51 protein-coding genes and 1 pseudogene (2 of these 52 running past the window's edge) are annotated in these 56,284 nt (G+C 64.4%); 36 read left to right on the plus strand and 16 right to left on the minus strand.

All coding sequences use genetic code 11. From position 1 onward, the window contains the following. Together ACVWZ4_RS23965 and ACVWZ4_RS23970 are read left to right on the plus strand one after the other, a co-directional pair. On the plus strand, positions 1-1,144 hold the 3' portion of the coding sequence (locus ACVWZ4_RS23965) for an MFS transporter (RefSeq protein WP_456742260.1). The gene continues 248 nt to the left of window position 1, outside the view; only the last 1,144 of its 1,392 coding nucleotides appear in the window; its start codon lies off the left edge, out of view; the stop codon is at positions 1,142-1,144. Between the two features lie 105 nt (positions 1,145-1,249). Continuing rightward, positions 1,250-3,649 (plus strand): bifunctional diguanylate cyclase/phosphodiesterase, encoded by a 2,400-nt coding sequence (locus ACVWZ4_RS23970; RefSeq protein WP_456704551.1) that lies wholly within the window; start codon positions 1,250-1,252, stop codon positions 3,647-3,649. Positions 3,650-3,653: 4 nt separating this feature from the next. Here ACVWZ4_RS23970 and ACVWZ4_RS23975 read toward each other — a convergent pair whose 3' ends face one another. Next, positions 3,654-4,088, minus strand: a complete 435-nt coding sequence (locus tag ACVWZ4_RS23975) for a hypothetical protein (RefSeq protein ID WP_456704550.1) — start codon at positions 4,086-4,088, stop codon at positions 3,654-3,656. Between the two features lie 60 nt (positions 4,089-4,148). On the opposite strand from ACVWZ4_RS23975, the gene ACVWZ4_RS23980 reads away from it, so the two are divergent. Then, the gene (locus ACVWZ4_RS23980; protein WP_456741363.1) at positions 4,149-4,736 is read left to right on the plus strand and encodes a hypothetical protein; all 588 of its coding nucleotides are present in this window, start codon (positions 4,149-4,151) and stop codon (positions 4,734-4,736) included. Between the two features lie 86 nt (positions 4,737-4,822). Further along, positions 4,823-5,401 carry a YdcF family protein gene (locus ACVWZ4_RS23985; protein WP_456735684.1) on the plus strand — a complete coding sequence of 193 codons (579 nt, stop codon included), beginning with the start codon at positions 4,823-4,825 and terminating at the stop codon, positions 5,399-5,401. A 14-nt stretch (positions 5,402-5,415) separates the two neighbouring features. Here ACVWZ4_RS23985 and ACVWZ4_RS23990 read toward each other — a convergent pair whose 3' ends face one another. After that, positions 5,416-6,759: an aminotransferase-like domain-containing protein gene (locus ACVWZ4_RS23990; protein ID WP_456735683.1), complete on the minus strand. Its 1,344-nt coding sequence runs from the start codon at positions 6,757-6,759 to the stop codon at positions 5,416-5,418. 184 nt (positions 6,760-6,943) lie between these two features. Here ACVWZ4_RS23990 and ACVWZ4_RS23995 point away from each other — a divergent pair, with 184 nt between their 5' ends. Further along, complete coding sequence (locus ACVWZ4_RS23995) at positions 6,944-7,180, plus strand: DUF1127 domain-containing protein (RefSeq protein ID WP_456735682.1); 237 nt, start codon at positions 6,944-6,946, stop codon at positions 7,178-7,180. Between the two features lie 267 nt (positions 7,181-7,447). Here ACVWZ4_RS23995 and ACVWZ4_RS24000 read toward each other — a convergent pair whose 3' ends face one another. Together ACVWZ4_RS24000 and ACVWZ4_RS24005 are read right to left on the minus strand one after the other, a co-directional pair. Then, the gene (locus ACVWZ4_RS24000) at positions 7,448-7,873 is read right to left on the minus strand and encodes a universal stress protein (RefSeq protein WP_092228165.1); all 426 of its coding nucleotides are present in this window, start codon (positions 7,871-7,873) and stop codon (positions 7,448-7,450) included. 54 nt (positions 7,874-7,927) lie between these two features. Continuing rightward, on the minus strand, positions 7,928-8,464 hold the full coding sequence (locus tag ACVWZ4_RS24005) for a SixA phosphatase family protein (protein ID WP_456704545.1): 537 nt from the start codon (positions 8,462-8,464) through the stop codon (positions 7,928-7,930). A 92-nt stretch (positions 8,465-8,556) separates the two neighbouring features. Between ACVWZ4_RS24005 and ACVWZ4_RS24010 the strand changes: the two are divergent. The 9 genes and pseudogenes from ACVWZ4_RS24010 to ACVWZ4_RS24050 all read left to right on the plus strand — a co-directional run bounded on the left by ACVWZ4_RS24010 (position 8,557) and on the right by ACVWZ4_RS24050 (position 22,151). After that, positions 8,557-10,021: pseudogene (locus ACVWZ4_RS24010) on the plus strand (NAD(P)/FAD-dependent oxidoreductase). 87 nt (positions 10,022-10,108) lie between these two features. After that, on the plus strand, positions 10,109-10,621 hold the full coding sequence (gene msrB / locus ACVWZ4_RS24015) for a peptide-methionine (R)-S-oxide reductase MsrB (protein WP_456704543.1): 513 nt from the start codon (positions 10,109-10,111) through the stop codon (positions 10,619-10,621). Between the two features lie 179 nt (positions 10,622-10,800). After that, positions 10,801-13,074, plus strand: coding sequence for a flagellar hook-basal body complex protein (locus tag ACVWZ4_RS24020; RefSeq protein WP_456704542.1), 2,274 nt, complete (start codon positions 10,801-10,803; stop codon positions 13,072-13,074). A 34-nt stretch (positions 13,075-13,108) separates the two neighbouring features. Next, positions 13,109-14,989: a flagellar hook-associated protein FlgK gene (gene flgK / locus ACVWZ4_RS24025; RefSeq protein WP_456741364.1), complete on the plus strand. Its 1,881-nt coding sequence runs from the start codon at positions 13,109-13,111 to the stop codon at positions 14,987-14,989. Between the two features lie 18 nt (positions 14,990-15,007). Then, positions 15,008-16,921 (plus strand): flagellar protein, encoded by a 1,914-nt coding sequence (locus tag ACVWZ4_RS24030; RefSeq protein WP_456741365.1) that lies wholly within the window; start codon positions 15,008-15,010, stop codon positions 16,919-16,921. Positions 16,922-16,994: 73 nt separating this feature from the next. Continuing rightward, a complete protein-coding gene (locus ACVWZ4_RS24035) occupies positions 16,995-17,777 on the plus strand; it encodes a hypothetical protein (protein ID WP_456741366.1) in 783 nt (260 codons plus the stop codon). A gap of 10 nt (positions 17,778-17,787) precedes the next feature. After that, a complete protein-coding gene (locus ACVWZ4_RS24040) occupies positions 17,788-19,392 on the plus strand; it encodes a hypothetical protein (RefSeq protein ID WP_456741367.1) in 1,605 nt (534 codons plus the stop codon). A gap of 18 nt (positions 19,393-19,410) precedes the next feature. Next, positions 19,411-20,658, plus strand: coding sequence for a hypothetical protein (locus ACVWZ4_RS24045; protein ID WP_456735677.1), 1,248 nt, complete (start codon positions 19,411-19,413; stop codon positions 20,656-20,658). After that, positions 20,655-22,151, plus strand: a complete 1,497-nt coding sequence (locus tag ACVWZ4_RS24050) for a pyridoxal phosphate-dependent decarboxylase family protein (RefSeq protein WP_456735676.1) — start codon at positions 20,655-20,657, stop codon at positions 22,149-22,151. The genes ACVWZ4_RS24045 and ACVWZ4_RS24050 overlap by 4 nt, the downstream gene beginning before the upstream one ends. A gap of 69 nt (positions 22,152-22,220) precedes the next feature. On the opposite strand, the gene flbT is transcribed toward ACVWZ4_RS24050, so the two are convergent. Further along, positions 22,221-22,646: a flagellar biosynthesis repressor FlbT gene (flbT, locus tag ACVWZ4_RS24055; RefSeq protein ID WP_456704535.1), complete on the minus strand. Its 426-nt coding sequence runs from the start codon at positions 22,644-22,646 to the stop codon at positions 22,221-22,223. 322 nt (positions 22,647-22,968) lie between these two features. Here flbT and ACVWZ4_RS24060 point away from each other — a divergent pair, with 322 nt between their 5' ends. The 5 genes from ACVWZ4_RS24060 to ACVWZ4_RS24080 all read left to right on the plus strand — a co-directional run bounded on the left by ACVWZ4_RS24060 (position 22,969) and on the right by ACVWZ4_RS24080 (position 31,459). Continuing rightward, positions 22,969-25,281 (plus strand): DUF1522 domain-containing protein, encoded by a 2,313-nt coding sequence (locus ACVWZ4_RS24060; protein WP_456704534.1) that lies wholly within the window; start codon positions 22,969-22,971, stop codon positions 25,279-25,281. Positions 25,282-25,604: 323 nt separating this feature from the next. Then, a complete protein-coding gene (locus tag ACVWZ4_RS24065) occupies positions 25,605-27,917 on the plus strand; it encodes a DUF1522 domain-containing protein (protein WP_456704533.1) in 2,313 nt (770 codons plus the stop codon). 218 nt (positions 27,918-28,135) lie between these two features. Continuing rightward, on the plus strand, positions 28,136-30,427 hold the full coding sequence (locus ACVWZ4_RS24070) for a DUF1522 domain-containing protein (RefSeq protein WP_456741368.1): 2,292 nt from the start codon (positions 28,136-28,138) through the stop codon (positions 30,425-30,427). 284 nt (positions 30,428-30,711) lie between these two features. Then, entirely contained in the window at positions 30,712-31,080 is a 369-nt protein-coding gene (gene flaF / locus ACVWZ4_RS24075; RefSeq protein WP_092228151.1) for a flagellar biosynthesis regulator FlaF, read from the plus strand. 13 nt (positions 31,081-31,093) lie between these two features. Next, a complete protein-coding gene (locus ACVWZ4_RS24080) occupies positions 31,094-31,459 on the plus strand; it encodes a hypothetical protein (RefSeq protein ID WP_456704531.1) in 366 nt (121 codons plus the stop codon). Between the two features lie 3 nt (positions 31,460-31,462). On the opposite strand, the gene ACVWZ4_RS24085 is transcribed toward ACVWZ4_RS24080, so the two are convergent. The 4 genes from ACVWZ4_RS24085 to ACVWZ4_RS24100 all read right to left on the minus strand — a co-directional run bounded on the left by ACVWZ4_RS24085 (position 31,463) and on the right by ACVWZ4_RS24100 (position 34,002). Then, on the minus strand, positions 31,463-31,825 hold the full coding sequence (locus ACVWZ4_RS24085) for a hypothetical protein (protein WP_456704530.1): 363 nt from the start codon (positions 31,823-31,825) through the stop codon (positions 31,463-31,465). A gap of 160 nt (positions 31,826-31,985) precedes the next feature. After that, a complete protein-coding gene (locus ACVWZ4_RS24090) occupies positions 31,986-32,483 on the minus strand; it encodes a hypothetical protein (RefSeq protein WP_456741369.1) in 498 nt (165 codons plus the stop codon). A gap of 11 nt (positions 32,484-32,494) precedes the next feature. After that, positions 32,495-32,878 carry a flagellar assembly peptidoglycan hydrolase FlgJ gene (flgJ, locus tag ACVWZ4_RS24095; RefSeq protein WP_456735673.1) on the minus strand — a complete coding sequence of 128 codons (384 nt, stop codon included), beginning with the start codon at positions 32,876-32,878 and terminating at the stop codon, positions 32,495-32,497. Next, entirely contained in the window at positions 32,878-34,002 is a 1,125-nt protein-coding gene (locus tag ACVWZ4_RS24100) for a flagellar basal body P-ring protein FlgI (RefSeq protein WP_456704527.1), read from the minus strand. The genes flgJ and ACVWZ4_RS24100 overlap by 1 nt, the downstream gene beginning before the upstream one ends. Before the next feature lie 281 nt (positions 34,003-34,283). Between ACVWZ4_RS24100 and ACVWZ4_RS24105 the strand changes: the two genes are divergently transcribed. Further along, positions 34,284-34,697, plus strand: a complete 414-nt coding sequence (locus ACVWZ4_RS24105) for a flagellar assembly protein FliX (RefSeq protein WP_456704526.1) — start codon at positions 34,284-34,286, stop codon at positions 34,695-34,697. Between the two features lie 171 nt (positions 34,698-34,868). Here ACVWZ4_RS24105 and ACVWZ4_RS24110 read toward each other — a convergent pair whose 3' ends face one another. Next, positions 34,869-35,240 carry a winged helix-turn-helix transcriptional regulator gene (locus ACVWZ4_RS24110; RefSeq protein WP_456704525.1) on the minus strand — a complete coding sequence of 124 codons (372 nt, stop codon included), beginning with the start codon at positions 35,238-35,240 and terminating at the stop codon, positions 34,869-34,871. A 137-nt stretch (positions 35,241-35,377) separates the two neighbouring features. On the opposite strand from ACVWZ4_RS24110, the gene ACVWZ4_RS24115 reads away from it, so the two are divergent. The 3 genes from ACVWZ4_RS24115 (at position 35,378) to ACVWZ4_RS24125 (ending at position 37,832) form a co-directional block, all read left to right on the plus strand. Further along, complete coding sequence (locus tag ACVWZ4_RS24115; protein WP_456741370.1) at positions 35,378-35,989, plus strand: NAD(P)-dependent oxidoreductase; 612 nt, start codon at positions 35,378-35,380, stop codon at positions 35,987-35,989. A 214-nt stretch (positions 35,990-36,203) separates the two neighbouring features. Further along, entirely contained in the window at positions 36,204-36,569 is a 366-nt protein-coding gene (gene dksA / locus ACVWZ4_RS24120; protein WP_008554760.1) for an RNA polymerase-binding protein DksA, read from the plus strand. A gap of 483 nt (positions 36,570-37,052) precedes the next feature. Beyond that, on the plus strand, positions 37,053-37,832 hold the full coding sequence (locus tag ACVWZ4_RS24125) for a 2-keto-4-pentenoate hydratase (RefSeq protein ID WP_456704523.1): 780 nt from the start codon (positions 37,053-37,055) through the stop codon (positions 37,830-37,832). A gap of 227 nt (positions 37,833-38,059) precedes the next feature. Here the strand turns inward: ACVWZ4_RS24125 and flgH are convergent, their stop codons facing one another. From flgH to flgF, 4 genes are read right to left on the minus strand one after another with little or no spacing between them, the layout of a single operon-like run. Continuing rightward, the gene (gene flgH, locus ACVWZ4_RS24130; protein WP_456704522.1) at positions 38,060-38,824 is read right to left on the minus strand and encodes a flagellar basal body L-ring protein FlgH; all 765 of its coding nucleotides are present in this window, start codon (positions 38,822-38,824) and stop codon (positions 38,060-38,062) included. A gap of 9 nt (positions 38,825-38,833) precedes the next feature. Further along, positions 38,834-39,964 (minus strand): flagellar basal body P-ring formation chaperone FlgA, encoded by a 1,131-nt coding sequence (gene flgA, locus ACVWZ4_RS24135; RefSeq protein WP_456704521.1) that lies wholly within the window; start codon positions 39,962-39,964, stop codon positions 38,834-38,836. 10 nt (positions 39,965-39,974) lie between these two features. After that, complete coding sequence (gene flgG, locus ACVWZ4_RS24140) at positions 39,975-40,763, minus strand: flagellar basal-body rod protein FlgG (protein ID WP_092228140.1); 789 nt, start codon at positions 40,761-40,763, stop codon at positions 39,975-39,977. Positions 40,764-40,779: 16 nt separating this feature from the next. Beyond that, positions 40,780-41,541 carry a flagellar basal-body rod protein FlgF gene (flgF, locus tag ACVWZ4_RS24145; protein WP_092228139.1) on the minus strand — a complete coding sequence of 254 codons (762 nt, stop codon included), beginning with the start codon at positions 41,539-41,541 and terminating at the stop codon, positions 40,780-40,782. 386 nt (positions 41,542-41,927) lie between these two features. On the opposite strand from flgF, the gene fliL reads away from it, so the two are divergent. From fliL to ACVWZ4_RS24175, 6 genes are all read left to right on the plus strand, one after another. Then, positions 41,928-42,428: a flagellar basal body-associated protein FliL gene (gene fliL / locus ACVWZ4_RS24150; protein ID WP_456704520.1), complete on the plus strand. Its 501-nt coding sequence runs from the start codon at positions 41,928-41,930 to the stop codon at positions 42,426-42,428. A 30-nt stretch (positions 42,429-42,458) separates the two neighbouring features. After that, positions 42,459-43,661: a flagellar motor switch protein FliM gene (gene fliM / locus ACVWZ4_RS24155; RefSeq protein ID WP_456704519.1), complete on the plus strand. Its 1,203-nt coding sequence runs from the start codon at positions 42,459-42,461 to the stop codon at positions 43,659-43,661. After that, positions 43,658-44,104: a DUF6468 domain-containing protein gene (locus ACVWZ4_RS24160; RefSeq protein WP_456704518.1), complete on the plus strand. Its 447-nt coding sequence runs from the start codon at positions 43,658-43,660 to the stop codon at positions 44,102-44,104. Before fliM ends, ACVWZ4_RS24160 begins: the two co-directional genes overlap by 4 nt. Before the next feature lie 9 nt (positions 44,105-44,113). Further along, positions 44,114-44,875 (plus strand): MotE family protein, encoded by a 762-nt coding sequence (locus ACVWZ4_RS24165; protein WP_456704517.1) that lies wholly within the window; start codon positions 44,114-44,116, stop codon positions 44,873-44,875. Between the two features lie 102 nt (positions 44,876-44,977). Beyond that, positions 44,978-48,718, plus strand: coding sequence for a tetratricopeptide repeat protein (locus ACVWZ4_RS24170; RefSeq protein ID WP_456741371.1), 3,741 nt, complete (start codon positions 44,978-44,980; stop codon positions 48,716-48,718). Positions 48,719-48,876: 158 nt separating this feature from the next. Further along, positions 48,877-49,113 carry a hypothetical protein gene (locus ACVWZ4_RS24175; protein WP_456704515.1) on the plus strand — a complete coding sequence of 79 codons (237 nt, stop codon included), beginning with the start codon at positions 48,877-48,879 and terminating at the stop codon, positions 49,111-49,113. A gap of 13 nt (positions 49,114-49,126) precedes the next feature. On the opposite strand, the gene fliP is transcribed toward ACVWZ4_RS24175, so the two are convergent. Next, on the minus strand, positions 49,127-49,888 hold the full coding sequence (gene fliP, locus ACVWZ4_RS24180; RefSeq protein ID WP_456704514.1) for a flagellar type III secretion system pore protein FliP: 762 nt from the start codon (positions 49,886-49,888) through the stop codon (positions 49,127-49,129). Continuing rightward, positions 49,885-50,871, minus strand: coding sequence for a flagellar biosynthetic protein FliO (locus tag ACVWZ4_RS24185; RefSeq protein ID WP_456704513.1), 987 nt, complete (start codon positions 50,869-50,871; stop codon positions 49,885-49,887). The genes fliP and ACVWZ4_RS24185 overlap by 4 nt, the downstream gene beginning before the upstream one ends. Positions 50,872-51,227: 356 nt before the next feature. Between ACVWZ4_RS24185 and flgB the strand changes: the two genes are divergently transcribed. The 7 genes from flgB to cckA form a co-directional block, all read left to right on the plus strand. Next, positions 51,228-51,632 (plus strand): flagellar basal body rod protein FlgB, encoded by a 405-nt coding sequence (flgB, locus tag ACVWZ4_RS24190; protein ID WP_456704512.1) that lies wholly within the window; start codon positions 51,228-51,230, stop codon positions 51,630-51,632. 18 nt (positions 51,633-51,650) lie between these two features. Further along, on the plus strand, positions 51,651-52,076 hold the full coding sequence (gene flgC / locus ACVWZ4_RS24195) for a flagellar basal body rod protein FlgC (protein WP_456704511.1): 426 nt from the start codon (positions 51,651-51,653) through the stop codon (positions 52,074-52,076). A 16-nt stretch (positions 52,077-52,092) separates the two neighbouring features. Further along, positions 52,093-52,401 (plus strand): flagellar hook-basal body complex protein FliE, encoded by a 309-nt coding sequence (gene fliE / locus ACVWZ4_RS24200; RefSeq protein ID WP_456704510.1) that lies wholly within the window; start codon positions 52,093-52,095, stop codon positions 52,399-52,401. Between the two features lie 103 nt (positions 52,402-52,504). Next, complete coding sequence (fliQ, locus tag ACVWZ4_RS24205; protein WP_027534765.1) at positions 52,505-52,768, plus strand: flagellar biosynthesis protein FliQ; 264 nt, start codon at positions 52,505-52,507, stop codon at positions 52,766-52,768. Between the two features lie 17 nt (positions 52,769-52,785). After that, positions 52,786-53,556, plus strand: a complete 771-nt coding sequence (gene fliR / locus ACVWZ4_RS24210; RefSeq protein WP_456735667.1) for a flagellar biosynthetic protein FliR — start codon at positions 52,786-52,788, stop codon at positions 53,554-53,556. 9 nt (positions 53,557-53,565) lie between these two features. Continuing rightward, positions 53,566-54,645 carry a flagellar biosynthesis protein FlhB gene (gene flhB, locus ACVWZ4_RS24215; protein ID WP_456704508.1) on the plus strand — a complete coding sequence of 360 codons (1,080 nt, stop codon included), beginning with the start codon at positions 53,566-53,568 and terminating at the stop codon, positions 54,643-54,645. A gap of 154 nt (positions 54,646-54,799) precedes the next feature. Then, positions 54,800-56,284, plus strand: the 5' portion of a protein-coding gene (gene cckA, locus ACVWZ4_RS24220) for a cell cycle histidine kinase CckA (protein WP_456704507.1). It continues 1,098 nt past the right edge of the window; 1,485 of the gene's 2,583 nt are visible here — the first part of the coding sequence; its start codon is at positions 54,800-54,802; its stop codon lies beyond the right edge, outside the window.

Genomic DNA, 56,284 nt, shown 5'->3' on the forward strand with positions numbered 1-56,284 from the left:
CAAGCGCATCTTCATGGCCGGGTTTGCGATCTTCACCGCGGCCTCACTGGCTTGTGCGCTGTCTCCCAACGCCGTTGTGCTGATCTGTGCACGGCTGGTTCAGGGGTTGGCAGCGGCAATCCTGGTGCCGAATTCGCTGGCGCTGCTGAACCACGCCTATGCGGATGATCGTGCGCGCGGACGTGCGGTCGCGGTCTGGGCCGCCGGCGCAAGCCTGGCGCTGACTGCAGGTCCCTTCGTCGGCGGCGCGCTGATCACGCTGGTCGGCTGGCGCGCCATCTTCCTGGTCAATCTGCCGATTGGCCTCGCCGGCCTGTGGCTGAGCTGGCGATATGCGACCGACACGACGCGGGCGCGCTCGCGGGAGATCGATCTGCCTGGCCAACTCGCTGCGATCGGTGCGCTCGGGTCGTTGGCTGGTGCGATCATCGAAGCCGGTGCGCTTGGATGGGCACATCCCGCGGTGATCGCGGCATTCGTAGGCTCGGCCGTCCTCGCGGCGCTGTTCGTCTGGCGCGAGAGCCGCACGGCGCAGCCGATGCTGCCGCTGTCCTTGTTCGGTCACCGGCTGTTTGCCCTGACCACGGTCGTCGGTCTCCTCGTCAATATCGCGATCTACGGCCTGATCTTTGTGCTGAGCCTCTACTTCCAACGGATCAACGGCTTGTCGGCGTGGTGGACCGGACTTGCCTTCGTGCCGATGATGGGCGCGGTGCTGCCGGTCAATCTGCTGGCGCCGCGCATTGCCGAGCGCATCGGCCCGTGCCCGACCATCGTCGTCGGTGCCTCGATCTCCGCGCTCGGCTGCCTCGGCATGGTCTGGATCGAGGCCGGGACGAGCTATTGGGCGATCTTTGCCCAGATGATCGCGATCAGCGGCGGGCTTGGCCTTTTGGTGCCGCCGCTAACCTCGACCTTGCTCGGAAGTGTCGAGAAAGCGCGCTCCGGTATCGCGGCCGGTGTCCTCAACGCGACCCGGCAGACCGGCAGCGTGCTCGGGGTCGCGCTGTTCGGCTCGCTGCTCACCTCCGACGGCGCCTTCATGAGCGGCCTTCACCAATCGCTCATCATCTCGGCGGCGGTCCTTCTGATCGCGGCGGCCGTGATCGGCCTGGGCGCGAGGGTGCCTGCACGGCCAATGTGAGCGGTCAGACACACTCCCCGTTCACCATTCCGGTAACCGGCGCACGGCCGGTTACCGACTGTCCATTTCTGCTGGTTCTAGTGCCCGGCAGGATAGGGGCCGGCAATGTATCAAGTTCTGTTTTGTCTCACGGACCAGCATGATTGGCGTCTGGTCGCACTCGGCGGCGCGGTCTGCCTGCTCGCGAGCGCGGCGGCAATCAGCCTGTTTCACCGGGCGCGTGCGGCGAACGGCGGTGCTCGCCTCGTGTGGATCACCCTCGACGCCGTCGTCGCTGGCTGCGGCATCTGGGCAACCCATTTCATCGCGATGCAGGCCTATGGGCCGGGCGCCGGTGGTGCCTACAACATTCCCGTGACGATCCTCTCGCTTATCTTTGCGATCGCGGTCACCTTCATCGGTCTCAGCATTTCGGTTTCGACCAGGCGCGGAGCTTTGGTCGCGCTTGGCGGGGCTGTCGTTGGCGGCGGTGTCGCTGCCATGCATTACACCGGAATGATGGCGTTCGAGATTCCTGCCCATATCAGTTGGACTGCGGGAACCGTCGCGGTATCGATCCTGCTCGGCGTCGTCTTTGGATCGAGTGCCCTGTTCGTCGCGGGACGAGGCGATAATCTGTCCAACGCGCTTGCCGCCACGGTCCTGATGACGGTTGCCATCGTCTCGCACCATTTCACCGCGATGGGCGCCCTGCAGTTGACGCCCGATCCGACGCTTGCGATCAGCGGTCTTTCGATCCCGCCGGCCTCGTTGTCCATCCTGACCGCCAGCGCGGCCGTCGCCATTATCGTTATCGCGCTCGCGGCCGCCGTGCTCGACCGTCGCTCCAAGGGCGAGATCGGGCGCCAGCAGGTCGTGCTCGACACCGCGCTCGAGAACATGTCGCAGGGACTGTGCATGTTCGATGCGGAAGGCAAGATCATCCTGTTCAACGAACGCTATGCGGCGATGCTTGGCCGCTCCGACATGCAGCTCACCGGCCGTGTTCTGCGCGACATTCTCCGCGAGGAAGCGGCGAAAGGGCAGTGGAATGGCGATCCCGAGCAATTCTTCGCGCGCCTCGTCGCCGATGCCCGGCAGGGGCGCACGACGACGGACGTCGTTCGCCGGTTCGACCGCTCGATCCGTGTCGTCAACCAGCCGATGCAGGGTGGCGGCTGGGTCGCCACCTTCGAGGACATCACGGAATGGCTGGAGGCGCAGGCCAAGATCTCGCACATGGCGCGCCACGATGCGCTGACCAACCTGCCGAACCGCGTGCTGTTCCACGAGCAGCTCGAACAGGGCTTGCGCCGGGCGGGTTCGAACGACCAGCTCGCGGTGCTCTGCCTCGACCTCGATCATTTCAAGGACATCAACGACTCGCTTGGTCACCCGATCGGCGACGCGCTGCTGAAGGAGGTCGGCCGCAGGCTGAAGGCGACCGTCGGCGAGCACGACACCGTGGCCCGCCTCGGCGGCGATGAGTTCGCCGTGGTCCAGATCGGTCGCTCCGAAGAGGCTGCCGCGCGGGCGCTTGCCCGCCGCCTCGTCGAGGTGATCTCCGCGCCTTACGAGATCGACGACCATCAGATCGTGATCGGCGTCTCGATCGGCATTTCGCTGTCGCCGCAGGACGGCAGCAATCCTGATGAGCTCTTGAAGAACGCCGACCTGGCGCTGTACCGCGCCAAGGCCGACGGCCGCGGCACCTATCGTTTCTTCGAGACAGGCATGGATGCGCGCGCGCAGGCGCGGCGCCTGCTCGAAATGGATATGCGGGCTGCGCTCCAGCGCGACGAGTTCCAGCCCTATTACCAGCCGATCCGCGACGTCGCCAGCGATCGTGTCGTCTCGTTCGAGGCATTGCTGCGCTGGAACCATCCGCAGCGCGGCCTGATCTCGCCTGTCAGCTTCATTCCGCTTGCCGAGGAGACCGGCCTTATCGTCCAGCTGGGTGAACTCGTGTTGCACGGCGCCTGCGCCGATGCCGCGACCTGGCCTGACGACGTCGGCGTCGCGGTCAATCTGTCGCCTGTGCAGTTCCGGAACCCGAACCTGATTGCATCCGTGACGGAGGCGCTGGAGAAATCAGGGCTCGCGGCGAACAGGCTCGAGCTCGAGATCACCGAATCCGTGCTGCTGCAGAACAGCGAGGCGACGCTGACCACCTTGCACGACCTGCGCGCCATGGGCGTGCGGATCTCGCTCGACGATTTCGGCACCGGCTATTCCTCGCTGAGCTATCTGCGCAGCTTCCCCTTCGACAAGATCAAGATCGATCGTTCTTTCGTGTCCGAGCTCGCCACGCGCGAGGATTCGGTGGCGATCATCCGCGCCGTGACCGGCCTGGGCCGCAGCCTCGGCATCGTCACCACGGCGGAGGGTGTCGAGAATGACGCGCAGCTGGAGCTGCTTCGGCGGGAAGGCTGTACCCAGGCGCAGGGCTTCCTGTTCAGCAAGCCGCGGCCGGCCTCCGATATCGCGATGATGCTGAAACGGCCGCTGCTGCGCGCGTCGGCCTGAGGAGCTAGCCGCGGCGTAGCGCGAAATGCGCGCCACAGAACGCCATCACCGCGCCGAGACACAGCGCCGCGAGACCGGCAAGCACGCCCGAAATGGTCGGAAGCGGGCTCGGCGCCGCGGCGGCCTGTCCGGCGCCGGCAAGCAGGAGCACGCCGACCGCGATCAGGAATTGCCGCATCCTCTGCGGAATTTGGCCGGAGACGGCGCTTTGCATCAATGTCGCCGTGAAATAGCCGCCGGAGAATCCGACAGATGCGATCAGCCACCAGGCGATCGCAGCACCGGTCGGCATGAACTCATGCGTGTCGGCGCGCCAGAGCCCGCCGAGGTCGAGCCCGTAGCGAGCACCCAGCATGTGCACCGCGAGCGCGAGCAGCACGCCCGCGATGACGGCGGCTCCGAGAATCAGGCGGCGCGGAAAATAGATCGTCTCAGCCATGCCTCGCTTGTAGGATGGCGGAGGGCGATTGCGCAAGCGGATCGCGGACGGGATTGAGCGATGCAGGTGTCGGACGGGTATGGCGGGGCGGTCACGAGCTATGCCTACAAGGCGTCGCTGATCGGTTCGGCGCATCGCTTCGAGCTGACCGACGAGGGATTGTCGTGGCGCATCGCCGGGCGCTCCGGCCTCTGGCGCTATGACGAGATCAGTGCAATCAGGCTGTCGTTCCGCCCGGTCTCGATGCAGCAGCACCGCTTTCGCGCCGATATCAGCCGCGTCGGAGGCGGTCGCATTGCGATCCTGTCGACGAGCTGGCAGACCGCGGCGCTGATGGCGCCGCAGGACAGCGGGTTTCGCGATTTTCTCGTCGAGCTTCACGCGCAGTTGGCGAAGGCCGGCAGCCGCGCCGAGCTTACCGCCGGTCTCGGCGTCAAGACCTACGCGGCGGTGTTGGCATTCCTGGCGCTGCTGGCCGTGGCGATGACCGGACTGTTGATCCGCGCGCTCTTGATCGGCGAATTCGCCGGCGTGCTGTTCATCCTCGGCTTTGCCGCGCTGTTCGCCTGGCAGGTTGGGGGCTTCGTGCAACGCAACAGGCCGCGTGCCTACAACTTCGACCAACTGCCTCGCTCCCTGCTGCCTTAGGGCTTGCAATCCGCCGCAATGAAAATTGACTTCGCAGCCGCGCGCCGGTCCCGCATCGTGGTGCGATGACATCTGGGAATCGCAGCATGCGCCTGCCGACGGCGGACGAGATCGCCGGGATCAACCGCACCCATCTCGTCGATACGCCGCTTCGGCCGGCCGATTTGCTGTTCGTGTTCGGCACCCGCGAGGACGTCGCGCTTCGCGTCGAGACCGCCGCCCAACTGTGGCGTGACGGGTATTTCCGCTGGTCGATTGTCAGCGGCGGTGTCACCTCAGGCTCGGAGCAATCCGAGTGCACCATCATCAAGGCGGCGATGGTCGCTGCGGGCATTCCGGCGGACCGGACCCTCGAGGAGCATCGCGCCACGAACACCGGTGAGAACGTGATCTTCTCGCTGCCCATCATCGATGCGACGCTGGGACTGCGCAACATCCGCAGCGTGATCTGCCTCGGCAACACCTGGACGGCGCGGCGTTATCCGATGACGCTGCACCGGCACTGGCCGGAGGTGACGAAACTGCTGCTCACCGTCGATAGCTTTACGACACCGCGCGCGCTTTGGCACACCGACCCTGAGTTTCGCCGTCGTATCCTGCACGAATGGGACAAGATCGAGCCGTACAAGGCGAGGGGATTCATCGCGGAATGGCCGGAGCGCTGAGCGCTTCCCGCGCGTTATTCCGTCGAGTCGAAATCCTCCTCCTTGGTGCCGAGCAGCGACACGATCGTGCGCAGGCCGGAATCGAGCTGCTCGAAGGAGGGCGGGGCGAGCGCCAGGCGCACCGCGTTCGGGGCGTGGCCATGCGCGACCGCGAAGGTCGAGGATGGGGTCAGCGCGATGCCGCGCCGGGCTGCCGCGGCAACGAATGTCTGCGAACGCCAGTGCGGCGGCAGCGTCAGCCAGAGATGATAGGAGCGCGTGTCGGCGGCGACCTGGTAGCCGGCGAGCAGCCGTGCCGCGGTCTGCTGGCGCCGCGCGGCGTCGATGCGCTTCAGCCGCGTCAACTCGGCAACGGTGCCGTCGGCCATCAACCGCTGGCCGGATGCGAGCGCGTGGCCCGAGGCGATCCAGCCGCCCGTGCGCACCGCGCTCATCACGCTTTCGCGCAAATGAGGCGGCGCAACGAGGATACCGAGCGCAAGCCCCGGCGCCACTTTCTTGGAAAGGCTGTCGAGCACGATGCAGCGGTCCGGCCCGAGCGCTGCGAGCGGAGCGTCGTCTGCGAGGAAGCCGTAGACGGTGTCCTCGATGATGGTGAGATCGAGCTTTTCGGCGACCCGCATGATGTCGGCGCGCCGCGTCGCGTTCATGGTGACGCCGAGCGGATTCTGGATGATGGGCTGGAGATACAGCGCCGACAGATGCGCTTCGCGGTGCGCCTTCTGGATCGCGTCGGGCCGCGCGCCATGTTCGTCCATCGGGATCGGCACCAGCGTGATGCCGAGCCGAGCGGCTATGCTCTTGATGTAAGGGTAGGTGAGGGCTTCGACGCCGCAGCGGCCGCCGGTCGGAACCAGAGCTGCGAGCGCGGCCGCGAGCGATTGCTTGCCGTTGGCGGTGAACACGATCTGCTCGGCCTGCGGCGCAAAATCCTTGCGCGCGAGATAGGCCGCGGCGGCATTGCGGGCGCTCTTCGTGCCGGTGCTGGTCGAGGCGCGCAGCACGGATTCCAGGGCGTCGACGCGCTCCAGTCCGGCGAGGCTCTTGGCGATCATCGCCCATTGCTGCGGCAGCAGCGGATAATTGACCTCGAAATCGATGCGCGCATCGCGCGGCTCGGCGATGCTCTCGACTTCGCGCCTGATGTCGCCGGAGATGAAGGTGCCGCGTCCGACTTCGCCGACCACCAGGCCCCGGCGCAACAGCTCCGTATAGACCCGGCTCGCGGTCGAGACCGCGATGCCGCGATCATAGGCAAAATTGCGCTGCGGCGGCAGCCGGTCGCCGGCCCTTAACGTGCCGTTAGAGATATCTGCGGCAATGGCATCCGCAAGCTTCACGTACTCGAACTTGGACATTATTGCACCGAGAGCAATGTTTTTCTTGCTCCGAGTAATGTACTGGAGCATTTAAGTTCCATCAAGGTCCGCGATTAGCCGGGGAGAGCGAGAGCAATCCGACGGCAAATGAGGTGCAAGCGCTCAAGCGTTTGCGCCAACGGCATCTGCATCGCCGCGCGGGACTTCAGGCCGGAGAAGAAACATGACCATGATCTCGCAAACTGCCGGGCGGAGTTTACGCCCATCCTCGTCGAGCGGATTTTTTGCCAAGCTCGTCAACGCCGCCTACGCGCTGTTCGACAGCCTTGAGCGCCGCACCGCCATCAAGACGCTGAGCGAACTCGACGACCGCGCCTTGCGCGACATCGGGATCAACCGCAGCCAGATCGAAGACGCCGTCTACGGCCAGTTCAAAGCCGAACTGACGCGGTATCTGTGAGGCGCCTTGCCTGAGTCCCGGATGCGCTGCAGCGTTCTGACGCTGCTGCGCAGCCGTTACATCAAGCGCGCGTCGGCCTTCGGCCGGTGCTAAACTCGCAATGACGGGGTGGCGAGGTCTCGGACCAGCATTGTCAGCATCAGGCCAACGCGACCTGACCCCACAAACCTCCACACGCTCGATCGGTCTCGGACCGGTCGGGCTTGCGGCGAGCGGGACCCCGTAGGTCCATCTCCGCCACCACTGCTTCACGATATTGCTCCGAGGTTAATGGCGCACCACGAGCACCGAGCATTTCGCGTAACGCACCACGTGCCCGGCGTTCGATCCGAGGAAATAGGTGCGCATCGCAGGCCGGTGCGAGGTCATGACGATCAGATCGGCCTTCATCTGCGCGGCTTCCTCCAGGATCTCGTGATAGATGCCGCCCTGGCGAACGACGCTGGAGATATGGGAGGCGTCGATGCCGGATTCGCGCGCGACGATGGCGAGTGCCTCCTCCGAGGTCTGGCGCTGCTGCTCGTCGAAATCGGCCGGGACGTATTCCGCCAGCATCACGGGCGTCATGGGCAGCACGTTGAGCAGCCGGATCGATCCGTTCCAGTTCTGCGACAGCGTCGTCGCGGTCGCGATCGCAGGCTTTGCCAGATCGGTGTCGGCGAGGTCGATGGGTACGAGGATGGACTTGAACATCTGCGCCTCCCTAATGACCAAGCTGGATCAACATGGAGAAGGCGCCAGCGCGTCTCACCCCAGTCGAAGCAACTTGGGGCTGACGAACAGCACCAGTTTGCCGCGGCGGTAGGCCACGTCACTCCAATCCTTGACGGCAAAGTCCAGGATCGCAAGCCCCGCGGTGGGCAGATTGTCGGCGAGCGACTTGGCGGCTGCCGGATCGCCGCCGCCCATCAGCATCAGGGCAGCCTCGTGCATGCCTGGATTATGCCCGACCAGCAGCAATTGCCTTGGGTTGGCCGGGACGGTTGCGGTGCGAACGGTTTCGAGAATCCGCGCGGGGTCCGCGCCGTAGAGTTCCGGCATTATCTCGACCTCAGGCGCTGCGACGCGGTCCTTCATTGCCTCCCAGGCGATGTCCCAGGTTTGCCGGGCGCGGACCGCATGCGACACCAGCACCATCTCGGGGACTGGCTGATGGGCAGCGATCCAGTCGCCCATCTCGGCGGCATCCCGCTGGCCCCGATCGTCGAGCCGGCGGTCCTGGTCGCGGCCGCTCGGCGCGTCCGTCTCGGTCTTGGCGTGACGCAGCAGCATCAAACGGCGCATGGCATTCTCGAATCGTTCCACATCTTGAATAATGTACAGGCGCCCGTTGAGGACAAGGTGACAAGCGCCCGATTGGTATCTTAAGAAACGCTATGAGCGAGACTTTCACAAGCGTGTCCCAGGAAGAAGCCGGCTTTCGCGAGCGTGTCCGGCTGTCCTTCGATCTTGACGCCGATATCTGCATTATCGGGGCAGGGCTCGCGGGCCTTTCCATCGCGCTTGAGGCGGCCCGGCTCGGGGCTAGCGTCGCGGTGCTCGAAGGCCGCCATATCGGCTGGAACGCCTCCGGCAACCAGCTCGGCACGGTGATGCCCGGTTTTGCGCTGCCGCTCACCGAGCTGATCGAGCGCATCGGCTTCGAGGACGCCATCGAATTGTGGATGCTCTCCAAGCAGGGCGCCGAGTTCGTGCGCGCCAATGCCAGCGAAGAAAACATGCCTGATATCGGCCTCACCGACGGCGTGCTCGAGGTCTCCAACGTCGATGCCGGCGATCGGCTGATCAGCCGGCTGCAGATGCTGAATGAGGATTTCGACACCGAGGCCGAGGGCTGGCAGGTCGATCGCGTTCGCGCGGCGCTCAAGACCGATCGTTATTTCCACGGCGTCCACTACCCCAAAGCGTTCCAGGTCGACGGCCGCAGATATGTCCACGGCCTCGCCGCGCTGGCGCGGCGCGCGGTGTGCGCGCATCTTCGAGGATACGCCCGTCGTCAGCATCGATCATTCCGGTATCCGCAAGCGCATCGTGACGCCCTCGGCACGGCTGCGTGCCAGCCAGATCGTGCTCGCCGGCAACATTCATCTCGGCGCGCCGTTGCGGCGGCTGTCGGAGACGCTGCTGCCGGTCTGGCGCTATGCCGGCATCACCGCGCCGCTCGGCGATCGCGTGCACGAGATCATCGGCTTCAAGGGATCGGTGATGGATTCCGATGGCATCGATCATTTTCGCATCGTCGATGGTGACCGCCTGATGTGGGAGAGCCCGGAGACGACCTGGGCCGTGCGGCCGCAGCGCTTTGCGGGCAGCGTCAAGCGACGGATCCGGTCGATCTTCCCTGAGCTCGGCAACGTCGAGATATCAGAAACGTTCGGCGGCGCCACCGGGCAGACCGTGCACGGCATGCCGCAGATCGGAGAATTGCGCAAAGGTCTGTGGGTGGCGAGCGGGTTCGGCCGCCAGGGCATGAACATTTCAGCCATGTCCGGGCAGCTGATCGCGCGCGGCATCCTGTCGGGCGACGACCGATGGAAACTGTTTTCGCCATTCGAACTGGTCTGGGCCGGCGGCAGCGCCGGGCGGGTTGCCGGCCAATTGGTCGGCCTATGGGGCAGGGCGAGTTCCGCTGCCGCGGGGTCGCTTGCGCGCTATCGCGAGCGGGCACGGGTAAAGGACCGGAAACGCGAGGCCAGGCTCGCTGAGGCCAACCGGGCTGCTGGCATCGGTCCGCGCCGTCAACCCTCAGGGGTTCGGCCGCGTGTGGCCCCGCCGGCGCCGCAGCCGGCTGCGCGGGAGGTAGCGGAACCGGTTGCCCAGGAGCAGGGCGTCTCGCAATAAGGGCGCGAAAAATTCCGCCTGGACGTGTAACATCGGCCGTTAGGGCCCGTATCTCAGGGCATGGACTCCCTGCGCACGGAGAATGAGATGTTTGACCGCCGCATCCTGCTAACGACCGTCGCCGGCCTGTTTGGCCTTTCGGCCTTCCGCTGGCTGAGAGCAACGCCGGCGCAGGCTGGGGAGAAAGCCGCGCAAAAATTCGAGATCGAGAAGACCGACGCCGAGTGGCGTGCGCAATTGACGCCGCAGCAATATGAGATCCTTCGGAAGGAGGGCACCGAGCGGCCCGGCTCCAGCCCGCTGCTGAACGAGCATCGCAAGGGCATCTTCGCCTGCGCCGGCTGCGACCTGCCGCTGTTTGCGTCCGAGACCAAGTTCGAGAGCGGCACGGGCTGGCCGAGCTTCTACCAGCCGATCGAGGGCAATGTCGGCAAGACCGAGGACCGCACCTTCGGCATGGTGCGCACCGAGGTGCACTGCCGCCGCTGCGGCGGCCATCTCGGTCACGTCTTCGATGACGGTCCGAAGCCGACGGGATTGCGCTATTGCATCGACGGTTTCGGGCTGGTCTTCCACCCCGCGACGCCGTCGGCGACCTGAGGTTTGTTCCCGGCAATTGTTGCCGGTCCGGCAATTATGCCCCGGTCATCGGATCGGGGCATATCTATTTAAGTCGTTGATTTCATGAGAATACCCGCATTGGCATAGGCCTTGCGACGTCTCCTCCGACTGCGGCCATTGGTCTGCCGGCCGCCGAGATCGGATTTGGAGACAAAGTTATGGGTATCTTCGATGCAATGAACACCTCGGTGGGTGGCCTGCAGGCGCAGTCCTACGCGCTTCAGAACATCTCGGGCAACATCGCGAACTCGTCGACCACCGGTTACAAGGGCATCGGGACCAGCTTCGAGGATCTCATTCCCGACGCCTCCGTGCCGAGCAAGCAGGTTGCCGGCGGCGTCACCGCGCACGCGCAGGCGACCATCACCACCCAGGGCACGATCTCGTCCTCCTCCGTCGCCACCAACATGGCGATCACGGGCGACGGTTTCTTCTCGGTGCAGAAGGCCACCGGCGTCGTCGACAACGTGCCCGTGTTCGACGGCGTCAACTATTACACCCGTCGCGGCGACTTCCAGATCAATTCCAACGGCAACCTCGTCAACGGCGCCGGCTATTATCTGATGGGCGTCGCGGTTGACTCGAAGACAGGCAACCCGACCGGCAGCGTCCCGACGGTGCTGCAATTCCAGAACAACTTCGTTCCGGCGCAGGCGACGACCGCCATCCAATATGCGGCGAACCTGCCGTCCGTGCCTAACACGGTGGCGAGCCAGACGGCGGTGAGTGGGTCTCTGCTCGCAGCAGGCGGCCTCAACCCGTCCGATTTCGGAGCCAATCCGCTGATCTTCGGCACGCCGCAGCCGCCCTTTGTCAGCGTGGGAGTTCCGGGTTCGGCTGCCACCGGCAATCTCCGCTCAGCCTATACCGCAACCACTGCAACCGGCTCGGCGGCCCTGCTGGACAGCTCTTCAGCCGCGGCCACCAGCGCCACGTCGCTCGATTCGGCCACCACCCCGCATCTGAACACGACGCTCCTGAGCAGTCTGGCCGGCACGCAGATGATCGTCGGAAGCCAGACGATCAAGTTCGATAACACCGTTTCCGGCTCCTCGACCTTGGGCAACACGACGACGATCGGTCTGCTCTCGCCCACCGGCTCAAAGATGTCCGACATCCTGAACGCGATCGTGGCCGGCGCCGGCGGCGTGCCCGCCGCGGCGTCGATGACGTCGGCCGGTAACATCCAGATCACAACGAACACCACGCAAGATATTACGGTCACCGGCGCTGCGGCCGGTTTGCTCGGCATCAGCAGTGTGACTCGCGGCGGCAACGTGCTGTCCACGCCCGCGATCACCGGCGCAACCTTGTTGGGCGGCGCTGCGACGCCTGGAGGCTCGGAAGTCCTCTCAACCGGTTTTGTCGCCAACGATACCATCATGGTGGACAATCAGCCGCTGACTTTCGTCTCCACGGCCCCGCCCATCGCCAACCCGAACCAGATCAGCGTCAGCGATTCCGTCTCAACGCTGCTCAACAAGATTGACGCTCTGAGCGGCGCGGCAACCTCTACGAACTCCTCGATCTCTAACGGAGTGATCACGCTGCAAACCGGCATCACCAATCCCACCCTGACGGTGACCAGCAACAACACCGGCGCCTTCGCCGCGCTCGGCTTCTCCTCGACGGTCCAGAAGAACCGCGGCGGCGGCGGCACTACCGGTACGGGCGGCGTGCAGGGCAACGACATTGCGACCTTCACCAAGGAGTCGATCAGTGGCGGCGCGGTGACAGCCTACAACGCGGCCGGTACACCGGTGAATCTGCAATTGCGCTGGGCCAAGACCGACAGCGCCTCGCTGCCTGGCGGAGGGCATACCGACACCTGGAACTTGTTCTACCAGACCGACCCGAATGCTACGGGCTCGGCGGTCGGTTGGGTGAATGCGGGCCAGTCCTTCACCTTTGCCGCTGACGGCTCGCTCACCTCGCCAGCCGGTTCCGGCATCACGCTGAGCAACGTCACCGTCGGCGGACAATCGCTTGGCTCGGTTGCCCTCAACATCTCTTCGGGCGCACTGACGCAATATGCCAGCACCAGCGGCGCGGTGACGATCAACACGATCACGCAGAACGGCTACGCCGCCGGTCAGCTCCGTTCGGTCGCCGTCAGCAACAACGGTCTCGTGGTCGGTACCTTCTCCAACGGCCAGAACCTCGATCTCGCCCAGGTGACGCTGTCGCACTTCAACGGCACCAACTACCTCAAGGCGATGGACGGCGGTGCCTATGCCGTGACCGACCAGTCGGGACCGGCGATCGCCGGTGCTTCGGGCACCATCAGCGGTTCGTCGCTGGAAGGATCCAACACCGACATCGCCGACGAGTTCACCAAGCTGATCGTGACCCAGCAGGCCTATTCGGCCAACACCAAGGTGATCACGACGGCGAATTCGATGGTCCAGGATCTTCTGAACGTGTTGCGCTGATCGGCGCGCAACGTAACCGAAGGCGGCAAGTAAGATGGGTTTGAGTTCAGCCCTTGCCAGTGCGATGAGCGGTCTGCGCGCCAACCAGGCTGCGCTCTCGATCGTGTCGTCGAACGTCGCAAACTCGCAGACGCCGGGTTACGTCGCCCAGACGCCGAACCAGATCGAAGTCACCACCGGTGACTTCGGCTCGACGGCGAAGACGACGGGCGTCAGCCGCGACATCGACAGCTATGTGCAGAACCAGCTGCGCACCGAGACCGGCGGCAGCGGCTACGCCGATCAGATGGCCAACATTCTGAAGCAGCTTCAGAGTGTCTACGGCACGCCCGGCAACAGCGGCACGCTCGAAAACGCGCTGAACAACTTCACCTCTTCGCTGCAGGCGCTTTCTACCAATGCCGGCTCCTCGTCGGCGCAGACCGTCGCGCTCGGTGCGGCGCAGTCACTGGCAACGCAGCTCAACGTCACCACCAAGGGCATCCAGTCGCTGCGCTCGAACGTCGAGCAGGATCTCGGCACCTCGTCCCAAGCCGCCAATGCCGCGCTGAACCAGATCGCCGACATCAATACCAAGCTTCAGGGCCTCGCGCCGACCGACCCGTCCGCGGCGACGCTGATGGACCAGCGCGACCAGGCGATCAACTCGCTCTCGAAATATGTCGATGTCCGCGTCACCACCGACGGGTCGAACCAGGCCAACATCTACACCACCACAGGCATCCAGCTGGTCGGCGCGGGGCTCGCCTCGCAATTCTCGTTCGCATCCGTCGGCGCGCTGTCGGCGACGTCGCTCTACAACGTCGACCCGGCCAAGTCCGGGGTCGGCGCGCTCACCATCAAGCTGCCGAACGGCTCGTCCATCGACGTCGCCGGCAACAATGTCGTCTCCTCCGGCCAGATCGCGGCCGACCTGAAGCTGCGCGACCAGACGCTGGTGCAGGCGCAGAACCAGGTCGACCAGCTCGCCGCGACGATGTCGAGCGCGCTGTCGGACAAGACCACGGCGGGAACCACCGTCGCCGGACCGCCCGCCGGCTTCGATATCGATCTCGCCGGCGCGCAGCCCGGCAACACCGTCAACATCACCTATACCGACTCCACCAACACCCAGCGCCAGGTTACCCTGGTGAACGTGACCGATCCGACGGCGTTGCCGCTGCCGAACGGCACCAATGCCAATCCGGTGCAGATCGGCATCAATTTTTCAGGCGGCATGGGCGCCATAGCAGCGGCGCTCAACGGCGCGCTCCCGGGCTCGCATCTGTCGTTTTCCCCGGCGCCGTCGCCTGCGACTGCGACGACGCTGCGCGTCACCGATGACAATTCCGGCCTTGCCAAGGTCACAGCGGCGTCGAGCAGCAAGACGGTCTCGTCGCTGACCTCGGGCGGTCCGCAGCTGCCGCTGTTCACCGACGGCGGCCAGGCACTCTATACCGGGGCGATCACGGGATCCGGCTCGCAGATGACCGGCCTTGCCGGCCGGATCGCCGTGAACACGCAGCTCACCGCCGACCCCACCAGGCTGTCGATCTACAGCACCTCGCCGGTGACGCCCACGGGCGATACGACACGATCGGACTATCTCTACTCGCAGCTTACCACCACGACTTATTCCTATTCGCCGCAGACCGGTCTCGGCTCCGCGAGCCAGCCGTTCACCGGCAGCATCTCGAATTACCTGCAGCAGTTCCTGAGCGTCCAGGCCAACGCCTCGACCCAGGCGACCGCGCTCCAGCAGGGCCAGAGCGTCGTCGTATCGACGCTGCAGGCCAAGTTCAACTCGACCTCCAGCGTCAATCTGGACTCGGAGATGTCGAACCTGATCCAGCTTCAGAATGCCTATGCCGCCAACGCTCACGTGATGTCGGTGGTGCAGAGCATGATGAATACGTTGATCCAGGCTCAAGGATAGTCAGTAGGGCTCTGAAACATGTCGATCAGCAGCATCAATTACGGCTCGTCGGTCCTCGGCGCACAGATCCGCAACATCAACCAGCAGCTCACCGACCTGTCGACGCAGCTCTCGACCGGCAAGCTGTCGCAGAACTATTCCGGCATGGGCACCAACGAGGGCTTTGCGATCGCCTCGCGCGCGCAGCTTTCGAACATCGCCGCCTATACCGACACGATCACCAACGTCAACGTCAACATCAACCTCGCCAACACGGCGCTGCAGTCGCTGACGACGATCCGCAACACGGTGCAGACGGGCTCGGCCACCAGCTCGCAGGATCTCAACGTCAACGGCCAGACGGTGGCGCAGAACACCGCCGCCGCGCAGTTCGGCTCGATGGTCGGCGTGCTCAACACGCAGTCAGGCAACCGCTATCTGTTCTCCGGCACCGCCTACGATACCCAATCGGTCGCCAATGCCGGCGACATCATCAACGGCACCACGACGCAGGCGGGCCTGAAGACGGTGATGGCGGAACGCCAGGCCGCTGATCTCGGCGCCAACGGCATGGGGCGGCTGGTGCAGTCGCAACCGACCACCACCTCGGTGCAGGTGGCGGAGGACAGCCCGGCATCGCCGTTCGGGTTGAAGATCTCAGCGGTCTCCTCGAACCTGACGGGCGCAACGGTCACAGGTCCGAGCGGCTCGCCGGTGTCGTTCTCGGTCAATTTCGGCGCCACGCCTCCCAGCAACGGCGACAAGATCAGTGTGCAGTTCTCGCTGCCTGATGGTTCGACCGAGCAGGTCGACCTGACCGCGAGCACCGCAACGCCGGTGCCGGTCGGCAGCTTTGCGGTCGACACCGGTAATCTCTCGGCCGTTCCGCCGGTTGCGCCCAACCCGGTCACCACGGCGACCAACTTCAACACCGCGCTGAACACCGCCATCACGAAGCTCGCCAACACGTCGCTGGTGGCGGCATCGGCCGTGACCGCCGGCGACAATTTCTTCAACACCGACAGCTCGGCGATCGGCGCTGCCAAGAACAACCAGGCAAGCCCTGCGGCACCGATCAGCGGCACCACCGCGCTCTCGGGCACGGCGCCCTCCGACTCGATCTCGCCCGGCTTCTCGGCCGGCGACAGCATCACCATCAACGGCACCACGGTGAGCTTCGTTGCCTCAGGCGCGACCGGCAACCAGCTCAACGTCACCGACAGCATCCAGACCCTGATGAGCAAGATCGACCAGATCACGGGCACCTCGAAGCCATCGGCGATCCATGGCGGCTCGATCACCATCAACACCGACAATGCCGCGACCTTGAGCATCTCCGGGTCGACGGCGGGCGCGACCGCAGCGCTCGGCGCGCTGGGCTTCGCGTCGTCGCCGATCACCGCGACGCAACCGCCGTTGCGCGTCGGCTCATCGCCGGCGAGCTCGGCGACGACGCTGGTGAACGGCTCGGCCACAACCGTGAAATGGTACACCGGCAATGACGGGCCGGGCTCGGCGCGCTCGACCGCGGTGGCACGGGTCGACGATTCGGTCACGGTACAATATGGCGCGCAGGCCGACGAGGACGCGATCCGCAAGCAATTGCAGGCGATCGCCGTGTACGGCACGTTCTCGACCTCGCCGACCGGGCAATATTCGGGTGGGGCGGTCGCAGCCCTGAGCCTGCGCACCACGCAGGCGCTGACGCCGCAGCAGGGCCAGCAGAAGATCGAGGACATCCAGACCGACATCGCGATGGCCCAGAACACCATGAAGGACGCGACCACGCGCCAGACCCAGGCCAAAGCGCAGCTGCAGACCATCGTCGACCAGGCGGAGTCCGCATCGCCCGATCAGGTCGCGAGCGAAATCCTGTCGCTTCAGAACGCGCTGCAGGCGTCCTACCAAACTACCGCCAATCTCGCGCAGCTCTCGCTGGTCAAGTACCTGTAGCGGCGCATTAAGGCGCCATTAACCATGCCTGTTTACCTCTTGGAGAGGATTTAAGCAGGGCGCGGAGCCGTCAATGTCGGACAAGATGCAATTGGTGGTGGCGACGCCCTGCTTCGGCGGCCAGGTGTCGAGCATTTACGCGAGCTCCATCTTCGCGCTCCAGCGCGCCGTGCATGGCATGTCCAATCTCGGGCTCAAGGTGCTGCTGCGTGACGGCGATGCGCTGATCACGCGCGCACGGGCCAATCTGGTCGCGATGTTCCTGGACGACCCCGATGCGACGCATTTCCTGTTCATCGATGCCGACATCGGCTTCAGGCCCGAGCAGGTGTTCCGGCTGATCGAATCCGGCGCCGATGTCGTCGCCGGCTGCTATCCGATCAAGCGGGTCAATTGGGACAAGGCGAAGAGAGCGATCCAGGCCGGCCGCACCGACGTGACGGCGGCCTCGCTCGACTACGTGCTCGAGATCGAGGATCGTGATCGCATCGTCGTGGTCAACGGCTTTACCCGCGTGCGTTATGCCGGGACGGGTTTCCTGATGATCCGCCGCCAGGCGCTGGAGGTGATGTGCCGCCATCCCGATTACGCCAATCTGCAATTCTTCCGCGAGCATTCCCATGACTCGCTCGCCGCGAGCCAGAACCGGTTCGCGCTGTTCGAGTGCATGATCGATCCCGCGACCGGCACGTATCTCTCCGAGGACTTCGCGTTCTGCAAGCGCTGGACCGATATCGGCGGCGAGATCTGGGCCGATATCCAGAGCTCGCTCGATCATGTCGGACCGTCGGTATTCCAGGGCGATATCGCCTCGCAATTTGCGCCAGCCCCCGGGGCGGCGGCCGACGCGGCGTGAGTCAGTCGGGATGAGCATCGGCGCGTCCCGCCCCCCCGATATCGACCGCGCGTCCGAGCGCGGCTCGCGCTATCGCCTGCGCGACCTCTTCACTCCGCTGGATACCTTGCTCGTCTCCGGCGGAGATCGGCGACTGGCGCTCGACCCCCATGACCGCGTCAATGCCTATGGCTGCGCGGCGTCGCCGGAACCCGCGATCTGGCATTTCGCCTCGTCGACGGCATCGCCGATCTCGCAGGCGGCCTATGACCGCGCCGCGCTGGCACGCGAGGAGCTGGTGCACAAATCGTTGTTCGACGAAGTCGAGATCGCCTTCGATCGGCGCTGCGAGGATATGCGCGACGAGCTGCGCGGCCACTTTCAGCTGCCGTCGAGCGTTGACGTGGTGTTCTCGGCGTCGGGCACGGACTCTCAACTTCATGCCTTGTTCCTCGCGCGCGCGGTGCTCGGTGCGGCGCCGGTAACGATCGTGGTTGGCGCCGACCAGACCGGCACTGGCACCGTTCATAGCGCGCGCGGGCACCACTTCAGCACGATGACGGCGAGCGGCATCATCGTGCGCAAGGACGCCGCGATCGCGGGCCTCGCCGGCGACAGCATCGCGATCCCGCTGCTCGATGCAGCCTCCGGCCGTTCGATGCGTATTGACGCGGATGCGGAAGTCATGCGTGCCATCGAGAGCAGCCTGAAGCAAGGCCGGCGCGTTCTGTTGCACGTCATGGATTCGTCAAAGCTCGGCTGGCGCGCGCCGAGCGCCGCCTGTCTCGATGAGATCGCGCAGCGCTGGCCGCGCAAGGTTCAGGTGGTCGTCGATGCCTGCCAGGCGCGGCTCGGCCGTCGGCGGCTGCGGTCCTGTCTCGATCGCGGTTACATGGTGCTGATCACGGGCTCGAAATTCTTTGGTGGCCCCGCCTTCAGCGGCGCGCTGCTGATGCCGAAGGGACTGTCCCGGGCGCTCGACCGGATCGAGGGGATCGCGCCTGGTTTCCTCGACTATGCGGGCCGTTGCGACTGGCCGATCGCCTGGAGGGCGCTACGCTCGCGCTTCGAGCGTCGTCCGAATTTCGGCCAATGGCTGCGCTGGGAAGCGGCGCTCGCCGAGATCGGCAGCTACTATGCCGTGCCCGGCGCGTTCCGCACCAGGACGCTCGCCGCGCTTGCGTCCGGCATCGAGAGGATGATCGCGTTATCGCCGTCGCTGCTCGCCATCCCGGCGCCCGCTGACACCGCCGATCCGGATGATGAAGAATTTGCGCAGCGTTCGATCTTTCCGTTCACGCCGTTGCGCGATGGCAAGCCGGTATCCATCGCCGACACCAGCGCTGTTCACCGTGCGTTGGCGCGCGATATGAATGATGCCATCGGCGGCAGCGCGGCCGACCGGCAGGTGGCAGCGCAGCGCTATCTCCTCGGCCAGCCGGTGCGGTTGGAGCAACCCGATGGCGTTCCGCGGGCTGCTCTGCGGCTATGCGTCGGTGCGCGGCTCCTAACCGACGCCTGGTCGCCCGACGGCGCGCAGGCGCAACGCAATGTGCAGCACATTCTCGATCGCATCGCCCATGCCCTGGTGAAGATCGAGCTGCTGCTCGACCGTACCGCCGCCGTGCCGGCATAGCCTTGTTTGAGGTGTGAGATGTTGCATCCGCTTGCCGCGCCTGATTATGCCGATCGTATCGGCTTTGCGCATCTGACGCGCCAGGCCTTCGAGGGCGTCGATCTGCACCCCTTGCGCGCGCATCTGCTGGCGCGGATCGCGGAGGGGACGGCGCAGGCGGGCGAGGGACTCGATCTGTCGCTGATTGCCCAGCTTCAGGGCGAGAAGGAGGCCGGGCTCCTGATCCAGTCCGAGGTGCTCTCCTTCCATCAGTTGTTTCGTACGCCGTCCAGCGCGCCGAAGCCGGGCCTGCGCCTGCTTGCGCTGGCGGCCGACATCGACATGGGCGGCAACACGCCGATCGAATTCCTGCTCGAAGGCTCCGATGTCGAGCTGTTGACGCTCTATGTGACCAAGACAAGCGGACTGCCGGATACGCTACCCGATCATGACGTTGCCATCGTGGTTGCGTCCGATTCCGAGGAATGCCGCGAACCGCTTGCGCTGATCGAAAAGGCTGCGCCGCGCTGGCCGCGACCGCTGCTCAATCGCCCGGAACGGATCGGCAATCTCGATCGCGACAAGCTGTTTCGGCTGTTGGCTGATATCCCGGGTCTCGACATTCCCGTCACCGCCCACGCCACCCGCGGGCAATTGACTGCTCTCTCGGAGGGGCGGATCGCCTGCAACGAGATCACGGGCGAGTTGCACTTTCCGATGATCGCGCGGCCGCGCGGCACCCATGCCGGCGTCGGACTTGCGAAGCTCGACGATGCGGCGGCGCTCGCGGCCTATCTTGCCGCGCGGGAGGAGCAGGATTTTTTCGTCGCACGTTTCGTCGACTATGCGGGTCCCGACGGCCTCTATCGCAAGATCCGGCTCGCCATGGTCGACGGCAAGCCCTATGCCTGTCACATGGCGATCGCCGATCGCTGGGACATCTGGTATCTCAACGCCTACATGGCGTTCAGTGAAGAGAAGCGCGCTGAAGAAGCGGTCTTCATGCAGGATTTCGACAACTCCTTCGCGGTACGCCACAAAGGCGCGCTCGACGAAATGAGCCGGCGCGTCGGGCTCGATTATTTCATCGTCGATTGCGCCGAGGACCAGAGCGGCGAGCTTCTGGTGTTCGAAGCCGACAACACCGCGGTCGTCCACAACATGGATTCGCCACTTGTGTTTCCCTACAAGCCGCCGCAGATGCGCAAGATCTTTGCCGCATTCACCGCGATGCTGTCGCGGCATGCCAAGCCGACTGACAAGGCCGGCGCCGTGAGCGCAGCATGAACGAGATCATCCGCAACACGCTGACCGGCGTCGCGAACGGATCGCTCGATCCGCAGGACTGGAGCGAGTTTCGCGCGCTGGCGCATCGCATGCTGGACGAAGCGATCGACGGCATCGCCAATGTCCGCGGGCGTCCGGTCTGGCAACCCATCCCCGACGCGGTTCGCGCCGCTGTGAGAACCGACCTGCCGCGCGAGGCAAGCGATGTCGCGGAGGTCTATCGCGAATTCTCCGAGCACGTTGCGCCTTACGCGACCGGCAATGTTCATCCCGGCTTCATGGGCTGGGTGCATGGTGGCGGCACCGCCGTCGGCATGGTTGCGGAAATGCTTGCGGCCGGCCTCAACGCCAATCTCGGCGGGCGCGATCACATGCCGATCGAAGTCGAGCGCCGGATCGTCGCGTGGATGGGCGGCCTGTTCGGCTTTCCGCAAGGTGCGAGCGGTATCTTCGTCACGGGCACGTCGATGGCCAATCTGATGGCCGTGCTGGTGGCGCGCACGAGCGCGCTCGGCGCGCCGGCACGGCAGCACGGCATCGGCAACGATGGCGCGCTGCTCACGGCCTATGCGTCGAAGGCTGCGCATGGCTGCATCTCCCGCGCGATGGACATTGCAGGATTTGGCACCGATGCACTCCGCAAGATCGATGTCGACGCCGATCATCGCATCGACATCGCCGCGCTGCGCGCGCAGATCGCCGTCGATCGCAATGTCGGCCTCAAGCCGTTCCTGGTCACCGCATCTGCCGGCACCGTCGACATCGGTGCGATCGACGATCTCAAGGCGGTTGCAGAGCTGTGTCGTGAGGAGGGGATCTGGTTTCACGTCGACGGTGCCTTCGGCGCACTCGCGATCCTCTCGCCCGAGCTCGCGCCGATGCTCGAGGGCATCGAGCTTGCGGACTCGATTGCGCTCGACTTCCACAAATGGGGACAGGTGCCTTATGACGCCGGCTTTCTGCTGGTGCGCGACGGCGAAAGTCACAGGGAGGCCTTTGCGCAACCGGCGGCCTATCTCGGTCGCGAGGCGAGGGGGCTTGCGGCCGGCGCGGTATGGCCGTGCGATCTCGGTCCCGATCTGTCGCGCGGCTTCCGCGCGTTGAAGACTTGGTTCACGCTGAAGACGTTCGGCACAGACAGGCTGGGCGCGGTGATTGCGCGAAGCTGCGCGCTCGCGAAATATCTGGAAGCGCGTGTGCTCGCCGAGCCCCGGCTCGAGCTGCTCGCGCCCGTCAATCTCAACATCGTCTGCTTCCGCTACCGCGCCGAGGACGCGGTCAATCGCGAGATCGTCGCCGATGTCCAGGAGTCCGGCATCGCGGCGCCGTCGAGCACGACGCTGGATGGCAAGTTCGCGATCCGCGCCGCGATCGTCAATCATCGCACCGCGGAGATCGATATCGACGCGCTGGTGGCGGCCGTGATCAAGTTCGGCGCGCAGCGAACAGGCGGATTGATCGAGGTCGAGGCGCCGCCGCTCGCCGCGCAATGACAGCGCTGGGCTGAAACGACAACGGCCCCGGAGATGAGCCGGGGCCGTCGTCGTTGAGGCGGTTTGCGATCAGGCGGCAGAGCTCACGTCAGCCTCGGGATGCGTGGCCTTGTATTGGTCCCGCAGCTTCTCTTCGTAGGCGATCAGCTTGCGGGCTTCTTTCAGCGCGCGGTAGAGATCGCCGCTCATGATGTTGTTGTTGATGCCCTCGATGATCGACCAGGAGCTCGGCACCGCGGTGACGATGTCGCGTACCAGGTTGAAATAGGTACCGTGCTGGGTCTGCGGATCCGGCGAGATGTACATCAACTGGACCGCTAGATAGACGAGCTTGGCAGGCGTATCGGCGGTCTCCGGGGTGAGGATGTCGCGCTCGCGCAGGATCGGCACGTTCTCGCCGTCGATCAGAAGGCGGGCGCGCTGGTCGGTGTTGGTTATCACGCAGTTACCGACGATGATGCGTTCGTGCGGTTTGAGCTCGACCTTGAGAGCCATGCCTGTTCTCCATCAACTCGTTCTTAACGACCGATCGGCGGCTCGGATGGCGAGGGCGATCAGCTCTGATCTGGAGCCAATCCTTGCGCAACATAGTTAACGGGTCGTGAACGATTTGGGCGGCGGCAGAAACATCAAATATTTCAATGGTGTCTACTGCTCTTTGATGCCGTCGTCGCACGTTCTGCGAGCATTCGGCAGGTCGACTCGGACAAACCACCGGTTTCATTTCACGGATTGTTAGAGGCTCGAAGGCACCGTCCGCCGGTCGTTTGATCAATGTCGGTCAGACAGGACGCGTAGCTACCAGAAAGGTAACAGTATGTCCGGTATCGTTCTCTCCGCCTCGGTTCGCCAGAACCTGCTCTCCCTCCAGTCCACCGCCGATCTGCTCGCCACCACCCAGAACCATCTGGCCACCGGCAACAAGGTGAACTCGGCGCTCGATAACCCCACCAACTTCTTCACGGCCCAGTCGCTCGACAACCGCGCCAGCGACATCAACAACCTGCTCGATGGCATTGGCAACGGTGTGCAGGTGCTTCAGGCCGCCAACACCGGCATCACCTCGCTGTCGAAGCTGATCGACTCCGCAAAGTCGATCGCCAATCAGGCGCTGCAGACCACGGTCGGCTATTCGACCAAGTCGAACGTCTCGACCACGATCGCGGGTGCGACCGCGTCCGACCTGCGCGGCACGACGACCTACACCAGCGCGACTGCGCTGACCAACGTGCTGTTCTCCGGCGCCGCCGGCGGCGCGACGGCGGCTGCGGGCAGCACCACGCTCGGCGGCACCATCGGCGCGACGACCGGCAGCCAGGTGAAGGACAACCAGACCACGGCAACGGCCATCACCACCGGCACCCTGCTGTACGGCACCGGCGGCGGCACGCCAGCCAACGCGGGTCTGTCACTGATCGGAGCCACGCAGTTCACGGACGGCACGAGCTTCACGGTCAACGGTCACTCGATCACCTTCAAGTCCGGCGACCTTCCGAGTGTTACGGGGTCGACCAACACCCTGCCGGCCGGTTACGGCCAAACCGGCAACATCGCCACCGACGGCAATGGCAACTCGATCGTCTATCTGGGCTCCGGTGCGTCCAACTCCACCGCGACAGTGGGCGACGTTCTGAACGCCATCGACCTCGCGAGCGGCGTGCAGAACGCTGTGGTGAACACGACCGCCGGTACTGCCGCTCTCTCGACCCCGACGGGCAACACTGCGTCCTCGATCACCGGCGGTAAGATCACGCTCGAGACCTCGACGGGCGGCGATCTGAATGTCGTCGGCAAGGCTGACCTGCTGGGTGCCCTCGGATTGACCAGTGCGACCGGCTCGGGCAACGCCACGGTCACCGCGACCCGAACGACCGCCTCGGGCAGCCTCGGCTCGCTGATCTCGGATGGTTCGACGCTGAACGTCAACGGCAAGACCATCACGTTCAAGAACGCGGTGGTGCCTGCGGCGGCCAACGTTCCGACCGGCTCCAGCATTGCCGGCACCGGCAGCAACGTGGTCACCGACGGCAACGGCAACTCGACGGTGTATCTGCAGGCGGGCAAGGTGTCCGACGTGCTGACCGCGATCGACCTCGCCACCGGCGTGCAGACGATCAAGTCCACCACCTCGGGCACGGCGACCTTGCAGACCACCGCGGGCGCGACGAACTCCTCGATCGTCGCCGGCGCGCTGCACATCTCGACCGGTGCGAACTCGGATCTGTCGATCACCGGTGCGGGCAACGCACTGTCCTCGCTCGGTCTCACCGGTTCGACCGGCACCGGCACAGCGTTCACCGCGAGCCGCACCGCTGGAGCCGGCGGTATCTCCGGCAAGACCTTGACCTTCACCTCCTTCAACGGCGGTACGGCGGTCAACGTCACCTTCGGCGACGGCACCGGCGGCACGGTCAAGACGCTCGATCAGCTCAACACGCAGCTTCAGGCCAACAACCTGACCGCCACGATCGACGCCAACGGCCTGCTCACGGTGTCCGCGACCAACGACTATGCGTCCTCGACGATCGGCTCTGCCTCCGCCGGTGGTACGATTGGCGGTACGGTTACGACGTCGCTGACTTGGTCGAACGCCTCCGCGCCGGTTGCTGACGCGGTTGCCCAGGCCACCCGTACCAACCTGGTGTCCCAGTACAACAACATCTTGCAGCAGATCGACACGACTTCACAGGACGCGTCCTTCAACGGCGTGAACCTGCTCAATGGCGATCAGCTCAAGCTGGTGTTCGACGAGACCGGCAAGTCGAGCCTGAACATCACCGGCGTGACCTTCAACTCGAAGGGTCTGGGTCTGGCCTCGCTGGTGCAGGGCACCGACTTCATCGACAACTCAGCCTCCAACAAGGTGCTGGCTAACCTGAACACGGCGTCGAGCACGCTGCGTTCTGAAGCTTCAACCCTTGGTTCGAACCTCTCCGTCGTGCAGGTGCGTCAGGACTTCAACAAGAACCTGATCAACGTGCTGCAGACCGGTTCGTCCAACCTGACGCTGGCCGACACCAATGTCGAAGCCGCCAACAGCCAGGCGCTGTCGACCCGCCAGTCGATTGCGGTCTCCGCACTGTCGCTGGCCAACCAGTCGCAGCAGAGCGTGCTCCAGCTGCTCCGCTAATAGCGGCTGACATCACGAAAGAAAATCGACGGCGGGGCTTCGGTCCCGCCGTTTTCTTTGTGCGCATGCAATCGAAACGCGCTTTTGCAGCTGCCAAAAAGTAACCGCTGGTTATGGTTAACGGGGAGCAAACGCGAGAGAAAGCCGAGAGATTTCAAATGGATCATCATCGCGTGAAAAGGACTTCCGCCGCCTTATGGTGAATCGGCGCTTACGGTTCGAGATTGGATTTCACCCTTTGTTAGCCATGTCCGCGCAGGCTGTGCGCGTCACTCGATCCGAAGCGATCGAACGAAGACGCGTAAACCAGAAGGGTAAGAGTTATGTCCGGTATCGTTCTCTCTGCGTCGGTTCGTCAGAACCTGCTGTCTCTCCAGTCCACCGCCGACCTGCTCGCCACCACCCAGTCCCGTCTGTCGACCGGCAAGAAGGTGAACTCGGCGCTCGACAACCCCACCAACTTCTTCACGGCCCAGTCGCTCGACAACCGCGCCAGCGACATCAACAACCTGCTCGATGGCATCGCCAACGGTGTGCAGGTGCTTCAGGCCGCCAACACCGGCATCACCTCGCTGTCGAAGCTGCTCGACAGCGCAAAGTCGATCGCCAACCAGGCGCTGCAGACCACGGTCGGCTATTCGTCCAAGTCGAACGTCTCGACCACGATCGCGGGCGCAACCGCGGCAGATCTGCGCGGCACGACCACTTATTCCAGCGCGACCGCGCTCTCGAACGTGCTGTTCTCCGGCACCGCCGGTGGCACGACGGCGGCTGCGGGCAGCACCACGCTCGGCGGCACCATCGGCGCGACGACCGGCAGCCAGGTGAAGGACAACCAGACCACGGCAACGGCCATCACCACCGGCACCCTGCTGTACGGCACCGGCGGCGGCACGCCAGCCAACGCGGGTCTGTCACTGATCGGAGCCACGCAGTTCACGGACGGCACGAGCTTCACGGTCAACGGTCACTCGATCACCTTCAAGTCCGGCGACCTTCCGAGTGTTACGGGGTCGACCAACACCCTGCCGGCCGGTTACGGCCAAACCGGCAACATCGCCACCGACGGCAATGGCAACTCGATCGTCTATCTGGGCTCCGGTGCGTCCAACTCCACCGCGACAGTGGGCGACGTTCTGAACGCCATCGACCTCGCGAGCGGCGTGCAGAACGCTGTGGTGAACACGACCGCCGGTACTGCCGCTCTCTCGACCCCGACGGGCAACACTGCGTCCTCGATCACCGGCGGTAAGATCACGCTCGAGACCTCGACGGGCGGCGATCTGAATGTCGTCGGCAAGGCTGACCTGCTGGGTGCCCTCGGATTGACCAGTGCGACCGGCTCGGGCAACGCCACGGTCACCGCGACCCGAACGACTGCCTCGGGCAGCCTCGGCTCGCTGATCTCGGATGGTTCGACGCTGAACGTCAACGGCAAGACCATCACGTTCAAGAACGCGGTGGTGCCTGCGGCGGCCAACGTTCCGACCGGCTCCAGCATTGCCGGCACCGGCAGCAACGTGGTCACCGACGGCAACGGCAACTCGACGGTGTATCTGCAGGCGGGCAAGGTGTCCGACGTGCTGACCGCGATCGACCTCGCCACCGGCGTGCAGACGATCAAGTCCACCACCTCGGGCACGGCGACCTTGCAGACCACCGCGGGCGCGACGAACTCCTCGATCGTCGCCGGCGCGCTGCACATCTCGACCGGTGCGAACTCGGATCTGTCGATCACCGGTTCTGGCAACGCACTGTCCTCGCTCGGTCTCACCGGTTCGACCGGCACCGGCACAGCGTTCACCGCGAGCCGTGCCGCCGCACCCGGCAGCATCTCCGGCAAAACCTTGACCTTCGCCTCCTTCAACGGCGGTACGGCGGTCAATGTCACCTTCGGCGACGGCACCGGCGGCACGGTCAAGACGCTCGATCAGCTCAACACGCAGCTTCAAGCCAACAACCTGACCGCCACGATCGACGCCAACGGCCTGCTCACGGTGTCCGTGACCAACGACTATGCGTCTTCGACAATCGGCTCGGCTGTTGCCGGTGGTGCGATCGGCGGCACGATTACCACAGCCCTGACGTGGACCAATGCGACCACTCCGACCGTCGATCCGGTTGCTCAGGCCACTCGTTCGAACCTGGTTGCGCAGTACAACAACATCATGTCGCAGATCGACACGACCTCGGTCGACTCGTCCTTCAACGGCGTAAACCTGCTCAATGGCGATCAGCTCAAGCTGGTGTTCGACGAGACCGGCAAGTCGAGCCTGAACATCACCGGCGTGACCTTCAACTCGAAGGGTCTGGGTTTGGCTGGCCTGGTGCAGGGCACCGACTTCATCGACAACTCCGCGACCAACAAGGTGCTCACCAGCCTGAACGCGGCATCGAGCACACTGCGGTCGGAAGCGTCGACCCTCGGTTCGAACCTCTCCGTGGTGCAGGTGCGCCAGGACTTCAACAAGAACCTGATCAACGTGCTGCAGACCGGTTCATCCAACCTGACGCTGGCCGACACCAACGAGGAGGCGGCCAACAGCCAGGCGCTGTCGACCCGCCAGTCGATCGCGGTGTCCGCGCTGTCACTGGCCAACACCTCGCAGCAGAGCGTGCTCCAGCTGCTCCGCTAGTAAGCAACTGAAATTACAACATAAAACGAGAGCGGCGGGGCTTCGGTCCCGCCGCTTTTTGTTGCCTCCAATTGGCGGGCAGGGCGCTAACCCGGCATTAACCCTATCCCTTAAGTCGCCGTTAACCATACTTTAAAGGACAGACCCTAAAACTCGACCAAAGCCCGCTTTCAGATCGGCGAGCCCGATTCGTATCCGGTTCAAAAGGAAGACCGCCAATGTCCAACATCGTTCTCTCGGCGTCAGTTCGCCAGAACCTGTTGTCGCTGCAATCAACGGCCGACCTCCTCGCCACCACCCAGTCGCGCCTTTCGACCGGCAAGAAGGTCAACTCGGCGCTGGACAATCCGACGAATTTCTTCACGGCGCAGGGGTTGGACAACCGGGCGAGCGACATCAGCAACCTGCTCGACGGCATCAATAACGGTGTGCAGGTGCTCCAGGCGGCGAACACCGGCATCACTTCGCTGCAGAAGCTGATCGACAGCGCGAAATCGATCGCCAATCAAGCGCTCCAGACCACGGTTGGCTACTCGACAAAGTCGAACATTTCGACCACGATCCCCGGCGCGACGCCTGCGGACCTGCGCGGCACCACGAGCTATGGCAGCGCAACGGCGTCCAGCAATGTTCTCTTCGACGGCACGGCCGGTGGTACGACGGCTGCCCAGCCGACGACCTTGCTGGGCAGCGCCGCTCAAGGCAGTTATGCCACCCCCGCCGCATCTGCGGTGAAGGCTTCCGACAACTCGACGTTGCTGGCCGGCACTGCGACCCTGATCGGCGTCGGCGGTGCTTCAAACCTCGTCGCCTCTTCTCCCTCGGACGGCGATACGATGACCGTTAACGGTCACACGATTACCTTCCGCGCCGGCTCTGCTCCGGCCGGCACGGCCATTCCGGCCGGATCGGGCGTCAACGCCAGCGGCACGATTCTCACTGACGGCAACGGCAATTCGACCGTCTATCTCGGCACGACGGGTGCACCGGTTGCGAAGGTCAATGACCTGCTGAGTGCGATCGACCTCGCCAGCGGCGTGAAGACCGCTTCGATCAACAACAGCGGTGTTGCGACCATCGGCGTTGCCTCCGGCGCGACGCCTTCGTCTCTTGCCAGCGGTATCGCGACGATCGAGACCTCGACGGGCGCCGACGTGTCCATCACGGGCAAGGCCGACTTCCTCAACGCCTTGGGCCTCACCACTGCAACGGGTGGCGGCAACGCGACGCTGAATATCGCGCGCGCGACCGCTCCCGGCTCCCTCGGTTCGCTGATCCAGGACGGCTCGACGCTCAATGTCGACGGGCACGTCATCACCTTCAAGAACGCACCGGTTCCGGGTTCGACGAATGCTCCGGCCGTTCCGAGCGGCTTCGGCGTCAGCGGTCACGTCGAGACCGACGGCAACGGCAACTCGACGGTCTATCTACAGACCGGCACGATCGCCGATGTGCTGAAGGCGATCGACTTCGCGACCGGCGTGCAGACCTTCACACTGAACGGCAGTGGCGGTGGTACGCTTGCGACCGCGTCGGGGCAGAGCGCTTCGTCGATTAATACCTCCGGCCAGCTCAAGCTGTCGACCGGCATCAATGCTGATCTATCGATCACGGGCACGGGGAATTCGTTGGCCGCGCTCGGACTGGCCGGCAACACCGGCACCGCGTCGGCTTTCACCGCGGCCCGCCAGAGCGGCGTTGGCGGCATCAGCGGCAAGACCCTGACCTTCACCTCGTTCAACGGCGGAACGCCGGTCAACGTCACGTTCGGTGACGGCACCAACGGCACGGTCAAGACGCTCGACCAGCTCAACGCGCAGCTTCAGGCGAACCACTTGACGGCAACCATCGACGCCAATGGCGTGCTTACGGTTTCCACTGTCAACGAATACGCGTCCTCGACGCTGGGTTCCACGATCGCCGGCGGTGCGGTCGGCGGTACCATCACGAGCTCGCTCACGTTCACGACCGCACAGCCGCCGATCCAGGACCCGGTCGCGCAGACGGCGCGTTCAAGTCTCGTCGGCCAATTCAACAACATTCTGGCGCAGATCGATACGACCTCGCAGGACTCCTCCTTCAACGGCGTCAACCTGCTCAATGGCGATACGCTGAAGCTCATCTTCAACGAGACCGGCAGCTCGACGCTCAATATCAACGGCGTGGTGTTCAACGCGGCGGGTCTCGGCCTCAGCAACCTCGTCAACGGCGTCGACTTCATCGACAATGGCGCGACCAACAAGGTGCTCGCGAGCCTGAACGCCGCCTCCAGCACGCTGCGCTCGGAAGGCTCGGCGCTCGGCTCCAATCTGTCGATCGTGCAGGTGCGTCAGGACTTCTCGAAGAACCTGATCAACGTGCTGCAAACCGGCTCGTCCAACCTGACGCTGGCCGACACCAACGAGGAAGCGGCCAACAGCCAGGCGTTGTCGACCCGTCAGTCGATCGCGGTCTCCGCGCTGTCGCTGGCGAACCAGTCGCAGCAGAGCGTGCTGCAGCTGCTCAAGTAATTTCGCCGCGAGATCGCCGGCCGATGAGTCGCGGCGGGGCCACGCCCCGCCGTTGTTTTGAGGGAGTTCGCTAAGACTGGATTAGCTGCGATCGCTGGGCATGATGCAGTGCAGGTTTACAGCTTGCGTCTTGCGCTTCTATCATCGCGCTCAGGAAGTGACCCGTAATAATCCGGAGAGCTTCCAGGCGCACATGTAAGCAAATCTTAAGCGGCGCTGCATAGGGTTGGGAAAGAAATCCTTAAGTCCGTTCAACGGGCTAGGAAGATTCCAAGGTGTGATTGATGTCGAATTCCGCTGCCTCGGCCTACGCGCGTGTCGCAACGACCACCGCATCTCCTCGCGACGTTGAGGCGCAGACCTTGTTGAAGGCCGCGAACAAACTCCAGGACGCGATCAACGCCGCCGATCCGTTCAGCGAGCAGACCACACAGGCGCTGATGTTCAATCGCAAGCTCTGGACCATCTTCCTCAGCGAAGCGATGCGCGAGAACAATCCGCAGCCGCTCGAGGTCCGGCAGAAGATCGCCAATATCAGCGTGTTCGTGCTGAGCCAGACCGCGGCGCTGCAGATGAGCCCGCAGTTCGATCATTTCCGCCCGCTGATCGAGATCAACCGCAACATCGCTGCCGGTCTGTCCGGCCGTCCCTGAGCGGAGCGCAGCCATGGCCGACGTCATGAGCATCCTGTCGAGCGCGTACAAGTCGGCAAGCGTATCTGCGCCGAGCAAGACAAGGTATGTGGCGGTCGACCCGACGCTCTATCAGGGAAGCTGGAGCGGCACCTATTCCGACGGCAAGAAGTTCTCGCTCAACATCTCGCAGGTCAACGGATTTCGGGCGCAGATCCGCTACCAGAGCAACGGCACGTCGCAGTATCAGCAGGTGCTGATCAAGGACAACTCGTTCCGATTCGGCAACACGAAGTTCACGCTGACCAATGTCGGAAAGGCGCAGATCAAGAACGTCGTCACCGATCCCGCGACCGGCTCGACCTATCTCGACACCGCGCAGGCCACGCTCGGTACCTGATCGTCAGGCGCTGAGGTCCGTATTGAGCGGACGGTTGGGTTCCGATTTCAAATCAATTGCGTGGAAATAGGCGCGCCGGCGCAGCATCGCCTCGTCGGGGAACTGGTTCACCACCGCATCCGTCTTTTCATTGACGACCTGGAAGACCATGGATGCAGCCGCCTGGTCGAACACGACCTGCCGCGAAATGTTCTCATTGCTGCTTTGAAGATCATTGCGCGCAGGCGCGGTCGTATCGCCTGCGGCGACCGTCTGGCTCACCGGCAAATCGGTTTGTACGGCATCGTTCGCCGCCGAATTCGACGTCGTTACGATCTGTACGGGGGCCGGTATCCCCACCGGCCTGATGCTGAAATCTGTACTCATGGCAGCCTCCTGGTTGCCTTATGTGAGTCAAATCCCAACCCCTCTCAATACGCAACCATGGAACACCAGGATTGAACATCCAGTAAGGAAACGTACCTAACCGCGCAACGCTTTTGGCGTGCGGTTTTTCGTAAAATTGGAGACAGTTCTGTGTGCGCGCTCAGAGCGTGCGACTGACCGCGAGCGGCGTGATGTGACGCGGGCCGGGCGTCGCGCGGCGTCCCGCAGCAGTATAGGTATTCGGCACGTTGCGCTTCTGGATCTCGGCGTTGACGCCGCGCACGACGCTTTCGGAAACCGCATGCGCGGTCGCGAGCACGGTGAGGTTGACCTGAAGCATGGCACGGAAAGCGTCGTGGTGGCGGTGCAGTGTCGAGAGCAGCTCGGGCGCGGATTTCGCCAGCCTGTCCTGGTTGGCCTTCAACTGGCTGACGGCCCCGACGTAGCGCCGCGACAGCTCCTGCTTCTTGCCTTCCATCGTCATCGCCTCGCGGACCTTGCCGGCGCGGACCAGTTCGGTCTCACGTTCGATCAAGCCGAGCAGGGCGTTCATCGCATCCATCAGGTCTTCGGCGAGCTTGCGCGCCTCGGCGTTGCCCTGCGCGTCGTTCGTGCGCTGTGCGGGCATCGGTTGACGTGACGCGTTGAAGTGGTTCATCTCGTTTGACCCTATGCCGTGCGAAGAGTGGTTTTGGCCTGCTGCATGATCAGGGTGCGGTACACGTCGCGGGAAATACCGACACCCCCGGCGCTGGCGAAGTTCTTGGAATATTGCTCGGTCAGCATCGAGCGCCACACGCCGGTGCCCGGCGTATCCCCGAACGGGCCTTCGCCCTTCAGGCCCGAAGTCATCTGCGCGAACATGCTGTTGAGGAACATGCCCTCGAAGTCGGTGGCGGTCTTCTGTGCCTTGGCTTGCTGCTGCGGCGAAACCTTTTGAAGCGCGGCAGCGAGTTCGAAGTCGGGCCGGCCGTTGCGGCTTTCGACCGAGAAGGCCGGATTCGAGGAGAGGGCGGCGGTGACGCGCGCGCTGTTGAGCATGCCCGTCTGCATCACATCACCTCGATGTCGGCTTCGATCGCACCGGCGGCCTTGATCGCCTGGAGGATGCTGATGAGGTCGCGCGGGCCGATGCCGAGGCCGTTGAGGCCGTCGACGAGTTGCTGAAGCGAGACGCCGTCCTTGACCACGGCGAACTTCTTGCCGTCCTCCGTGACGCCGACGCTGGAGCGCGGCGTGACCACGGTGCGGCCCCGTGACAGCGGGTTGGGCTGGCTCACCTGCGGGCTCTCGGAGATCGTGACCGTGAGATTGCCCTGCGCGACCGCGACTGTGGCGACGCGAACGTCGCGGCCCATCACGATGATACCCGAACGTTCGTCGATGATGATCTTGGCGGCGAGGTCAGGATCGACCTGGAGCTGCTCGATCTCGGTCAGGAAGGCGACCACGTTGCCTTTGAACTCCGGCGGGATCGTCAGCTGCACGGTCGAGGGATCGATCGGCTCGGCGCTCTTGACGCCGAGATAGTCGTTGATCGCAGCCGCAATGCGCTTGGCGGTGGTGAAGTCCGCGTTGCGCAGCGCGAGCCGCACGTTCGGCAGGCGGTTCAGCGCAAACTCGATCTCGCGCTCGATGATGGCGCCGTTGGCGATGCGGCCCACGGTCGGAACTCCGCGCACGATCTTCGCCGCTTCGCCCTCGGCATTGAAACCGGAGATCGCGAGTGAGCCCTGCGCGACCGAATAGACGTTGCCGTCGGCGCCGAGCAGGGGGGTGACGAGCAGGGTGCCGCCGCGCAAATCCTTGGCATCGCCGAGCGCTGATACGGTGACGTCCATGCGCGTGCCTTGCGTCGCGAAGGCCGGCAGGTTGCCTGTGACCATCACGGCGGCGACGTTGCCGGTGCGGATGGTGGCGCCGCGGATGTTGACGCCCATGCGCTCGAGCATCGCCTGCAGCGACTGCTTGGTGAAGGGGATGTTGTTGAGGGTGTCGCCGGTGCCGTTGAGGCCGACGACGAGGCCATAGCCGATGAGCTGGTTCTGCCGCACACCTTCGATATTGGCGAGATCCTTGATGCGCGAGGTCGCGTTTGCGGACGCGGCCGAAATGGCCAGCGCTGACAGCGCGGCACAGGCCAGCCCAAAAATCCTCACCCAACGAACGCCTGGCATCCTCTGCTCCCCAAGGCTCCTCAAAGAGCCTCCTCACACCTCGGACCTGCCAGACACTCCCATGACGAGCTGGTCCGGCGCTTTCCTTGCGAGCACTGTGCCAACCCGGAGCAGAGGGACTAGGCGATTGAATAGGTTGAATAAATCTCTTTAGATCGAGGCTAGCCGCCGTTCGCCCTGAGGAGCGAAACTGCCGCCTGTCGGCAGATATTGCCGGGCCGTTTACGCCCCGTTAACCATAAAGCGGCGAATGTGGCGCATCGATCACCCGGATTGCTCCGATGCGCATCTACGGACCGAATGGCACCACGCTTGGGACTCCGGCCAGCCAGGCCAGGCGAACGAGCTCCGGCACCTTCGTGCTGCCCGACACCTCGTCGGCGCAGGAGGCACGCAGCGCCGCCGCACCGAAGGCCACCGCCAACATCGACGGGCTGCTCGCGCTGCAAGGCATCGAGGAAGATCCCATCGAGCGCCGCAAGCGCTCGGTCGCCCGCGGCAAGACCGCGCTCGACGTGCTCGACGATCTCAAGATGGGACTGTTGTCCGGCAATCTCGACGCCTCGACGGTGATGCGGCTGCGCGATGCGGCGGCAAACCTGAAATCGTCCTCCGGCGATCCCGGTCTCGATTCCGTGCTGTCCGAGATCGAGCTGCGCGTCGAGGTCGAGCTGGCGAAGGCCGGGCAGGCGTAGTCGTTATCCGTCACGCTGAGGTGCGCGCCCTGCAAAGCAGGGCAAGCCTCGAACGGCGACGGTCCGGCTGTATCTCGGCCGTTCATCCTTCGAGGCTCCCGGCGCGATGCTTTGCATCGCGCCACTCGCACCTCTCAGGATGACGGGTCCTCTAGCGGTCTGCCTCACGTTCTACGCCGCTTCCTCCTGCTGCTGCGCGTCGTAGCGGCGCTGGGCGGCGAGCACGTCTTTCAGATTCTCCTCGGCCCAGTCGCGCAATGGATCTACCGCGGCGGCGAGTGTCACGCCGAGTTGCGTGATCGAATATTCAACCGTCACCGGCACGGTCGCGATGGCGCGGCGCTTGAGCAGGCCGTCGCGTTCGAGCGACTTGAGAACCTGGCTCAGCATCTTCTGCGAGATACCTTCGATCGTGCGGCGCAACCGATTGAAGCGCATCGGCTCCTCGCGCAGCAGCAACAGGATCAGCACGGCCCATTTGTCGCCGACGCGATCGAGGATTTGGCGTGTCGGGCACTCGGCGGCATAGACATTGGGTTTCATCTCGGTTCCTTGCGCTCGCCTGGCTCGGCTTCGGTTACTCCCGCGTAAGCAGGTAAGCACAAAGTGGTCTCTTAACACCAGCATTCTTTGCGATATCTAGTCACCAGTGGTTACTATTAGAAGCAAAGGAGCCTTCCATGAAAATCGCAGTTGCCGGCGCCTCGGGCCGGGCCGGTTCGGAAATCACCAAGGAACTGTCCCGCCGCGGTCACGCGGTTACCGCCATCGCCCGGAACCCCGAGAAGATTGCGGCACTGCCAAACGTCACGCCGACCAAGGGCGACGTGCTCGACCAGGTCGGTCTCGCCAAACTCTGGACCGGGCATGACGTTGCGGTGAGCTCCGTCCACTTCCTGGCGAGCGACCCGCACAAGCTGATCCGCGCGGCCAAGGATTCGAAAGTTGGCCGCTATCTGGTCGTTGGCGGCGCTGGCAGTCTGGAGGTCGCTCCCTGTGTCAAACTGGTCACAACCCCGGGTTTTCCGGCCCAGTACAAGGCCGAGGCGGAAGCTGGCGGCGTCTTCCTCGACCTGTTGCGGCAGGAAAACGATCTGAACTGGACCTTCATCTCGCCATCCGCATTGTTCGTCGAGGGGGCCCGCACGGGCCAGTTCCGGCTCGGCACCGACCAGCTTCTCGCAGATGCGAACGGGAAGAGCTGGATCAGCTTCGCCGATTACGCCATCGCGCTTGCCGACGAGATCGAGAAGCCGGCGCATCTGCGGCAGCGTTTCACGGTGGGCTACTAGGCTTTTGGCCGCCCCCCGGGTATTTGCGGATAAACGTTCCTGTGCAAGGGCTTGGGGGCGGTAACTGCGCCATTAAGGAAATATTGTCTGTCACAAGGGGTAGCTATATAAGCCCCGGCTCAACGGACCCGTTTCGTTGCGAGTCGTTGCTTAAATAGATAGGCCGCCCTTGGAAAAGTTGAAAAACTACCGACCGACCGAAAAAGAGCCTTTCATGAACGACCGGCAGAAGGAGTACTTCCGTTTGAAGCTCCTCGCCTGGAAGGATGAGATCCTGAAAGAGTCCAAGCTCACCCTGCAGGCTCTGCAGGAGGAGAACGTGAACCACCCCGATCTTGCCGATCGGGCATCGTCGGAAACCGACCGTGCTATCGAACTCCGCGCCCGCGACCGCCAGCGCAAGTTGATCGCCAAGATCGACGCCGCGCTCCAGCGCATCGAGGACAATACCTACGGCTATTGCGAGGACACCGGCGAGCCGATCTCTCTGAAGCGGCTCGAAGCCCGGCCCATCGCGACGCTCTCGGTGGAAGCGCAGGAGCGCCACGAGAAACGCGAGAAGGTCTATCGCGACGAATAGAGTCCGGGCCGCAGTGATGCGGCTCTTCGTTTTTGGACGCAAGGCGCGCCGTTTCGCGCCGTAATCTGCGCTGTGCCTATCGCTTGCCGCGGCGTGCTTGACGGGTACGCGATGGCGAAAAGCGAATCGCGATCAATGGGCTAGAGTCCATTGCTGCAAGCTCACGTGAATTCACATGAGACATAGCCTTCGCTTCAGGTGCGGGAGGTTTTGCGAGTCGCATCAAGGAGATCGACTCGCATGCTGAGACTCTGATCAAGCTGCATCAAGCCTCGCTGCAATCCGGCCTCGTGCGAGGCTGCAACGCGCATCCCCATGAAGCCTGGACCAGCTCAATATTTCCTTAAGGCGGATAAGAGGCCGTCGGCCGCATCCGTCAGCGCGCAATCCACCCGCATGGGCGCATGCCTCCGGCGCTTGTCAGGCTCCGGCGGGGATGCTGAAGTGCCGGCCATGCTTGTGGTCGCGTGGGAGGCGGCGCCGATGGACAAAATTCTTGAAGCCGCAAAGGCGATCGCGCTGGCGCGCCGCAACCATGCGCCGCTCGCGGCGCTCGAAGTTCCGCCTGCTGATGAGGCCGCGGGCTATCAGGTCCAGCGTGCGCTGCATGATCTCCTGCTGCCTCATGTCGGGCCGCTGGTCGGCTACAAGATCGGCTGCACCAGCCAGGTCATGCAGGAGTATATCGGCATTCCGCACCCCTGCGGCGGGGGTGTGTTCCAGAAGGGTGTGCACGACAGCGGCGTGGAGCTCGCGGTCGCCGACTATGTCCGTGTCGGTGTCGAATGCGAGATCGCGGTGCGGCTAAAGCGCAACCTCGCCGCCGGCGAGGCGCCGTTCACCGCCGAATGGGTCGGCGAAGCCGTTGAAAGCTACCATCCCGCCATCGAGATCGTGGACGACCGCTACGTGAAGTGGGAGACGATGGGCGCGCCGACGCTGATCGCGGATGATTTCTTCGCCGCCGGCTGTGTGCTGGGCGCCTCGGTTCCGCGCTCGTCGGTACCGGACCTGAAAGCGGTCAAGGGCCGCGCCATCGTCAACGGAGAGGAGGTCAGCCACGGCACTGGCGCTGACGTGCTCGGCCACCCCCACAACGCCCTCGCCTGGCTCGCCAACCACCTCGCCGCCGAAGGCAAGGGCTTGCACGCGGGACAGCTCGTGCTGACGGGCAGCCTGGTGAAGACGCTGTGGCTGAAAGCCGGCGACAAGGTGCGGATGGAGCTGGACGGCCTGGGCGTGGCGGAGGCGGCGTTTACGTAGCGCTCTCTCCACCGTCATTGCTGTCGATGTTCACTAATTCGCTGATTGGATCGCGGTGGTCTTACTCGCGGCAGCGTCGATACGATTGCACGGAGCTGCCTCGGAGCCACAGCGACACGTCAGGCCAAATACATGCGGCCCTCGCCAGGGGAGCTAGCGAGGGCCGCGTAGTACATCGTCGTTCGCGCCTAGGTTCGCGAACACGATGTGGGAGCTCCTAGAGAAGGCTAGAAGGGCAGCAGCACGTCCATGACTTGCTGGCCGTAGCGGGGCTGCTGCACGTCCGTGATCTGGCCGCGGCCGCCGTAGGCGATGCGGGCCTGGGCGATCTTGCTGGAATCGATGGTGTTGTCGCTCTGGATGTCTTCGGGGCGGACGATGCCGGCGACCACGAGCTCGCGGATCTCGTAGTTGACGCGGATCTCCTGCTTGCCTTCGACCACGAGATTGCCGTTCGGCAGCACCTGGGTCACGACGGCCGCGACGTTGGTCTGCAACGCTTCCGTGCGGTTGACCGAGCCCTTGCCATCGCTGGAGGCGGTGGAGTCGGCAGTCAGGATACGGCCGGGCAGCACCTTCTGCGCCTGCGCGCCGAGCGTTTTCGCGCCGATGAAATCGGTGATGCCCGAATCTTCCTTGTTGGACCGGCTGCGCTGGGTCTCGTTCTCGATATTGGCCTTGTCGGTGATGTTCACGGTCACCGTCAGGAGGTCGCCGACATGGGTGGCGCGCTGATCCTTGAAGAAGGCGCGGCTGCCGTTACGCCACAGCGAGTTCGGGTTGTAGGAGGCGACTTCCGGCTTCGGCATCGGCATCTGCACCGGCTTGTAGCCGGGCTGCGTCGTCGGATTGTCGATCGCCGACAATTTCGGTTGCTCGCCGATCTGCGACAAGCGGTCGATCGAGGAGCAGCCGCCCAGCGCGCTGGCTGTCAGCAGCAGGGCAGAGATCGCGATGCGACGAAGGCGGTAAGCCGAACTGAAAGCGGACATGACTAACTCTTACTTTGCCTGTGCTTGCGAGACGCGAGCTTGCGGAATCTGGGCTTGTGCAATCTGGCCCGGCGACGAAGGCGCCTGGACCAGGTTGCGGACGAGGGCCTCGGTGTCGACCGGGGCGGGCGCTTCGTCGCGCTTGAGCGAGGAGGTCTGCTCGACCGCGGCCGGCATCGGCGCGGACTGGCTGGCGCCCTGCACGGTGACCTGGCCGCGGCCGGTGACGACGCCGGTCAGCGTCCGCTTGGTCTGCGGATTGAGGACACTCACGGTGTCGCCCTCGGCACCGCCCTCCATCGCCTTGCCGCGCGTGGTGAGATAGATCCCGGGGACCTGGTAGATGACGGTGACGCTCTGGTCGCGCGACACGAATTCGGGCTTGGCGAGGTCGGCAACGCGGATCGGCATGCCGGCGCGCATCGGCCGGCGCAGCTGCATGCCGACGGCGCGTTCGCGCAGCGCGGGCTCGCCGGTCACTTCGGCCTTCGGCCGGCGCTCTTGCGCGACGTCGGAGGATTTCAGCATCTCGCTGCGGTCGATGTCGCGGGTCAGAACGGCAACCTCAACCGTCTCGATCGCGGTGCCGGTGAAGTGCAGCTTGGTCGGGACCGTACCCTCGTTCCCGACCTCGAAGGAGATGTCGAAGCGGCCGCTGCGGGCATCGTAGCGGGTCGCAACCGCCTGGAGCGCGCCGGTGTTGGTGGCATCGAGCCGCATGTCGGACATGCCACGGTCGAAGGTGACCGTGATGTTGGCGGCGTCGCCAAGGCCGAAACGGCGCTCGAGTGCGGAGGCGACTGCGTTTTCGAGATCCTTGCTGGCAAGGGTGCGGGCGAGCCGGGTGACCTGGACTTCCGTGATGTCGCCGGTCATCACGCCGATCACCTGCTTGGCGCGCAGCACGCTCAGGACCTGGGCGACGGGCAGCGCGCCGGTGGTGCCGAGATCGGGCGAGCGATAGACGGGGATCTGCGCGGCCGAACCGGCATTGTCGATGAGATCGCCGACCCGGACCACGTCCGACGTCACGGTGACGCTGGCGCGCAGCGTCGGCGTTGCGATGCCGTCGTCGGCAGCCTGCGCCGGCAGCGCCAGCACGAACAGCGCGGAGAGGGTGAGAAGCGCGGTGCGGATCATGTTCATCACCTCAGCGGAACAGCGCCGTGGTCGATTGCATCATCTGGTCGGCGGCGCTGATCACCTTTGCGTTCATCTCGTAGGCGCGCTGCGCGGCGATCAGGTCGCTCATCTCCGAGACGACGTCGACATTGGCCTGTTCGAGGCTGCCCTGGGTGATCTTGCCGTAGCCTTCGGAGTTCGCGGTGCCGTCCTGAGGCGTGCCCGACGACGTCGTCTCGACGAACTGGTTGCTGCCGACCGGCTGCAGGCCCGCCTTGTTGATGAAACGGGTCACGCCGATCTGGCCGAGAATGGTGTTGGTCGACGAGCCCGGCAGCGTCACGGTCACCTGGCCCTGCTCGTTGACGGTGATGCCCGAGGCGTTGTTCGGGATCGTGATGGTCGGCTGCACCGGGTTACCTCCCGCGGTGACGACCCGGCCCTGATTGTCCATCTGGAACGTGCCGTCGCGTGTGTACTGGAAGGTGCCGTCAGGCATCAGGATCTTGAAGAAGCCTTCGCCCGAGATCGCGAGGTCGAGATCGTTGCCGGTTTGCGACAGCGTGCCCTGGGTCATGCTGCGCGGCGTGCCGACGGTCTTGACGCCCCCGCCGATGTCGACGCCGACGGGCAGGATGGTGCCCTGGTCCGAAGCCTGCGCGCCGACGCGACGGATGTGTTCGTAGATCAGGTCCTGGAACGCCGCGGTCTGCTTCTTGAAGCCGGTGGTGCGCAGGTTGGCGATGTTGTTGGAGATCACCTGAACGTTCAGTTCCTGTGCCGCCATTCCGGTCGCTGCGGTGTGAAGCGCCTGCATGTCAGTTCTCCCTCAATCAGGCCGGAACGTCGGCGAGCTTTTCGATTGCCGATTTGTGGAGGTCGCTCTGCTGCTGGAGCAGGTTGGCGATCGCCGTGTAGCTGCGCATCACCTCGACCATGCGGCTCATCTCGCCGACCGAATTCACGTTCGACTTCTCGATGTAGCCCTGCTGCAGGGTGGACTTGGCGTCGGGCTGCTGGTTGGCGGAGCCGACGTCGTACAGATTGGCGCCGAGCTTGGTGAGCTTGGCCGGATCGTCGAAACTCACCATGCGGATCTTGCCGCGGATCGAGTCCGTCTTGGCGGTGCCCTCCAGCACCGTCACGGTGCCGTCCGGGGCGACGTTGATGTCGTGGTCGGTCGGCTGGAAAACGATCGGGCCGGCGGTGCCGAGCACGAGATTGCCGTCGGAGGTCATGAGCTGGCCGGTGCTGCTGAGCGCGAATTTGCCGTCGCGGGTGTAGCGCTCGGCGCCGTTGGCCTGCACGGCGAAGAAGGCGTTGCCGCTGATCGCCATGTCGAGCGGGTTGTTGGTGGCCTCCATCGGTCCCTGGCCGACGTCGCGATAGGTGCCGCGGTCCTGCACATAGGAGACCCGGCGGTCGGAGCCGACGAAATTGTCCTCATGAGCGTTCGAGCGGAGAAACTCCTCGAACAGCGAATGGTCAGCCTTGAAGCCGTTGGTGTTCACGTTGGCGACGTTGTTGGCGATGACATCCATCTGCCGTTCCAACGTCATCTGCCGTGACAAGCCGATCAGAAGCGCGTTCTGCATCGGTCAATCTCCCCTCGAGTGAGCCCGGCCATTTCGCTCTCCCAAGCGCCTTGGCCGATCCCGTGAAAGAGCCCGTCTGGTTCTCCCAAACCGTTCGGTCTCGGCCCTCTCTGAGCGAAAGTCGTGCCAATTTGAAATGATGTGTGATTACAATGGGTTGGTGATTTTTTCGGGGCTCCCGGCATGGGGCAGAAAGGTTCTGTTAGCCATGTTTGCCCGGCAGATTTTTCCTAGCAGGGGCCCAATCGAAAGGTTCCGTTAACCATTATTACCGTAGCGTTTGCAGCGAAGAGGAGCGCTTTGCGCCGGGACATTCGTATCGCGTCACTGTCTGCCAGGAGGCTTTGCTCTCTCGCCCTCTATGAGATCAGCGAGCCCGGACGACCATGGCAGAGAGTGAAGCGGAAGGCGGCGCAGCCGCCGAAGGTGCGGAAGCCGCTGCCCCCAAGAGCAAGTTCAAGCTGATCCTGATCGTCGTTGCCGCGCTGGTCCTGCTCGGCGGCGGCGCTGCGACCTGGTTCCTGTTCTTCCGTCACGGCGACGAGGAGCATCATGCCGAGGCCGCGCCCCCGCCGAAGCCGCCGGCCTTCGTCGAGGTGCCCGACATGATGGTCAACCTCGCCGGCGCGCCGGGCGAGCGCGTGCAATATCTCAAGCTCAAGATCGTGCTCGAGCTGAAGGAAGAGAAGCAGATCGAGGCGATCAAGCCGTCGATGCCGCGGGTCACCGACATCTTCCAGACCTATGTGCGCGAGCTTCGTTCCTCCGACCTCAACGGCTCCGCCGGCGTCTTCCGTCTCAAGGAAGAGCTGACCAAGCGGGTCAACGCCGCGGTCGCGCCGATCCAGGTCAGCGCGGTGCTGTTCAAGGAAGTCGTGCTCCAGTGACGACGCTGCGGAAGGGTACGGGCTAGCGTCATGGCCGGCACCGAACAGATGGACCAGGATGCGATTGCCGCCCAATGGGAGGCGTCGCTCGATTCCGAGGATCCCGCGGAGGCCGCGAAGGCTGCTGCTGAAAACGAACTTTCGGAGACCATGGCCCTGCAATGGGCAGCCATGGTCGAGGACGGCAGCCGCGATCTCGGCAACGGCAAGAACTCCGGCGAGCGCGTTCTCTCGCAGGAGGAGATCGACAATCTTCTCGGCTTTACCGTCGGCGACGTCACCCTCGACGATCATTCCGGCATCCGCGCGATCATCGATTCGGCGATGGTCTCCTATGAGCGTCTGCCGATGCTCGAAATCGTCTTCGACCGCCTGGTGCGGTTGTTGACGACGTCCTTGCGCAATTTCACCTCCGACAACGTCGAAGTCTCGCTCGACCGCATCACCTCGGTGCGCTTCGGCGATTACATGAACTCGATCCCGCTGCCTGCCGTGCTCTCGGTGTTCAAGGCCGAGGAGTGGGAAAACTTCGGCATGGCGACGGTCGATTCCAACCTGATCTACTCGATGATCGACGTGCTGCTCGGTGGTCGCCGCGGCTCGAGCCAGCTTCGCATCGAAGGCCGGCCCTACACCACGATCGAGACCGAGTTGGTCAAGCGCCTGGTCGAAGTGGTGCTGGCCGATGCCGAGCAGGCGTTCCGGCCGCTGTCGCCAGTGACCTTTACCATCGACCGGCTCGAGACCAATCCGCGCTTTGCAGCGATCAGCCGTCCCGCTAACGCCGCGATCCTTGTGCGCCTGCGCATCGACATGGAAGATCGCGGTGGCAATATCGAGCTGCTGCTTCCCTACGCGACCATCGAACCGATCCGGGGCGTGCTGCTCCAGATGTTCATGGGCGAGAAGTTCGGCCGCGACCCGATCTGGGAAGGCCATTTCGCAACCGAGATCAACCAGGCCGAGATCGCGGTCGATGCCGTGCTCTACGAAGCCGACATCCCGCTCAAGCAGCTGATGCGGCTCAAGGTCGGAGACACGCTGCCGCTGGACATGCGCGCCGACGCCAACGTGACCGTGCGCTGCGGCGACGTCACCCTGACCGAGGGGCGGATGGGTCGGGTCGGCGACCGGGTCGCGATCCGCGTGACGAAACCCTTGCGCAAGCCAAGTACGACGCTTGCGATGTTCGAGAAGGTGGACGAACAGAACAAGCTGATGGAGGCCCCATGAACCACTTCCTGGGAATGGCGATCGAGACGCTGGTGGCTATCCTGCTCATGCTCACGATCGGTTATTGCATGCTGCTCAACAAGCGGCTGACGCGGCTGAAGGCGGACGAGCATTCGCTGAAGGCCGTGATCGGCGAGCTAATCACCGCGACCGAGATCGCCGAGCGCGCGATCGGCGGGCTCAAGCTGGCGGTGCGCGACGTCAACGAGAATCTCGGCAGCCAGCTGGCCGCCGCCACGCACATGTCCGACCAGCTCTACAAGCAGCTTGGCGAAGCCGACAACGTGGTGCGCCGGCTCTCCAAGATCGCGATCGCGGCGCGCCCCGTGACGAATCCCGAAGCCGCAGCCGCCCCCGCCACCAAGCCGTCTGCGGCCAAGGCGGTTGCAGCTGCTGCCGAAGCCTTCTCCGAGCGCCGAAGGTCCAACGGTCTCGCCGCATAAAGTCAGGGTATGAAGTCCTTTCGTAACATCCGCGTCATTCCGGTCGTCCTGGTTGCGGTCGCAGGTCTCGCCGTGCTGAAAGTGGCGGGGCTCGTGATCAATGGCGGCTATGTCTTCGACTACCAGCCGAACTCGATGAAGAAGTCCTGGGCGCAGGAGAACCTGAACTTTCCGACCGGGCGAGACGACCCCGACATCACCGGCTCGACGCATGGCGCGCCGAAGGAAGCACCGAAGCCGGCTGCGCCCGAGACCAAGCCCGAGGGCACCCCGGTGAAGATGGACGAGGCCCAGCCGCAGGTTTCGGCCTCGGAGCGCGCGATCCTGGAACGCTTGCAGTCGCGCCGTCAGGAGATTGAGGCCCGCCAGCGCGAGATCGACATCCGCGAGAGCCTGTTGAAATCGGCCGAGAAGCGCATCGAAGGCAAGGTCGAGGAGATGAAGGCGGTGGAGTCCCGCATCACGGCGACCCAGGCCGAACAGAGGGCCGCCGAGGCCCAGCGCCTGAAGGGCCTCGTGACCATGTATGAGGGCATGAAGCCCAAGGACGCCGCGCGGGTGTTCGACCGGCTCGAGATGAGCGTGCTGATCGAGATCGCCTCGGCGATCGCCCCGCGCAAGATGTCCGACATTCTGGGACTGATGTCGTCGGAAGCCGCCGAGCGGCTGACGGTCGAGATGGCGCGCCGAGCCAACGGGGGCGGGGATCAGGCTGCTTCCGCCGGCGATCTCCCGAAGATCGACGGCAAGCCGACGCAAAAGCCGAATTGAGGGCTCATACTTAAGAAGTCCTTAATTGCGAAAACCTACATTCGAAGGCATGGGCCGGCACCAGTGCCGGCGTGGACCGTCGAACCGGAAGAAATGCCGCCAATGGCGCGAGAGGCTGCCGCTGGATTTGTGTCGCGAGCCCGCGCTCTGGCGCTGGGGCTGTCGCGCCATGTCCGCAGCGCGCCGGTGCTGGCAGCCTGCCTCCTGATCGGCCTCGGCGCGCCCGCCGCCCGGGCCGGCGATGCGGTCCGCGGCGAGGCGAGCTTTTCAGCGAGCGGCGGCTTTGCCCGCCTCGTGATCAAGCTCGGTGAGGACGTTCCCTCCGAGGTCACGACCGCGGGGTCGATTCTCATCATCCGTTTCGACCGCCCTGTCGACGTGCCCGTCGAGCGCGTGCCGGAAGGCGCGCCCGATTACGTCAACTCTGCCCGCCGCGATCCTGACGGCAGCGCGATCCGTCTGTCGCTGGCGCGTCGCGTCACCGTCAACACCATGAATGCGGGCGAGCGCACCTTCATCGACCTGCTGCCGGAAGGCTGGAAGGGGCCGCCGCCGAGCCTGCCGATGGACGTGGTCAAGGAACTCGCCGAGCGCGCCCGCGTCGCAGAGCGCGCGCTGCGCGCCCAACGCGCGGCGGCCGAGAGCAAGAAGCGTCCACCGATCCGCGTGCGCGCATCGGTGCAGCCGACCTTCGTGCGCTTCGTGTTCGAGATGCCGGACGGCGTCGGCGTCTCCTCCGTTCTGAACGAGCAGAAGCTCACGCTCGCCTTCAACGCCAATCTCAACTTCGACCTCGCCGATGCTGTCGTCGCGGCGCCGCCGAACGTCGCGTCGATCAAGCAGAAAAGCGATATCGACCAGACCAGCGTCGAAATCGCGCTGATCGGCGATTCCGACGTGCACTCCTTCCGCGACGACAAGAACTACGTGGTCGACATCGCCTTCCAGCCCGACAAGGGCAAGACGGCCGCGACGCCCGAGGCCGCCATCGCGCAGGTGGAAGCGAGCGGTCATGGACCGGCCGCGGAAAAGCCGGCGGCTGCAAAGCCGAAGGAGATCGCGCCACCGACCTCGGAGGCGATCGCGCGAGAAGCCAAGGTTGAGATCAAGGCCGAGCTCAAGTCGGAGGCACCCGCCGCGATGCCGGCCGCTGAGGCGCCGAAGCCGGCACCGGCGATGACGGCACCGGTGACCGAAGCTCCGCACGCGGAAGGGCCGAAGGAGGTATCCAAGGAAGCACCGAAAGTTGCGATGCCGGCGATGCCTGCGGTTGCCGCGGCGCCCAAGGAAGTCGCCAAGGCGATGGTCCCGGAGGAAGCGGCCAAGGAGCCGATCAAGGATGCGCCCAAAGAGCCCGTGAAAGCCGAAGCCAAGCCTGCAGAGGCTGCACCGCCGCCCGTGACGGCCAGCGTCGATGCGCGGCGTGACAGCGACGGACTGCTTGTGACGTTCCCGCTTTCCGTCGCGACGCCAGCTGCCGCGTTCCGCCGCGGCGACACGGTGTGGCTGGTGTTCGATTCGCAAAAGCCCGTTGATGTCGACGCGATCCGCAGCAAAGGTGGTGCGATGATCGGCGAGGTCAGTCGCATGCCGCTCGAAAAGGGCCAAGCGGTGCGCATCCGTCTCACCCGTCCGCTGGTCTATTCGCTGACCAGCGAGGAGGTCGGCAAGGAGACCAATTGGCTGCTCACGCTCGCCGACAAGATCCAGGCGACGCCGCTGCCGCTGATGATGTCGCGCAACATCACCGATCCCGCGCTCGCCAACATCGCCATTCCCTTTGCGAATCCCGGCCTGCTACACAAGCTCACCGATCCTGACGCCGGCGACGTGCTCTATGTCGTCACCGCTCGGCGGCCGGTCCGTGGCTTCATCAAGCGGCAGGATCTCGTGGATCTCTCGCTGCTGGAATCCGCGCACGGCATCGCGATCCGGCCGAATTCCGACCAGGTCGGCGTCGAGGTCGGATTGGACAAGGTCATTCTCGGCAAGAAGGGCGGACTGACGCTGTCGCCGGTCGATGTCTCGGCCGAGCGGGCACCGACTGCGGTGCGGCCGATCTTCAATCCCGAAGGCTGGCGCAAGGGCCAGTCGGAAGATTTCTGGACGCGCCAGAGCGAACTGATCACGGCGATCTCGGCCGTCGATCCGGCGCAGCGTTCGCTGCCGCGGCTCGATCTCGCGCAGTTCTACATGTCGCGCGCGATGTATCACGAAGCCAACTCCGTGACCGAGTTGATGCTGAGCGATCCTCTCAACAAGGAGGAGAGCGGGGCGCTGATCATGCACGCGATCTCGAGCATCCTGATCGGGCGACCGGCACAGGGCCTGAAGGATCTCGCCAATCCCGTGATCGGCAACAGCCACGATTCCCAGCTCTGGAAGGCGCTCGCCTATGCGCGGCAGGGCAAATGGGCGGACGCGCGCGAGAAATTCAAGAACGTCGAATTTGCCATTGCCTCGCTGCCGCTCGACATCCAGCGCATCGTGACGATGGATGCGATGCGTGCCTCGCTCGAGGTGAAGGACTACGCCGGCGCCTCGAAGCGTCGTGGCGAGATCGAGGTGGTCGGTGTGTCGCCGGAGGCCGCGCCCGGCTTTGCCGTGCTGCGCGGCAGGCTCGCTGAGGCGCTCGGCCACGACAAGGACGCGCTCGACGATTACAACGTCGCTGTCGAATCCACCGATCGCCAGGCCGCGGCCGAAGCCAAGCAGCTCCAGGTCGCGCTCCTGCAGAAGCGCAACGAGATCAGCAAGGAAGATGCGCTGCGCGAGCTCGAGACGTTGTCCATGACCTGGCGCGGCGACGCGATCGAGGTCAAGACGCTGCAGATGCTGTCGCAGTTGTATGCCGATGCCGGGCGCTATCGCGACGCGTTGACAGCCGCGCGCACCGCGACCAAGCTGCAGCCGAACGCGGAAGCCTCGCGTCAGGCGCAGGACCTGGCGTCGGATCTGTTCACGCAGATATTCTTGGGTCCCAAGGGCGACGAGCTGCCGCCGATCGAAGCACTCGGGATGTTCTATGAATTCCGTGAACTGACGCCGATCGGCCGCCGCGGTGACGAGCTGATCCGCCGTCTGGCCGATCGTCTCGCCTCGATCGATCTGCTCGATCAGGCCGCCGAGCTCCTGCAATACCAGGTCGATCATCGTCTTGAAGGCGCTGCGCGTGCCCAGGTCGCCGCGCGCCTCGCCATGATCTATCTCGCCAACCGTAAGCCGGACATGGCGATCACCGCGCTGCGCGCGAGCCGCATCAGCGATCTCGCCGGCGAGTTGCGGCAGCAGCGCCTGCTGCTGGAGGCCCGGGCCCAGAGCGACGTCGGCCGCCATGACCTCGCGCTCGACATCGTCTCCAACGTCTCGGGGCGTGAGGTGCTGCGGCTGCGGTCCGACATCTTCTGGGCGGCGCGGCGCTGGCGCGAGTCCGCCGAGCAGATCGAGCTGTACTATGGCGAACGCTTCCGCGACTTCAAGCCGCTCAACGCGGTGGAGAAGAGCGACATCATCCGCGCCGCGGTCGGCTATGCGCTCGCCGACGATTCGATCGGATTGTCGCGCTTTCGCGAGAAATACGCTCCCTTGATGAGCGAGAGCGCCGACCGGCTCGCCTTCGATATCGCCAGCAAGCCGGCTGCCGCCTCCAGTGCCGAATTCGACGAGATTGCAAAGCTCGCGGCAAGCGTCGACACCCTCGACGGCTTCCTGCGCGAGATGAAGCAGCGCTTTCCCGACGCCACCGCCCGGGCCCCGGCCTCGCCGCAGGCCAAGGACGACACCGAGCACACCGGCTCGCTGCCGACGATTCCCGTCGTGCGGCAGATCAAGATGACGCGGTAGAGCATGATCCGGAAAAGTGCGTAGCGCTTTTGCCGAAAAGATCATGCTCAAGCAAACCCCAAGGCGCCCTCGTGCTTTAGGACTCCTGCTACTCCTGACCTCTCGACAGTTGCCCGACGAGGCGGCACTCTCTGCCTTCATGCCGGGAGAGCGTTGACATGACCAAGCCTGCCAAGACCGAAGCCGAACTCATCGCCATGGCGCGGGCCGAGTTGAAGGCCCATGCCGACGGACCCGAGGGCTTGACGATCTCGATCGTCCGCGACGGGGACAGCTGGGAGTTCCGCGCTGACGCCGACCAGGCGACACGGGACAAGCCCGGTTTCCCCGAGAGCGTCGCCATGCTGGTGCAGATCGGTGATCACCTCAGCAAGCAGTATGAGGTCGAGGGGTAGGGCGGAGGCCCAACTACCCCCCGTAACTCTGCACCAAACTCCCCGCCACCAGCGACCAGCCATCGACCAGCACGAAGAAGATCAGCTTGAACGGCAGCGAGATCGTCGCGGGCGGCAGCATCATCATGCCCATCGACATCAGCACCGAGGCGACGACGAGGTCGATGATCAGGAAGGGCAGGAACAACAGGAAGCCGATCTCGAAGGCGCGTTTCAGCTCGGAGATCATGAAGGCGGGAACGAGGATCCGCAGCGCGAGTTCGTCGGGGGTAGCCGGCGGCGGCTCGCCGGAGAGGTCCAGAAACAGCTTCAGATCCTTCTCGCGCACGTTCTTCTGCATGAAGCCGCGCAAGGGAACGGAGGCGCGCTGGAGCGCATCTTCGACGCTGATCTGGTTGGCGACGAGCGGACGGATGCCGTCGTCGTAGGATTTTTGCAGCACCGGTCCCATCACGAAGAAGGTGAGGAACATCGCCAGGGCCAGGATCACCGAGTTGGGCGGCGCAGTCGCAGTGCCCATTGCGGTGCGCAGCAGCGACAGCACGACCACGATGCGCGTGAACGAGGTCATCATGATCAGGATCGACGGCGCGATCGACAGCACCGTGAGCAGGGCGATCAGCTGGATCGCGCGCTCGGTGACGCCGCCGCCGCCAGCACCGCCGCCGCCGAGATTGATGCTGATGTCCTGCGCATGCGCATGGCTTGCGAGCAAGGCCGCGGCGATCAGGACAGAAACAAAGAACACTCTACGCGGGAAGGACGGCAGCCTCACGAAGATGGCTTCGGACGGCCGAGCAGCGAGGCCATCTCGTCTTCGAGATTTTCAAAGCTGGTCTTCTCCGCAGCTGGTCTCGCCGGCGGCGGAGGGGACGACGGCTCGACGCGTGCTGCGCGAGGTGGGACGGGCGGGTCCGGCGCGACCGGCGGCGCGATGGTCTCGCCGCCTGGACGACGGAGCGCCGCCTCGAGGCGCTGGGCCATCTCGGCGAGATTCTGTTCGGCGCTGGACGGCGCGGCCGTAGCAGCGGCCGGAGGCGGAACGGGCGGAGCAACTTGTGGTCCTGGCGGGGCCTGCGGGATGGGCGGAGGCGGCGGCGCCGGGGCGCGCTCGGCGCGCACCGGTGATATCTTCGCCGGCTCATTCTGGCGCGGGGGACGCGGCATCAACGGCGCCTCGCTGCGCGCAATGCGCGGCGGCATCGGCTCGGGACGGGTCTCACGCTCGGTCCGCGGCGGCGTCGGTTCAGGTGAGAAGCCGCCGAGCTGCGGCTCACTGCGGCGCTCGGCCAGGGCGGCCGGGCGGCGGAGCTCGTCGGCGAACGAGGGGCGTGCCGGCCGCGGCGGCGGCTCGGGCATTTGCGGCTCGGGATGGTCGAGCACTTCGGGCCGCGGCACTTCGTCGGCCCAACCGCCGGCGTCCGGGATCGGGGCGAGGCGCGGCGGCTCGGCGGCGCTGGAACGCGGCGGAATCTGATCGCGGCCGGCTGCGGCACGGACGATGTTCGGCTCAACGACGATGTCGGTCGGGCCACCGATCATCAGGAGATGCTCGACATTGTCACGGCGGACCAGGACCAGGCGCCGGCGGCCATCGAGCGCGGCGGCGTCGATCACGGCGAGCCGGGGCATCCTGCCGCGCTGGGTGTTGGCGCCGAGCCGGGTCGAGGCGAATCGGCGGAGCAGCCAAAAGACGACGCCGATCAACGCCAGCACGACGATGAACGCGACGATGAAGGTGATAGGGCTACCGTTCATACCTGTCCCCGGTAAATGGCGCTTCTCGCGTGCCTATGGTCGGCGGTGCCGGCCACCAGCTTGCGATGCCCCAAAACTGCGATCTCTTAATGTCCCACGGCAAGTTTTGCCGTCCCCAACTCTTAATAGCCTATGAATCGCTCGATCCAAAATGACTTCTTGGCCTCTACGGAGGGGCGGCCAAACGGCTGGGTTAATACGGTTTTTGGAATGGGCCGAATCACGGGGGAACGCGATCTATGTCCCGGCCCGAGACACGGATCCGGCCATGCCTTAACCACCTGTTAACCATACACGCGGCAAATTCTGCCTAGCCCCGGAGCACGGGGCTGCAAGGGGCGGAAGGAGCCGCAACGATGTCCATCAACGATCTCCCGGTGCTGTCGGCGCTTCGCACCAAGATGCAGTGGCACCAGGAACGCCAGCGCGTCCTGTCCGAGAACGTCTCCAACTCCGACACCCCCAATTTCCGGCCGCGCGACCTGGTCGAGCCGAAATTCGACAAGACCGGCGCCGCCACGGGTTCGATGGGGACCCTGGCGATGACGGTCACCAGCGCCTCCCATATGACGCCGTCCGGTGCGGTCTCCAGCTTCGACCAGAACAAGAATGCGGGTTTCGAGACCCGCCCTGCGGGCAATGCCGTCAATCTCGAAGAGGAGATGATGAAGTCCGCCAACAACCAGATGGATTACGCGGCGGTGACCTCGCTCTATTCGAAGAGCCTGCATCTCCTGAAGACCGCGATCGGCAAGGGCTAGAGCTAGAGGAGCCGTATCATGGCGAATGACAGCAGCGACTTTGCCCGTTCCATGGCGATCGCAACCTCCGGGTTGCGGGCGCAGGCCGGGCGGATGCGGGTGATCTCCGAGAACATCGCGAACGCGGACTCGACCTCGGCGACCTCAGGCGGCGATCCCTATCGGCGGAAGGTACCGACGTTCTCGTCGGCGCTCGACCGCACGCTCGACGCGCAGGTCGTCACGCTCGGCAAGATCAGGCCCGACCAGTCCGCCTTCCGCGTCAAGTATGAGCCGAGCAATCCGGCGGCCGATGCCACCGGCAACGTCAAATACCCGAACGTGAATTCGGTGGTCGAGATGACCGACATGCGCGATGCGCAGCGGTCCTACGAGGCCAATGTCAACATCATCAGTGCGACGCGCCGGATGATCCAGCGCACGCTCGACATCCTCAAGAGCTGAACAGGACCTCTAAGCCATGGCAACACCGACAATCGCGGCCAATGCCTATGCCAACCTTGCGCGCGTGCTGGAAAACACCGCCGCCGGCAAGGGCAGCGAACCGAACGGGCAATCCTTTGCTGCGCTGCTGAAAGACGCCGTCGGCAGCGTCATGGAGTCGGGCCGCAGATCGGACGCGCAGACGGTGGCAATGGCCAACGGCAAGGCCAACGTGATGGACGTGGTGACGGCGGTTGCCGATACCGATGTCGCGGTGTCCACGCTGGTCTCGGTCCGCGACCGTGTGATCGCGGCGTATGAAGACATCATGAAGATGCCGATTTGATCTCGGGGGCGAGTGGCGAATGGCGAGCGGCCCCCATTCGCCATTCGCTACTCACCATTCGCTTCTTTCAAGCCGTCAAGACAACCAGCAGCGGAAATTTGAAATGACCGGACCTGAGACCCTCGACGTCGCCCGCGACGCGATCTGGACGATCGTGATCGTATCCTCACCGCTGATGGTGGTCGGGCTCGTGGTCGGCGTGATCGTGTCGCTGTTCCAGGCGCTGACGCAGATCCAGGAACAGACGCTGGTCTACGTGCCGAAGATCTTGGCCATTTTTGCCACAATGCTGCTGGCGCTGCCGTTCATGGCTGACGCACTTCATTCCCACATGCTGCGGATCTCGTCGCGAATCATCGGCGGCTGAGGCACAATGCGCCGGTCATGCGCATCGACGTCTCGCTGTTGCCGGCGCTTGCCGCGGCCTTCATGCTCGCCTTCGCCCGGGTCGGTGCGATGGTGATGCTGCTGCCGGGGCTGGGCGAGACCAACATCCCGACGCGGGTGAAGCTGTCGATCGCGCTTCTACTCACGCTGATCATCCTGCCGCTGCATCGCAATGCCTATCAAGTCGACATGGGCTCGCTCGCGCCAATGCTGGTGTTGATGTTGCATGAGATCGTAATCGGCATCGTGCTTGGCGCGACCGCGCGCGTGACACTGTCGGCGCTGCAGGTCGCCGGCGCCGTGATCGCGCAGCAGATGGGGCTCGGCTTCGTCACCTCGGTCGATCCGACTCAGGGACAGCAGGGCGTTCTGGTCGGCAATTTCCTGACCATGCTGGGCGTGACGTTGTTGTTCGCCACCGACAGCCATCATCTGGTGATCGCGGCGCTGAACGACAGCTACGCCATCTTCGCGCCGGGCGAGACCGTCTCGAGTGGTGACGTCGCCGCGCTCGCCACGCGGGCCTTTTCCGCAGCGTTCCTGCTCGGCCTGCAGCTTTCCGGGCCGTTTCTGGTGTTCGGCCTCGTCTTCAATATCGGTCTCGGCGTTCTGGCGCGGCTGATGCCGCAGATGCAGGTTTATTTCGTCGGCGTGCCGCTATCGATCTTCGCGGGCTTCATGGTGCTGGCGGTGGTGCTCACGGCGATGATGGGCACCTATCTCGACTACTTCATCGGTGTCATGCACCAGATGCTCCCGTTGAAATAAGAGGGATCGATGGCAGAAGACAACGATCCGGAAAGTCAAACAGAAGACCCGACGCAAAAGCGTCTCGACCAGGCGCTCGAACGCGGCGACGTTGCGAAAAGCCAGGAGATCAACACCTGGTTCATGATCGCGGGCGGCACGCTCGTGGTCTCGACCTTCTCCGGCTCGGTCGGCAGCGGGCTGCTGACGCCGATGCGCAATCTGCTGGCCAATTCCTGGATGATCAAAACTGATCCGGGAAACCTGCTTGCGCTGATGCAGCAGATCGAGGTCGCGGTGTTGGCTGCGGTCGGCGTGCCGCTGTTGATGCTGGTGATCGCGGCCATTGCCGGCAACATGCTCCAGCACCGCTTGGTGTGGTCGGCCGAATCCCTCACCCCCAAACTCAGCAAACTCTCGCCGGCGGCCGGCTTCAAGCGCATCTTCGGCAAGCAGGCCGGGGTCAATTTTCTCAAGGGCATCGGCAAGATCGTCGTGCTCGGCACCGTCATGACCACGATCCTGTGGCCAGAGCGGCACCGCACGGAGGCGATGGTCAAGCTGGATCCGATGGCCATGCTGGGCGCCACCACCGGCATGACCGTCCATCTGCTCGGCGCCGTGGTCGCCGCCCTCGCGATCATCGCGATCGGCGACTATTTCTTCCAGTATCGCAGCTGGTTCCAGCGACAGAAGATGTCGCTTCAGGAGATCAAGGAAGAGTTCAAGCAGTCGGAAGGTGACCCGCACATCAAGGGCAAGCTTCGGCAATTGCGGCAGCAGCGCTCCAAGAAGCGCATGATGGCGGCGGTTCCCAAGGCCTCGGTGATCGTCACCAACCCGACCCACTATTCGGTGGCACTGGCCTACGAGCGCGGCATGTCGGCGCCGATCTGCGTCGCCAAGGGCGTCGACAACCTGGCTTTCAAGATCCGGGAGATCGCGCGCGAGCACGATATCCCGATCGTCGAGAACGTGCCACTGGCCCGCGCGCTTTACGCCACCGTCGAGATCGACCAGGAGATTCCAATGGAGCATTACCATGCGGTCGCCGAAGTCATCGGCTACGTCATGCGGATGAAGCGCGGTTTCAGCGCGGCGCGGCAATAAAACCCCCGAAAAGTACCGGAAATGGCTGTAAACTGGGAATCAGGGTACGTTTCGCTCCTGCCGCCCTTGCGTCCGCGGGTCCGATTCAGGCAGGGAGGACCCCACGTGCCCCGTGGCACGTTGATTCTCTGACGATAGGCTGCACTAGCGTGAAATGACCGCCGAGACCGACCACGACCTGTCACGCGAGCCCGTTGCGGCGCATGAGCCGTCGCCGCGCTCGGGCAGCATTGCGCTGGTGCTTCTGGTGGCCACCGGCCTCGTTGCGGTCGCCGTCGGGCTGATGACGCTGGGGCGCGCGCAGGCGCAGCCCTACATCCTCGGCATCCTCGCCGTGCTGGCGATGATCGGCCTGTTCAATTTGTTTGCCTTTGCCGCCGGGATCATCCGCTTCGCCGACCGCAATCTCGATGATCCCATCATCGGCCGCATCTCCGATTACGCCTTCGACGGCCTCGCGGTGACCGATCCGCGCGGCCATGTGGTCTATTCCAATGCGGCCTACCTGACGCTGACGGGCGCGGCCGGTCCTCAGGACGTCCGGCCGGTCGAGCGCGTCTTCATCGGTAATCCCGACGTCTCCGAAGCGGTGTTCCGCCTGCTCAAGGCGGCGCGCGAAGGCAAGCGCCAGCAGGAAGAGGTTCGCATTTCCGGCCAGGACGGCAGCCAGGGCCGCTGGCTGCGCATGCGGGTGCGTCCGCTCGGCACCGGAAAGCGCGAGGCCAAATATGCGGTATGGTCGATTGCAGACATCACTCGCGACCGCGAGCGCCAGGAGGATGTGTTCCAGGAGCTCCAACACGCGATCGAATATCTCGATCATGCGCCGTGCGGCTTCTTCTCGGTCAATCCTGCCGGCGAGCTCGCTTACGTCAACGCGACGCTGGCGAACTGGCTCGACTACGATCTCGCCGAGATCGGCTCGGGCGGCTTGAGGCTCGCCGACATCGTGTCGGGCGACGGCGCTTCGCTGCTGAGTGCCATCGTGGCGGTGCCGGGCGAGGTGAAGACCGAAGTCTTCGACATCGATCTGCGCATGCGCACCGGCAAGACCATGCCGGTGCGGCTCTATCACAAGCTCGCCTTCGGCGCCGACGGCGCGCCTGGACCGTCGCGCACGCTCGTCATCAGCCGGGCCCGCGATGAGCGGAGCGACCCGGATCGCGCCGCCGAAGTGCGGTTCATGCGCTTCTTCGACCATACGCCGATGGCGATCGCCACGGTCGATCGCGCTGGTAACGTCGTGCGGGCGAATGCGCGCTACGCCAAGCTCGCGCAGGGTCTCGGGTTGGACAGCGCCAGCAAGTCGATCTTCCGCGCCATCAATGCGCGCGACCGCCATCTGGTGATCGCCGCCATCAACCAGGCCGCCGAGGGCAAGGCCGACATCGCCCCGGTCGAGGTGGCGCTGGAAGGAAGCAAGGAGCGCTGGGGCCAGTTCTTCGTCACGCCTGTCGATGCGGCCGAGAACGACGCGGAAGCCGCGATCGTGCACATGCTCGAAACCACCGAGCGGCGCGCGCTGGAGAACCAGATCAACCAGTCGCAGAAGATGGAGACGGTCGGCCAGCTCGCCGGCGGCATCGCTCACGACTTCAACAACGTGCTTTCCGCCATCATGATGGCGAACGACTTCCTG

It is taken from the genome of Bradyrhizobium sp. USDA 4472 (assembly GCF_054058595.1).

Bases quoted from the DNA above. Each gene is read 5' to 3' on its own strand.
- ACVWZ4_RS23970 (WP_456704551.1), top strand. From the start codon at position 1,250: ATGTATCAAGTTCTGTTTTGTCTCACGGACCAGCATGATTGGCGTCTG.
- ACVWZ4_RS23975 (WP_456704550.1), bottom strand. From the start codon at position 4,088: ATGGCTGAGACGATCTATTTTCCGCGCCGCCTGATTCTCGGAGCCGCC.
- ACVWZ4_RS23980 (WP_456741363.1), top strand. From the start codon at position 4,149: ATGCAGGTGTCGGACGGGTATGGCGGGGCGGTCACGAGCTATGCCTAC.
- ACVWZ4_RS23985 (WP_456735684.1), top strand. From the start codon at position 4,823: ATGCGCCTGCCGACGGCGGACGAGATCGCCGGGATCAACCGCACCCAT.
- ACVWZ4_RS23990 (WP_456735683.1), bottom strand. From the start codon at position 6,759: ATGTCCAAGTTCGAGTACGTGAAGCTTGCGGATGCCATTGCCGCAGAT.
- ACVWZ4_RS23995 (WP_456735682.1), top strand. From the start codon at position 6,944: ATGACCATGATCTCGCAAACTGCCGGGCGGAGTTTACGCCCATCCTCG.
- ACVWZ4_RS24000 (WP_092228165.1), bottom strand. From the start codon at position 7,873: ATGTTCAAGTCCATCCTCGTACCCATCGACCTCGCCGACACCGATCTG.
- ACVWZ4_RS24005 (WP_456704545.1), bottom strand. From the start codon at position 8,464: ATGCGCCGTTTGATGCTGCTGCGTCACGCCAAGACCGAGACGGACGCG.
- msrB (WP_456704543.1), top strand. From the start codon at position 10,109: ATGTTTGACCGCCGCATCCTGCTAACGACCGTCGCCGGCCTGTTTGGC.
- ACVWZ4_RS24020 (WP_456704542.1), top strand. From the start codon at position 10,801: ATGGGTATCTTCGATGCAATGAACACCTCGGTGGGTGGCCTGCAGGCG.
- flgK (WP_456741364.1), top strand. From the start codon at position 13,109: ATGGGTTTGAGTTCAGCCCTTGCCAGTGCGATGAGCGGTCTGCGCGCC.
- ACVWZ4_RS24030 (WP_456741365.1), top strand. From the start codon at position 15,008: ATGTCGATCAGCAGCATCAATTACGGCTCGTCGGTCCTCGGCGCACAG.
- ACVWZ4_RS24035 (WP_456741366.1), top strand. From the start codon at position 16,995: ATGTCGGACAAGATGCAATTGGTGGTGGCGACGCCCTGCTTCGGCGGC.
- ACVWZ4_RS24040 (WP_456741367.1), top strand. From the start codon at position 17,788: ATGAGCATCGGCGCGTCCCGCCCCCCCGATATCGACCGCGCGTCCGAG.
- ACVWZ4_RS24045 (WP_456735677.1), top strand. From the start codon at position 19,411: ATGTTGCATCCGCTTGCCGCGCCTGATTATGCCGATCGTATCGGCTTT.
- ACVWZ4_RS24050 (WP_456735676.1), top strand. From the start codon at position 20,655: ATGAACGAGATCATCCGCAACACGCTGACCGGCGTCGCGAACGGATCG.
- flbT (WP_456704535.1), bottom strand. From the start codon at position 22,646: ATGGCTCTCAAGGTCGAGCTCAAACCGCACGAACGCATCATCGTCGGT.
- ACVWZ4_RS24060 (WP_456704534.1), top strand. From the start codon at position 22,969: ATGTCCGGTATCGTTCTCTCCGCCTCGGTTCGCCAGAACCTGCTCTCC.
- ACVWZ4_RS24065 (WP_456704533.1), top strand. From the start codon at position 25,605: ATGTCCGGTATCGTTCTCTCTGCGTCGGTTCGTCAGAACCTGCTGTCT.
- ACVWZ4_RS24070 (WP_456741368.1), top strand. From the start codon at position 28,136: ATGTCCAACATCGTTCTCTCGGCGTCAGTTCGCCAGAACCTGTTGTCG.
- flaF (WP_092228151.1), top strand. From the start codon at position 30,712: ATGTCGAATTCCGCTGCCTCGGCCTACGCGCGTGTCGCAACGACCACC.
- ACVWZ4_RS24080 (WP_456704531.1), top strand. From the start codon at position 31,094: ATGGCCGACGTCATGAGCATCCTGTCGAGCGCGTACAAGTCGGCAAGC.
- ACVWZ4_RS24085 (WP_456704530.1), bottom strand. From the start codon at position 31,825: ATGAGTACAGATTTCAGCATCAGGCCGGTGGGGATACCGGCCCCCGTA.
- ACVWZ4_RS24090 (WP_456741369.1), bottom strand. From the start codon at position 32,483: ATGAACCACTTCAACGCGTCACGTCAACCGATGCCCGCACAGCGCACG.
- flgJ (WP_456735673.1), bottom strand. From the start codon at position 32,878: ATGCAGACGGGCATGCTCAACAGCGCGCGCGTCACCGCCGCCCTCTCC.
- ACVWZ4_RS24100 (WP_456704527.1), bottom strand. From the start codon at position 34,002: ATGCCAGGCGTTCGTTGGGTGAGGATTTTTGGGCTGGCCTGTGCCGCG.
- ACVWZ4_RS24105 (WP_456704526.1), top strand. From the start codon at position 34,284: ATGCGCATCTACGGACCGAATGGCACCACGCTTGGGACTCCGGCCAGC.
- ACVWZ4_RS24110 (WP_456704525.1), bottom strand. From the start codon at position 35,240: ATGAAACCCAATGTCTATGCCGCCGAGTGCCCGACACGCCAAATCCTC.
- ACVWZ4_RS24115 (WP_456741370.1), top strand. From the start codon at position 35,378: ATGAAAATCGCAGTTGCCGGCGCCTCGGGCCGGGCCGGTTCGGAAATC.
- dksA (WP_008554760.1), top strand. From the start codon at position 36,204: ATGAACGACCGGCAGAAGGAGTACTTCCGTTTGAAGCTCCTCGCCTGG.
- ACVWZ4_RS24125 (WP_456704523.1), top strand. From the start codon at position 37,053: ATGGACAAAATTCTTGAAGCCGCAAAGGCGATCGCGCTGGCGCGCCGC.
- flgH (WP_456704522.1), bottom strand. From the start codon at position 38,824: ATGTCCGCTTTCAGTTCGGCTTACCGCCTTCGTCGCATCGCGATCTCT.
- flgA (WP_456704521.1), bottom strand. From the start codon at position 39,964: ATGATCCGCACCGCGCTTCTCACCCTCTCCGCGCTGTTCGTGCTGGCG.
- flgG (WP_092228140.1), bottom strand. From the start codon at position 40,763: ATGCAGGCGCTTCACACCGCAGCGACCGGAATGGCGGCACAGGAACTG.
- flgF (WP_092228139.1), bottom strand. From the start codon at position 41,541: ATGCAGAACGCGCTTCTGATCGGCTTGTCACGGCAGATGACGTTGGAA.
- fliL (WP_456704520.1), top strand. From the start codon at position 41,928: ATGGCAGAGAGTGAAGCGGAAGGCGGCGCAGCCGCCGAAGGTGCGGAA.
- fliM (WP_456704519.1), top strand. From the start codon at position 42,459: ATGGCCGGCACCGAACAGATGGACCAGGATGCGATTGCCGCCCAATGG.
- ACVWZ4_RS24160 (WP_456704518.1), top strand. From the start codon at position 43,658: ATGAACCACTTCCTGGGAATGGCGATCGAGACGCTGGTGGCTATCCTG.
- ACVWZ4_RS24165 (WP_456704517.1), top strand. From the start codon at position 44,114: ATGAAGTCCTTTCGTAACATCCGCGTCATTCCGGTCGTCCTGGTTGCG.
- ACVWZ4_RS24170 (WP_456741371.1), top strand. From the start codon at position 44,978: ATGGCGCGAGAGGCTGCCGCTGGATTTGTGTCGCGAGCCCGCGCTCTG.
- ACVWZ4_RS24175 (WP_456704515.1), top strand. From the start codon at position 48,877: ATGACCAAGCCTGCCAAGACCGAAGCCGAACTCATCGCCATGGCGCGG.
- ACVWZ4_RS24185 (WP_456704513.1), bottom strand. From the start codon at position 50,871: ATGAACGGTAGCCCTATCACCTTCATCGTCGCGTTCATCGTCGTGCTG.
- flgB (WP_456704512.1), top strand. From the start codon at position 51,228: ATGTCCATCAACGATCTCCCGGTGCTGTCGGCGCTTCGCACCAAGATG.
- flgC (WP_456704511.1), top strand. From the start codon at position 51,651: ATGGCGAATGACAGCAGCGACTTTGCCCGTTCCATGGCGATCGCAACC.
- fliE (WP_456704510.1), top strand. From the start codon at position 52,093: ATGGCAACACCGACAATCGCGGCCAATGCCTATGCCAACCTTGCGCGC.
- fliQ (WP_027534765.1), top strand. From the start codon at position 52,505: ATGACCGGACCTGAGACCCTCGACGTCGCCCGCGACGCGATCTGGACG.
- fliR (WP_456735667.1), top strand. From the start codon at position 52,786: ATGCGCATCGACGTCTCGCTGTTGCCGGCGCTTGCCGCGGCCTTCATG.
- flhB (WP_456704508.1), top strand. From the start codon at position 53,566: ATGGCAGAAGACAACGATCCGGAAAGTCAAACAGAAGACCCGACGCAA.